The sequence below is a fragment of the Veillonella parvula genome (assembly GCF_047241225.1).
Taxonomy (GTDB): Bacteria; Bacillota; Negativicutes; order Veillonellales; family Veillonellaceae; genus Veillonella; species Veillonella parvula_O.
The window spans coordinates 403,700-461,370 of the sequence record NZ_JBKTIE010000003.1; the positions used below are offsets into that span (position 1 = coordinate 403,700).

Below are 57,671 nucleotides of genomic sequence, written 5' to 3' on the forward strand. Positions count from 1 at the left end.
TGAACTTGAGGTGTTGGAATCTGCTACAGACGAAGATCGCAAATGGCTTGGTACATTGCTTGATGCTAACTTCTGTACCGTTTCACTTGCTGAAGGCGTAGATAATCTATATATAGAAATCACTGCAGAAACAGATGAACATACAGCGGTTGTTCGCATTGAAAATGACCATACGAATGTAACCTATGTATCAGTAGATGGCGAGATTGTCTCTGAAACAGTCAATGAAATCAAGAAAGCGGCTAAAACAGAATATGCCATGACCTTCGATAGCATTTACGAATTTGCTTTAACAGGTGATATTTCTGGTATCCTACCTCAAATTAAACAGCAAGTTGAGTATAATACTGCAATTTCTAAGGAAGGTCTATCCAATGATTATGGATCTAATATTGGACAATTGTTATTGTTAGATGAAGAAAATCCATCTCTCGAAACGAAATGTAAGGCTCGTGCCGCAGCTGGCTCTGATGCGCGTATGAGTGGTTGTCCTTTGCCTGTCGTTATCTGCTCTGGCTCTGGTAATCAAGGTTTAACCGTGTCTGTACCAATCATTACGACTGCCGAGGAACTTGGTAAAAGTGAAGATGAATTGTATCGCGCTCTCGTCTTTGCTAACTTGCTAACTCTTTACGTTAAATCTGGTATTGGTAAATTGTCTGCATACTGTGGCGTTGTATCTGCCGGTGTGGTAAGCGTAGCAGGCATAGCCTTTTTGAAAGGTGATAGTAAAGATATCATTGAGAATACCCTTGTAAATGGTCTTGCAAGTCTATCTGGTATCGTATGTGATGGTGCGAAACCATCCTGTGCAGGTAAAATTGCAATTTCCCTTGATGGCGCCTTTATGGGATATAAACAAGCTCGCCTTAACAAAAACTACCAAAAAGGCGATGGCCTTGTAGCATACTCCGTTGATGAAACTATCCGCAGTATTGGTGCTGTGGCACAAGGTATGAAAGAAACGGACGTAGTTATATTGAATGAAATGCTAAAACACTAAGTTTTAAAATAAATTAACCCCCGATGCAGAAAAATTTTTGCAAAGGGGGTTGTTTTCTTAGCCTTACTAAGGATATGATGTATAGTTGGTGATATATAAAGGTATATTAGAATAAGATATTCTAATTATAATCTAGATAGTTTGAGGTGTGTTTATATGAGTGTGTTATTACCTAAAAAAGCTAGCTTTCCCCAAAAGTTTGTTTATTTTTATCATAAAGTATTTCCGAGTGCAGATAAAAGATATTGGCGTACATACAAATTGAAAATTTGCGATGAGATAAAAAATCTTTCAGTGCGTGATTTGAGCTGGGAAATAATTAAAGGACGAGCAGAATTAGACAGTAAGTTTACTTTTATATGGAGTTCCGTTGTATTTGGTGTGATAAGTGCGGGAATTTTCACTTATGGATTAGATTTAGCTACTCAAGTAATTGTATTAGGACCAGCCACTAAAGAGTTTATGATTACTACTGTTTATTTTGATTTTTTATCTATGATTTCTTTATTTACTCTTGTTGTCTCTTTTGCTGGATGGTTAGTAGCTTTATTTATGGAGCTTCCAGGAGGGCGTGCTTGGTGGTTTTACGGAATTTTCTTTGTGATTAGTGTTTTCCTTGTCGTAATAGGATATTTAAAGCATACAATAATTATTGATTTTGTTTTTTTGTTGTTAAATACATTTTGCATAGCTATATTACTGGGAACTGTAGCAGATTTAAAGAAGCAAAGGGCATTGATTAAAATATCTATTATGGAAGATAGACTGAAAGAACTAGATAAGGTATAAATATATAATTTGGCAAAAATTCAAATATTTTGATACTAAAAAACCGTTGTTTCCAATTTAGAAACAACAGCCTTTTTTATTGTAATTTTTTAGGATCTTTAAGTATCAATGAAGCCCCAAGACCTACTACTAGGAATGGTACGAGTGTCATCATAGCGGCAGGTAAAGAATAGGTATCCGCAAGGTTACCTACTACAGGTGCGATGATACCGCCGATAGTTTGGCTCACCCCGAGGGTAATACCGGACGCAAAGCCGATGCTTTTAGCAAGGTAGGTTTGGCCTAGTACGATAACGGGGCTGTAGCTAAGAGCTTTAGCAGCGCCAATCATGAGTAGTAACATATAGGCTATAGGCATCATGATAACAGGGGAGAAGGTTGGCACTTCTGTTAATAGGAACATGGCTGGCAACCAAATCAATAGGGATAGTCTAATGATTTTAATGGGACCATATTTGTCGCCTAATAGACCGCCAATATATGTCATGAAGATACCGATACTAAAGAATATGGTTAATGCAAAGCTACCTTGCTCTGGGCTAGTGCCGAGTTCACGAGTCCAGAAGATAGGAATAAATGCATTGATAACGCGGAAGTTTACTGATTGGCTTAGGATGATAATAAACAAGATACCAAAGTATTTCCAGTAATTCTTTAGCGGCTTAGCCACTAGTGTAGGGTTTTCCATAGCTACCGCTTGGTCGATAGTGCGTGCTTGAGTTACTATGCACGGCATGAGGACGAACAAAACCGTTGAGATAATAAGCCCCACTATGGTGAAAGCTGCCAGTCCATGAGGTCCTACTGTATAGGCAATAGAGCCCGCAAAGAGTGGACCGATGGCAAAACCAGAGCTACCACCGATGGCGAAGGTACCCATGGCTTTACCTTTTTTACCACCTCCCAGGCGATTCATGATTTTCGCTCCTTCAGGGTGGAAGATAGAGGAGCCTACACCAGCTAAGGTAGCACAAACAAGCAAGCTTTCATAAGAGGTTACAAAACCCATGGCACCTGTGCTACAAGCTGAGAGCAGAACACCTAAGGCGATTAGCCGTGGCTGATTGATCTTGTCAGAGACATAACCTAATAATGGCTGTAACAATGAAGATAATGCTGTATTGGCTAATATGAGAAAGCCTGCCTGCTCTAAACTAAGTCCATAAGTGTAGATAAATAATGGCAAGAGGGCAGGTAATACACTTTGACAGGAGTCGTTAATCATATGACTCACCGTAATGAGATAAGGGTAATATTTTTTCATAGTAGTGGTCCCTTCGCAAAAAAGCGCTAACCATGGTTAGCGCTTTATATATTTTATATGGCAGAGGAGGAGGGATTTGAACCCCCGCGCCGGTTGCCCGACCTACCGCATTTCGAGTGCGGACCCTTCAGCCTCTTGGGTACTCCTCCGTGTTTTACGGCGCTCTTTAAAAAAGTCTTTCATGATTTGACTACATTCATCACCAAGGACACCCGATGCTAATTCGGGTTCATGATTTAAACCAGGGTGAGAGAGTACATTGAAAAGAGACTCTACAGCGCCTCCTTTGTAATCACTTGCACCATATACAACACGGTCAATACGACTGTTGATGATGGCTCCAGCGCACATCGGACACGGCTCTATCGTAACATACAGGGTACAACCAGTCAACCGCCAGCGCTTGAGTACATCGCATGCTTCGCGGATGACGAGCACTTCTGCATGAGCTGTTGCATCGTGATCTAATTCACGGCGATTATGGTGGCGTGAAATGATTGTATTGTTTTGCACTAAGATAGCGCCGATAGGAATTTCTCCTAGGTTATAGGCCTTGCGAGCTTCCTCTAGAGCAAACGCCATGAAATACTCGTCACGGCTACGCTCATCCATATTTTTAATCTCTATAGGTGTAATGTTCTTTGTCATTCTCATACCTCTTAATGTATAATATCTTACATAAAGTCTATCATAGTGTGCGAAGTTATGCGAATAGATTGTGTGAGGGTATTATGGATATTATTTGGTATATATTTGATATGATTGGCACTATTGCCTTTGCTATCTCCGGAGCACTTGTTGGGGTGGCGCGGAGAATGGATATATTTGGTATGGCTGTATTGGCACTGGCTACGGCAATCGGTGGTGGAATTGTACGTGATGTTCTCTTGGGGTATTTTCCGCCGAATTCGTTACGCAATATTGTATATGTAACTGTGGTTATTTCCGTAACAATTATCGTATTTATTATCTATAACAGCCGTTATCGCAAGCATGCTATGGGCCCTCGTAGCCGAGCAAGCTATTTATTAGCCGATGCAGTCGGGTTGGCATCTTTTACTGTAACCGGAGCATCTGCAGGATTTAAACTATATCCTGAGTTGCCAATTTTCATTGTTTTATTAGGAACTATTACTGCTGTTGGTGGTGGTATTATCCGAGATATGCTGGCTCAACGGATTCCGTCTGTTTTAAAAGAAGATGTGTATGCTCTACCTAGTGTTATTGGGGGCATCGTTTATTACTTAATGGTTATTTCTAACTGGGTTGGAGAGGCTGTATATGGTGCGTTTACCGTTGTACTAGTTATCCGTTTACTAGCTATTAAATATAATTGGAGCTTACCCAAAGTGCGCTAAAGCTAAAGGCACTGCATTTGAGAAATAACAGGTAAATGATATAATTATACTATTAAGTATTTCATAAAAGTGTCAGAAAAAAAGAGTATTATATAAGAGTTAATTTTCGAGTCGAGAGTACTCGTGTACACAGAAGGAGATTTGCTTTATGACAAATAAATGGTTGAAAGTAGCATTAATGGTTACAGCCATTGCTACAGGTACATCCATCAAAATTGATGCAGAAACCGTATTATATGTACCTCAAGATGATCGTCCTGTAAGTTTGCAATATACAGTTGATACAGCTCGTGAGGCGGGTATGACTGTGTTGACACCACCTCAACACTTGATTTCTGGTAAGACGTACCAAGGTCAAGCTGATCAAATTATGGCTTGGGTAGAGCAAAATGCAGGTCGTGCTGATGTTATGGTATTAAGTACAGATACTCTTATTTATGGAGGTCTTGTAGATTCTCGTAAACATAATATTCCTCTTAGCACATTGCAAAATCGCTTGAAACGTATTGAAGGTTTAAAAGCGCGTAATAAAAATGTACGCATCTATGGATTTGGTACCGTAATGCGTTCCCCACGCGCGAGTGGTGGTGGTACTGAACCGGCCTACTATGCGGAATATGGCCCAACTATCTTCCAAATCGCTGCATTACAAGATAAATTAGATTCTGGCTCTTTAACGCAAGAAGAAACTCAAAAATTGATGAGCCTACAAGCCTCTGTTCCTGTGGAATACTTGCAAGACTGGTTTGACCGCCGTCAAAAAAATATGAAAATCAACAAAGAGTTGATTGATGAAACTCGCAGTGGTGTATTCGACTACTTTGCATTAGGTCATGATGATACATCTCAATTATCTCAATCCGCTCTAGAAGGTCGTTACCTTAACAAATATTCCAAGGATATTTCTGTTGAAAAATACGGTAGCTTCCCTGGTGCTGACCAACTTGGTCTCTTATTGATGGCGCGTTCCCGTACCGATGTGAGCACAGAAAAACCTACATTCTCCGTAATTTATCCACTCGGTGGCGGAGGTAAAACATTACCAGGTTACGAAGATCAAACGATTGATAAAACAATTGCTCAACACGTTGAGGCTGTAGGTGGCACGATGGTGACACAAGGTAAACCAACTGTATTATTGGCTGTTAATACACCTCTTACTACGAGTACAGGCGAGTCTGAAAACTTCGAAAACTTCCCAATGATCTCTAACTCTACAAATGCTTTCGTAGATCGCATTCAACAAGCTGTTGACTCTGGTGTGAACGTAAGCGTTGCAGATATTGCTTTCAATAATGGCGCAGATAATACATTGGTATCCGCTATGTATAAACGAGATTTGTTGTACAAAATCGGTGCGTATAATGGTTGGAATACAGCAAGTAACACAGTAGGTTACGCTATTGCTCAAGGATTATTGCTTAAATCTATGAGTCCAGAAGGTCATCGTGATATGTTGACGCAACAATATTTGGATAACTGGGCATATCAAGCAAATATCCGCAAAGATATTTATCGTATGCAAGATTCTATCAGAACAGACAATGTTCGTTACTCTGGTGAATTAAATGAACGTCTTGAAAGTTATTTAGGTGAACGCATTCAAGATTTCGCTGAAAAATACCTTAAAATCAATCCTCGTACAGTAAAAGCTACATTCCCATGGGGACGTCTATTTGAAACGGATATCACTGTTTATGACAAACCAGTGGTACCACTTGAAAAAGAATTACGCTTGAAACGAGAAGCTGAAGCAAAAGCTAAGGCTGAAGCAGAAGCTAAGGCTAAGGCAGAAGCGGCTGCTAAAGCAAATGGTCAGGCTGTACCAGCTCAACCGGCACAACCTGAAAAAGCTGCAACACCTCAACCCCCTACATCTACATCTCCGGTAGTTAAACAACCAGCTACAGAGTCTCAAGGTCCACGTGTGGTACCGACACCTGCAGTGGCACCTGGTCAATAGTGAATAGGCAATGGCTATGAAAAAAGCGTTTTTACCGGAAATTACTTATATGCGAGGCCTCTGTATGCTCGGTGTTATCGGCATTCATGTAGGATCTTACGCATTGCAAAATCCTTTTGTAAATTTAGAACTCATCAGCGTGTTAGAAATTCTCTCTCGCTTTGGAGTGCCTGCGTTTTTCTTCCTCTCTGCATTTGGCTTGTTTTATCATACCTCGGTAGAGGGACCATTCTCATATAAGGAATTTATGCACCGCCGCATTCAGGTGGTGCTATTTCCATATATTACGTGGTCCATCTTTTACTTGCTATATACAGGGATGACAGCTCATAACCTTGGCAATTTACATCCAGGGCCGTTGGCGATAAATCTACTCTTTGGTACCTCTATGTATCATCTATATTTTATGGTTATTTTGCTATGGTTCTACGTGATGATGCCATTATGGCGGGCCATGGTGAAAGTCATCTTAAAACGGCCTGTATTTTGGTTGGTGTTACTATTTGTCATCCAAGTTGGTATCGATTATGTTTCGTCTTACATGCTTGGCCGTTGGGTAACAGAAAATCTAAGCAATCAGCCAGTTCTTAAATATCTTTTTGATATGCGACTCAACTATTGGGTTATTCATTATGTGTGGATTTTCCTTTTAGGTGCCGTATGTGCTGAACGATATGAACCCGTCTGCGAATATATGTGGCGTTATCGTTACCTTTTAGGCGTCAGCGCGGTAAGCTCCATATTGTTGATGCTTGGCTCTTATTACTATGTCATGGACGTATGGCATTACACTGTGTTAGAAGCAATTTACACGGTACATCAAATGAGTCCTATGGGCGTTCTTTATACAGGATTGGGAACGATGTTTAGTTTGTTCCTATTCCAAAGGCTACCTATGAATGTGACGATGGAGTCCATTTGGTCTGAGATAGGCGATAAATCGTATGGTATTTATTTATCACATCCATTTTGGTTGTTAATCATTTCGGGTGTGATGGCTAAATATAATCTCTTGTATACGGTGTCCAACGTGTTAATTATGTATATTATGGCGTTGGGATTATCCTATTTGTCTACGGTGGCTCTTAATTATATGCCTAAATCTATCCGTAAATTTATACTGGGGCATTAGTCTAGTATGGGAACTATTGTATAGAGAAACCTAATTGGTACTAGTACTCTAATGGTGTACCTAGTTTTAGTTATTTCTGTAGTGCTGATTTAGTATTAAAATAATATTTGTTATACATCCGCTAGGATATAGTTTTTAACTATGGTATCCTAGCGGATTTTTGTATATCGAATTAATATCTTTCACAAAGTAAAGTGTGAAAATTTGAAAGTAATTGTGTTATAATAAGTCCATGATGATTACCACTTGATAGAGTAACGAAATAGAAAAAGAGGTGCTCCTATGCAAGAATTAACATATTTTAACGGTGAATTCGTCGAACCAGGTGCCAAAGTTATCAGCATTGATGACCGTGGCTATTTATTTGGTGACTCTGTATATGAAGTTGTTCGCGTCGTAAAAGGCCGTTGCTTCGCTTTGTCTTACCACCAAGATCGCTTGTATCGCTCTATGCGTGAAATGGATATCCCTGTAAAAATGACCCCTGATGATTTGACAGAATTGCACGAAATTTTGATCGAGCAAAGTGAAATCAAAGAGGGCTATATTTATTTACAAATCTCTCGTGGTGTAGCACCACGTCATCATGCTTATGATCGCTCTAAATTAGAACCACAAATGCTTATGTCTATCCGTACCTTGGATTTAGATGAAGTCAATAAATTGGGTGAAGGTGTAAAAGCGATAGCTTTGCCTGATGAACGTTGGGAACATGTAGATATTAAGACCACTAACTTGATCCCGAATATTTTGGCGCAAACAAAAGCAGAAAAGAAATTTGCCTATACAGCCATCTTGTTCCGTGATGGCATTTGTACAGAGGGCGCTACATCTAATGTGTTTGCTGTTAAAGATGGTATCTTGTACACGCATCCAGCAGATAATCATATCTTAAAAGGTATTACGCGCCAAATGATCTTAACCCGTGTAGCACCATCTTTAGGTATTACCATTATTGAGAAAGAATTTGACCGCACCTTTGTAGATGAAGCGGACGAACTATTCTTTACCGATACAATTGGTGGTGTCATCCCAATTACTAAGCTAGACAGAAATCCAGTATCTGGTGGTAAACCAGGTGCTATTACACTTCGTCTACGCGAAGCACTAGAAAAATTGATGGAAGAAGGACTACCTTGATAGATAAGCTGCTTTCATCAAATGTTAAACATTTACCTTAAGAAAGGAAATTATTTTGATACAATTAGAACACATTAGTAAAGTCTATGAAGGCGCTACTCGTGTGGAAGCGTTGAAAGATATTAGCCTAAATGTGAAAGAAGGCGAAATCTTTGGCATTATCGGTCAATCCGGTGCCGGTAAATCCACATTGATTCGTTGCATCAATATGCTCGAAGCACCTACATCTGGCTCTGTTATCGTAAATGGTACAGACTTAACTACACTTAGCAAATCTGATTTGCGTAAAGCGCGAAAAGATATTGGCATGATTTTCCAACATTTTAACCTATTGTCTTCTCGTACCGTATATGACAATGTGGCATTTCCGTTGGAATTACAAGGAATGAGCAAATCTGAAATCAAGGAACGCATTACGCCAATTCTTGATATCGTAGGCCTTACAGACCGGATGAACAACTATCCATCTCAATTGTCTGGTGGTCAAAAACAACGTGTTGGTATTGCTCGTGCTTTAGCGTCTAATCCAAAGGTTCTCCTTTGTGACGAAGCTACATCTGCCCTTGATCCTCAAACAACAGATTCTATTTTGAAATTGTTGAAAAATATTAACGAGAAGATGGGGCTCACTATTGTGCTCATTACACATGAGATGCACGTTATCCGTGAAATCTGTGATCGCGTGGCGGTTATTGAAGGCGGCATAATACTTGAAGAAGGTAGCACGGTTGAAGTATTCACACATCCTCGCGAAAATACGACAAAAGAGTTTATTAGCTCTGTAGTGAGTGATAACTTACCTCCAGAAGCATTGGAACACTTGGAATTACATGATCAATGGATTGCAGGGACAGCACCTTTAGTGCGCCTCAAATTTACAGGACAAGCAACAGATGAGCCTGTAGTAGCAGGCCTTGTGAGACGCTTTAATTTAGATGTAAGCATCCTTTTTGGCGGCATTGATTACATCCAAAATACGAGCGTTGGTCGCCTCATCGTTATCTTGAATGGTGACCCAGAAAATGCGCAAGAAGGTTTGGACTACATCAAAACGTTACCAATTGAAAGCGAGGTGATCGGTTATGTCAGAGCAAATCATTAATCTACTCATAACTGGTACCCTTGATACATTGCAAATGACGATAATTTCTACTGTAATGGCAATGTTATTAGGTATTCCTCTTGGTGTTGTTCTGGTCGTTACTTCTAAAGGTCATATCTTGGAGAATGTAACACTCAATAAAGTATTGGGTGCCATTGTCAATGCCACGCGTTCTGTACCTTTCATCATCTTGATGGTTGCCATCATTCCGTTTACTCGTATGGTGGTAGGTACCTCCATTGGTACAACTGCAGCATGTGTGCCGTTGACCATTGCGGCAATTCCGTTTTTGGCACGCCTAGTAGAAACGTCTATTAAGGACATCAATTTTGGCGTTATCGAGGCGGCTCAATCCATGGGGGCAAGCCCATTACAAATCATTTGGAAAGTATTATTACCAGAAGCATTGCCAACAATTATTGACAATGTAACGGTGCTTATCGTTAACCTCATCGGTTACTCTGCGATGGCTGGTGCTATTGGTGGTGGTGGTCTTGGGGATATTGCTATCCGATATGGTTACCAACGTTTCCAAGCCGATATTATGATCGCTACAATCATCATCTTGATTGTATTGGTACAAGTTGTACAAATGATTGGTGATGCTTGGTCTAAAGCGATGAATAAGAAGTAGGAGGATCCTATGAGTATCAATGAAAAATTGAGAAGTCAACAAAATGACGAATTGTTCACCGCCATTTTAACGCTTGAAAATACAGAGGAATGCTATGCATTTTTTGAAGATATCTGTACGATTAACGAATTAAAAGCATTATCTCAACGCTTACAAGTAGCAAAAATGCTTCGCGCAGGGGATAGCTATGAGAAAATCGTAGAAGAAACGGGCGCGAGTACTGCTACGATTAGTCGTGTAAAGCGCTGTTTAGTATATGGTGCGGATGGTTATACATTGGCTCTCAATCGTCTAGGTGCAAAATAAAATAAACTAGCATGACAACGGTGGCCTTTGGCGACCGTTGATGTGCTATCTGTAGGAGGTTTATTATGGAGTGGCTCATTGCGGTAACAGGTTTACCATTTGATATCCTTATACTCGTTTTACTCGCCGTAGCTGGTGCGTTTGCTGGCTTTGTAGACTCCATTGTAGGCGGGGGAGGCCTCATTTCTGTACCTGCCATGTTATTAACAAATCTTCCACCTAGTGTGGCTCTAGGCAGTAATAAATTATCCAGTATCTTTGGTGCTGGCAGTGCATCGATTACATTTTTGAGAAATCACATGGTTGATTTTTCCCTAGTTCGTAAATTACTGCCTTTTACCTTTGTGGGTTCTATGCTTGGTACCTTGGCGGTTGTTTCTTTACCACCGCTATATGTAAAGCCTATTATTATCATATTACTTGTTTGTGTAACACTCTTTGTGGTGTTCAAAAAAGACTGGGGTGAAATCAATCGTACATCTCAGGTAGCAGGAAAAGCGCTATATATTTGTATGGCTTTTGCTCTTGGCATTGGTATATATGACGGCTTTATTGGTCCTGGTACAGGTACATTTCTGATTATGGGCTTTATCTTTACAGGCTTTGATTTTTTACATGCATCTGCTAATGCAAAAATATTGAATTTTACTAGTAATTTGGCGTCTTTATTGGTATTTTTATATTTAGGACACGTCAATGTTAAGTATGGTCTTGCCACCGGGGCAGGTCAAATTATAGGTGCTTATTTAGGCTCGCATTTGGCAATTGCGAAGGGCTCATCTTTGGTGCGAGTTGTATTCTTGTCGGTAACGACAGTTATGTTGTTGAAATTAGTCTATGACTATATTTCAACATTATAGGAGGGCAAGGTATGCCTCATAAAAGTGATGTTCAAGTGGCCTTGATTAGTGGTGGTACATCGGGTATTGGATTTGCTACGGCAAAGCTTTTACTTAAAGAAGGTTGGTGTGTAGTCATCAATGGTCGAAATGAAAAAGTTGGTCAAAAGGTTAAAACTAAGCTACGTCGCTATTCCTCTAAGGTGCAATATATTCAAGGTGATGTATCTAAAATTGAGGACTGTCAGCGAATTGTAAAAGAAACAGTAGATTTATTTGGTGGGGTGTCTGCTCTTGTAACAGCTGCAGGCTATTATGAAGAAGAGTTACTAGCTGATGTTACAGAGGCAGCTTTTGATGAAATGTTTGGAACCAATGTAAAAGGTACTGTATTCTTATGCCAAGCGGCGCTTCCCTATTTACGGTCTTCAAAGGGCAGTATTGTAACGATTGCTAGTGATGCGGGTTTACAAGGTAATGTAGCTTGTTCTGTATATGGTGCGTCAAAGGGAGCTGTAGTGAGCTTTACAAAATCTCTATCCCTTGAAATGGCACCTCACAGTGTTCGTGTAAACTGTGTGTGTCCTGGTGATGTAGATACATCATTAGTAGATAAACAGATTGCTAATGCCCACCAAGATGCGGCGGCTGCTAAGGCTGAAATGGGCCAACATTACCCATTAGGTCGTATTGCTAAGCCTCATGAAATTGGAGAAGTAATTGTATTTTTGTTGAGTAATAAGGCGTCTTTTGTGACAGGTGCAGCCTGGACAATCGATGGAGGACTCACAAGTTGGTAATATAGAAAATATTAGAAGCTATTATATATGGATAATTAGAAAAATTCATTTCACTTCTATCAATAGAATGGTATAATAATACTAATAATAAGACCTATAGTTGGTTCACAACAAAGGAGAATACTTATGGCAGAATATAATGGCGTAACACTTGAGCCCCTTACGGATGGATCTCAAGATCGTGACTATCAAGTTGAACAATTTATCTTCTGGGGGGCAGGTCGTGCGGCAGCATTGGCATTATCCTCTAAATTCAGCAGTGTCGCTTTGTGCGCCAATGCTACGTACATGGTAACTCGCATTGCTCATCTTTATGATGTAGAATTGCAAGCAGGTGCTGTAGTTGGTTTAGTAGGTGGTCTTAGCACAGCTGTAGGTACAGCTGCAGTATCCCTTCTAATTCCAATTAAAGCTGTTCGCGTTCCTGTAGCTATCGGTTTAACTTATGCTATTGGTAAAATTGCAAATATTTGGATTCAAGATGGCATGCCTTCTGATATCGAACGTTACAAACCGATGGTTGCTGAATTCCTTGAAAATGGCAAAGCTATTGCTTCTGAAATCGTTCGTGATGCAAGTGCTAGCATTCCTTTCACTCAAGGTCAACGTGACGTATGGGCTGGGATTGCTAACGAAACAGGTCTTGCTAAAGAATCTTTAAAGCAAGTTTACGATGAAAAAGTAACACCTGCCATCAATAAATGGAATAATGAAACAAAATACCAAATCCATGATAACGCAGCAGAGGTTGTAGCAAAGGTTTCTGATGCAGCGAAAGAAAAAATTGATTCTGCTAAAGAAGGTATTGAAGTAGCCAAAGAATTCGCAAAAGGTGGTGTAGAAGTGGCAAAAGCTTCTGCACAAGTAGCAGTAGAAACTGCAAAAACTAAAGCTTCTGATGCCGTAGAGACAGCAAAAGATGTTGCTACAAACACTGTTAATACAGCGAAAGAAAAAATTGGCGGTTTGCGTAAATAAACGCTGAAGGATTATTATTACTATGAATCCATTTAATATTATTAAATATGGTAAGTATTTTAGCGAATCAAGATTTTTAGGGTTTCTTGGTCGATATGGTAAGAAACTTGCCTTTGTACAACAAGCAGTAACCTTGTTCCTTTGTTTTCGTGACAAGGATACTCCCAAATATGTAAAAGCGGTCATTGCAGGTGCCTTAGGGTATTTGGTATTACCTATTGATATTGTGCCGGATGCGATTGCTGTATTAGGTTGGGTAGATGATGTGGCAGTACTCGGATTAGCCTTTAAGATTGCGAATCGTTATATCAAAACGAGTCATCAAGAAGAGGCAAAAAAATTCTTTCCATTTGGTAGCAGTCGCTAACTTTTACCATTTTAGGCAGTTTGATCCACAGTGATTGAACTGCCTTTATTTATTTGACACACTAAAGTAATAGATATAGAATAAAAATTGTATACTATTTAAAAAGGACAGAATTTATGCATATTGCTTCAGTAAATGTACGATTTTATGAAACTGATATGATGGGGATTGCTCACCATAGTAACCATTTTAGATGGTTTGAAATGGCGCGCATTGAATTCCTTCGTAAGATCGGTGTCACTTTGTGGGATATGATGAATGAGGATATTGTATTTCCCATCATGAATGTATCTTGCAATTATAAAGAACCTGCGAATTTCGATGATGAACTTCACATCGAAACGTATTTGGTTAAGATGACGAGGGCTCAAATGGTGTTTCGCTATCGTATGCGCCGTGCTAGTGATGGTGTGTTACTTGCTACGGGAGAAACTAAGAATGCCTTTATGTCAAAATTAACAGGAAAAATTGTGCGATTAGACGATACTTTTTATCTGCCTATGTTAGCAGCTGTTGAGGAGATGCCGCATGAGTAATGTACAACAATTGCCTATCGGTGTATTTGACTCTGGTGTAGGCGGATTATCTGTGTTAAAGGTGTTACAAGAACAATTTCCTAACGAAGATTTCATCTATATCGGTGATAATGCGAATAATCCTGTAGGTAATCGCAGTGATGATGAAATCACTTATTTGGCGTGTCGTATTGCGGAGACGCTAGAAAGGCAGCCTGTTAAGTTGATGGTGATTGCCTGTAATACCTTCACCGTTGTGGCTCTTGATGCGGTACGTGAACTTGTATCTGTGCCAGTTATTGGTGTATCACAAGGTGTGAAAACAGCCATTAATAAAAGTAAAAGCAAGACTATCGGTATTATGGCAACCGTAGCCACTGTAAATAGTCATATTCATAAGCATGTGGCTTTAGAAGTTGATCATGAGGTTTTGGTTTGGGAACAACCTTGTCCAGAGTTGGCGGGGCTTATTGAACAAGGTCATTTAGATGATTACTTTGTTCGTGAAGTATGTAAGGAGTATTTAGAACCTTTATTATCTCGAGAAATTGAGGTAGTCGTTTTGGGTTGTACTCATTTCCCATTTGTACAACCTTTACTAGAGGAACTAACGTCATGTCGCATTCAGTTCATTGATCCTGCTTTTGAAACAAGTGAATTGGTTCGTCACAGACTTGAGAGTAAAAATCTTTTCAATCCTCAAGATACTGTAGGCACCGTGACATTGTGTTTTACAAAGGATGTCGAACTTGGTGATGCATTGAGTGCATCCTTTCTTGATACAAGCCGTCGTACCATTGAACATATTACATTATAAAGGAGATACCCTATGTGGTTTTATAACATCCTCAGTGCAGTAATAGCTATTATTGTGGCTGTTGCAGCTCTGTACTTATTATTCCGTTTGTTTGTATTGAAACAAGGTAATGAAAATATTGTCTTATTAGCGAAACGAGCAACGAACTTTCAAGTATCTGATCGTAATTTTGAGTCCATTACGTTGTTCTGTGATATACCATTTGTAAATAAAGGGCGCCAATTAGGCACAATAATGGACTTATTTCCACGTCCATTATTACCAGAAGAACATTTTGATGCTATTAAGGTAAATGCCTGGGCTATGGATATTAATCGTCCGCGTCAAGATGGATACTTTGAAGCTATAATTATCAAACCACGCAAAGGTGGCACAATTCGTGTATATGTTACATTAACAGGTAAAACTGGCAATATTCGAGAAGATATTAAGGGATTCCCTTATATGGACATCGATATTTACTACCAAATCGTAGGTCGGACAGACTATCATATCGATAAACAGCGTATTCGTTTGACTGCTGAAGAAGTTCAAGCAGCAATGGTTCAATAAGGAGGCATAACAATGGCAGAATTAGAGTTAGTATGTGTGCCAACACGTATTCTTACAGATAATGATGACATCGTTGATGCTATCGTTGAATTTGGGGGTCATAATATTGGACCTGAAGATATCGTATGCGTTGCTGAATCTGTAGTGGCTATTACGCAAGGCCGTTTTACACGTCCTGAAGAGCTAGATGTATGCTGGCAAGCTCGTTTAATTAATCGTTTTATTCATCCAGATGGCTCCATGGCATCTATTTATGGTATGCAATCGGCTATGAATTTGGACGGTAAATGGAAGGTGTTAGGTGCTTTTATTTTAGGTGCTATTGCTAAAATTTTCCGTAAACCTGGCGTGTTCTATGCAATTGCTCGTGCTGCATCCTTAACAGATGATGTAACGGGGACTATGCCTCCATTTGATAAGCATATTGTATTTGGTCCAAAGGATCCTGATAAAGTGGCTGAGAAAATTGTATCTCGCACTGGTTGTTATGGTGCCGTTGTAGCTGACGTTAATGACTTGAAACGGTCCGCTATTTTAGGTACAAGTCGTGGCATTGACGCTAAGAAAATTGCACAATTGTTGATTGATAATCCATTTGGTAATGATAGCCAAATGACTCCGATTGTTATCATCAAAAATTACGCATCTGTATCTGGTAAATAACAGAAGGCTGTACTCATCACATAGAGATGGGTACAGCTTTTTTATATATAATGAGATTGAATACGAACTATACGCAGGGTTGAATAGGAATTGCATATTAGTTCAAATAGAGATTATATGCTAGCTTAAATAGAGTTTTCTTTACTCTGTTTTGAGTTTGTATAGATTCTTTATTAATACTAATAAGGAGGTTATATGTTACTAGGGTTAGACGTAGGTGGTACTTTTACCGATGCTGTTATCATTGATGGCCATCGTGTAGTGGCAACTGCCAAGAGGCGGACTACAAAGGATAATCTAATGAATGGTATAGGTGAGGCCTTAGATGCGGTTTTGGAGGGTTATGATACATCAAATATTGAACAAGTAACCTTATCTACTACCGTAGTGACGAATACCATCGTAGAAGAGAAGGAGCAAGTAGTAGATCTCTATGTGGTTACAGGTCCAGGCCGTAATGTAGATGATATATTCCCTGTGAAACCTATATACCTTCAAGGTTATACAGATCATAGAGGTATCGTTGTAGAGCATACCCCTGCTGATGCTGTACGTGGTATAGCCAACATGGTTCAAGCACGTAGTGGTACTGATTTGGCTGCTGTGTCCGCTAAATTTGGGGTGCGGAATCCTCAAGAAGAACTATCTATAACAGAAGAATTGAAAAACACATATCATGTAATTTCTAATGGTAGTTTATTAAGTGGTTCTTTAAATTTCCCTCGGCGTACTATTAGCGCTTATTTTAATAGCGCTGTAACACCAGTATTTACGGTGTTTAAGAAAAATGTTGAAGATGCTCTCAGTGCACGGAATATAGTGGCCCCACTTCACATTTTAAAAGCAGATGGAGGCTCTCTTCCAATAGAACACATGGTGAGTCGCCCAGTAGAGACCGCCTTTACAGGCCCTGCCGCAACAGTTCTTGGACTATCTGCTCTCGGCGTTATAGGTAATCAGCATACAGTGGCTCTAGATATTGGGGGTACTACAACGGATATATCCCTTTGGAAGCATGGTAAACCATTGATGACAAAAAATGGTGTATCTATCCGTGAGTATCCAAGTGCAGTGCGATCCTTCGCCGTTACTTCCGTCGGTATTGGTGGGGAATCTGTAATTCGCCTTAAAAATGGTAATCTTACCGTAGGTCCTGAACGAGTGGGACCATCAGTGGCTCTAGGTGGGATAGAACCTACCTTGGGGGATGCACTTATCGTGCTCGGTCATGCAAACTATGGTGACTTTAATCTGGCATCACGAGCTTTACAAGATTTAGCGGATGCTATACAGGCTACATTACGATCTAATAATGTAAATACTTCAAATAATCAATTAACTCTTATTAAGACTGCCTCTGATGTAGCACGACTAATCGTAGAAAAAGCGTTGCAAACGATTCAACATGGTATTAACGAGGTCGTAAAAGTAGAAAATAAACGACCTATTTATGTGGTAGCAGATATTGTAAATCCTGATGTATTTGTACCAGAACATATCGTTGTGGTAGGGGGCACAGCACCAAGTTTAGGTCCGAGTATCGGGGAGTATCTAGAGTTACCTGTTACGATTCCTGAGAATGCTGCCGTAGCAAATGCTATAGGCGCTGCACTAGCTTTATCTACCATCGAACTCACTGTTCATGTAGACACAAAACGTCGGTTGCTAGTCATTCCTGAATTAGGTGTTAAACAACAAAAATGTACTTTGAAACGAGCGGAACAAGTTGTAGAACGAGCTAAGGAGGCTCTTAGTGAAGAGGCTTTTCGTTTAGGTTTAGATACGTCGCAAGAAATCGAGATCATTAGCATTGAGGATTTCCCTGTGGTAGAGGGCTGGCAATCTATGGAGCGTTTAATTACGGTGAAAGTACAACTAGCGGCGGGGGTGAAACACTATGTGGAATAAAGGTTTATCCTATCGTGAGCGTCATGGACTTATAGAAAAGGATATAAACACGAAACTGAATGACGACGTGAATCCTACTATTGATAAAGCTAAATATCATCACAGTTTAGGTCTTGTCTTTTTCCCTGCGTTTGACTGGAAAATTTCTGAAACACATCCTGAACGACAAGAGCGTTTACTCTATACGCGTGATCAAATTGTTGAGGAAGGTCTGTTAGATATACCGAATATTAGAGAATATAATCCAATAGTAGCTGATTGGGATACAATAGAGCGAGTTCATGTTGGTGCTCCAAATTTAGAGTCTTGGGTGACTGAAGCTCATCGAGTATCTGCTGGAGGTGCTATTGCGGCAGCTGATGCGGTCATACGCGGTGAAGTAGATCGCTCCTTTGCGTTAGTAAGACCACCAGGTCACCATGCGATGGCTATGGTTCATGGTATTCGTGGCTTCTGTACGATTAATATTGAAGCCGTTATGATTCAACACATACGTCAAACCTATGGAATCAAACGCGTTGCCGTAGTAGATACCGATGTACACCATGGTGATGGATCTCAAGATGTGTTTTACCATGATCCTGATACGTTGTATATTAGCTTCCATCAAGATGGACGTACTTTATATCCTGGTACAGGCTTTATGGATGAATTTGGTGGACCTCAGGCCATCGGTGGCAATATAGATATTCCACTACCACCAGGTACCGGTGACGAAGGCTTGATGAAGGTCATGCGCGAGCTGGTATTGCCTATCCTTGAAGAGTTTGATCCAGATATTGTCATTAACTCGGCAGGACAAGATAATCACTTTAGTGATCCGTTGGCTAATATGCAGGTAACTGCAAGGGGCTATGCAGAGTTAGTCGATTTATTACAAGCAGATATAGCAGTCTTAGAAGGAGGCTATTCCGTACAGGAAGCATTGCCATATGTGAATACAGGTATCATTTTATCCATGGCAGGCCTTGATTACAGTAAGGTCGTAGAACCTGCTTTTGACCCTGCTAAATACAAACAGAGTCAAAATGTAACTAGTTACATAGATGATTTAATCGCTAAGTGGAAGATACAATGGGCTAACCGGCATAAGATGGCCAAAGACGAGCGCGTAGGTGTAGGTGACGTTTGGTCTAATCATTATAATGTGTACTATGACGAAACAGGCGTTCAGGAGGAGCGCCTTGAAAAGGTGCGTATGTACGAAGACAAGGTAGGCTGGCATAGCGTGCTTTCACGAGGACAATATGGACCGTATGGGCCGCAAAGCGTATATGCTATGTTCATCCCTTGGCAAGCAGATGAAGGGACGCGTCAAGATGCTATTGTAGAAGCAAAACGAGCCAAAGCAGAAGGGGGAGCCAGCCGTTACGTTGTGGTAGATCCACTCGGTGACGGACAATATGAATTATAATGTTAATCTCCGTAAATAATAATGCGAGTTATCATGTTAGAAGCGTAAATTATAATATGATTCGTAATGCTGAAAAATAGAAAAATTATGATATAATATAAGAAATAACGCCCCTTTGTGTAAGGGGCGTTCTAATATTTAGTTTTAGAATGGTGAGGTTCCTATGCGCAGCGATAATAGAACAGCGGGCCAATTGAGGCCTATTAAAATAACACGGAATTTTACAGAGTATGCAGAAGGTTCTGTACTTATTGAGTGTGGTAAGACCAAGGTTATCTGTACAGCTACTGTTGAGGATTCTGTGCCACGCTGGCTAAAAGGTTCTGGGCAAGGATGGGTAACCGCGGAATACTCATTATTGCCACGTTCTACGCAAACTCGTGTGAGCCGTGAGGCTGCAAAGGGAAAACAAACAGGACGGACTGTAGAAATTCAACGCCTTATCGGTCGTGCATTGCGTGCTGTTGTAGACCTTGAAGCATTAGGAGAACGTTCTATCACTATCGACTGCGATGTGATTCAAGCGGATGGTGGTACACGAACAGCCTCTATTACGGGTGCCTTTGTAGCCCTCGTTGATGCGGTGGACTTCACCTTTGGCGGAGCTGACAAATTTCCAATTACTGACTTCTGTGCAGCCATCTCCGTAGGTATTGGTCCAGATGGTCCTATTACGGACCTTTGTTACGAAGAGGATAGTGCCGCCATTGTAGATATGAATGTAGTCCGTACCGGTTCTGGTAATATGGTTGAAGTACAAGGTACAGGTGAACACGGTACATTTAATCGTGATGAGCTCAACGCTTTACTTGATTTAGCAGAGGCTGCTACAGATGAGCTCATGGCTAAACAACGTGAAGTACTTGGTGCGACAGCAGATAAAGTAGGTAAAGAGTATCCTACAGCTCCGGAGGTATAAAATGGAACAAATTGTGCTTGCTACAGGCAATAAAGGAAAAATTCGTGAGTTCTCTGAGGCTTTTTCCCATTTATCTATCGATTGTGTACCTGTAAAAGCTGTGATTTCCATTGAGGAGCCTGAGGAAACTGGTACAACCTTTATGGAAAATGCTCTGTTGAAGGCTCGTTACTATGCGAGGGCTACGAATCGCCCATGCCTTGCTGATGATTCTGGCATTACTGTCGATGTCCTCAATGGTGCACCAGGTGTATATTCTGCGCGTTATGCAGGTCGTCATGGTGATGACAATGCAAACAACGAGAAGTTAATTCGTGAACTACAAGGGAAAAGTAACCGTACAGGTCATTATGTATGCGCTTTAGCGCTTGTTTATCCTGATGGCCGAGAAGTTACTGCGGAAGGCTATTGTGATGGACTCGTTCAAGATGAGCCAAAAGGGGAGAATGGCTTTGGCTATGATCCGTACTTCTATGTGCCTGAGTTTAAAAAGACGATGGCAGAGCTAAGTATAGAAGAGAAGGAAACGATTAGTCATCGTGGCCGTGCATTACGTGAATTAATTAACAAACTTTGATATTTTCGAACTATATGGTATAGTTCATATAAATATATAATATAGTGGCATTAGAGATTAAATACAATGAAACGAATTGGCATTTTAAGTGACACTCATGGGTATCTAGAGGATATCGACCTCGTCTTGGCTGCTACCGCTGATCAAGACATTGATATGTGGCTTCATGCTGGCGATTTTGGAGATGACGCACGCTATATGCAGGAACATACTGATATTCCTGTATATGCTGTGCGTGGGAACAACGACCGGGTGCAACCGCTTGAACCACGAGAGCAATTAATTCCTCTTGAAGATACCTATATTTACATGACACATGGTCATGAGGTATCATATTATAATCGAATACAAAAACTGATTGAGTTAGGAACTGACATGGGTGCGCGACTCATCGTGTCCGGTCATAGCCATCATCATGGGGAGGTTCGTGCCCGTGATGCGGTATTTGTAAATCCTGGTAGTATTTCTTTGGCTCGTGATCGCTCCGGTGGTACCTTTGCCATCGTTACCTACGATAATGGACAGTTTGATGTAGAGTTTGTGTATAAACAAGATATTGTTTAGTTATATGGTGAAAGCTTCGGTTTTGAAACTTTCAAAAGGAATAGTAAGTCTATGCATGGAAAGGGTTATGACATATCATGGATACACCAGTTAAAGCAAAGCCTAAAATGAAGTTATATGGTTTTAACAATCTCACGAAAACATTGAGTTTTAATATTTATGATATTTGTTATACTCGTACGGAAGAAGAGAAAAAACAATACATTCAGTACATTGATGAAGTATACAATGCGGATCGTTTAACGGCTATTTTGACGGAAGTTAGCCATATCATCGGCGCCAATATCCTTAATGTAGCGAAACAAGATTATGATCCACAAGGTGCTTCTGTTACGATTTTAATTTCTGAAGAGGAAATTGAAAAAGAAGATGTAGTTATGCATTTAGATAAATCGCATCTTACTGTACATACGTATCCTGAAAGCCATCCGCACAAAGGGATTAGTACATTCCGTGCCGACATTGAAGTGTCTACATGTGGACAAATCTCTCCGTTAAATGCACTTAATTACTTAATTCAAAGTTTTGACTCTGATATTCTTACCTTGGATTATCATGTACGTGGCTTTACTCGGGACGTGTCTGGTAAGAAAATTTATATTGATCATCGTATCAATTCTATTCAAAATTACATCAGTGCAAAAACTCGCAATATGTACAACATGATTGATGTAAATGTATATCAAGAAAATATTTTCCATACTAAGATGATGTTAAAAGAATTTGATTTAGATAATTATCTTTTTGGCATTACTGAGTCAGAGTTGAGCGATCGTGAAATCAAGCAAATTAAACATCAATTAAAACAAGAAATGATGGAAATCTTCTATGGACGCAATTTGCCATCTGTAAAAGCTTAAAGACAGCTTTTATAACATTGTTGTTATAGCTTTTATCGTATAATACGAAGATAGATTTGAAGTAGATAAGCCTTATATGGTTTATCTACTTTTTTATAATTTACTTTATTACTACTGGAGCTTAATCTTTATTATTATGGGAGCTTAATGATAGTTGTTTTTAAAAAAATCGAAAAACTATATCGAAAAAACTTGAATTATGATTTAGCATTTTGTATAATACAATTAGTTAAAGGTATAAATTACCGACTCTAAAGAGTCCGAGTGTATCCACAAAGGAGAATTGTTATGGACGTACGTGAATTAGCTGTACAAAAAAAACGTGAATTAAAAGGTTTCCTTACTGTAGGAACTAAATATGAATTAAAAGACGCTCATGATTTATCTGTAGCTTACACACCAGGTGTAGCAGAACCATGTTTGCGTATTAAAGATAATGAAGCAGAATCCTTCGAATTAACTTGCCGTTCCAACATGGTTGCCGTTGTATCTGACGGTACTCGTGTACTTGGCCTTGGTGATATTGGCGCTGCAGCAGCATTGCCTGTAATGGAAGGTAAATCCTTATTGTTCAAAAAATTCGGTGATGTAGACTGCATTCCATTGGTTGTAGATACAAAAGATGCTGATACATTGATCAATACAGTAAAATTGTTGCAAAAAAACTTTGCTGGTATTAATTTGGAAGATATTTCCTCTCCTAAATGCTATGAAGTTGAAAATCGTTTGAAAGCAGAGTTAGAAATCCCTGTATTCCACGATGACCAACACGGTACTGCTATCGCATGCTTAGCAGGTGTAAAAGGCGCTCTTCGTTTGGTTAAAAAGGATTTAGCTACTGCTAAAATCGTTGTAAACGGTGCTGGTGCGGCAGGTGCTAATATTGCTCGCTTATTATACCTTGCAGGTGCTCGTGATATTACATTATTGGTATCCTCTGGCGTATTGCATAAAGACTACAAACGTCTTGACTCTTTACAAGCTGAATTAATCGATTTACTTAAACTTGAAGAAAAACATGGTGATTTGGCTGAAAATGCTAAAGGTGCTGATATTCTTCTTGGTGTATCTGCAGCGGGTGCTTTCACAAAAGAAATTTTGGAAAGCTTAGCTGATGATGCAATTGTATTTGCAATGGCTAACCCTAATCCAGAAGCAACATATGCTGATATGAAAGCTGCTGGTATCCGTGTTGCTGGTACAGGTCGTTCCGATGCTCCTAACCAAATCAACAACGTAGCAGTATTCCCAGGTGTATTCCGCGGTGCTATCGACGTTCGTGCGTCTCAAATCACTGACGAAATGAAATTAGCTGCTGCTGACGCTTTGGCTCACTTGATTCCTGATAGTGAATTGAACGAAGAAAACGTAATGCCATCCGTATTCGATCCTCGCGTAGCTCCAGCTGTTGCTAAAGCAGTTGCTGAAGTTGCTGTAAAACAAGGTATTGCTAAAAATCCTCAAGCAATAGAAGATGGTAGCTACGAAGGTTAATTTATTTGCTTTACTAGCATTTTATAATCTTATATAACCATAGAACAATACAACATGCACCTCGAAAGGGGTGCATGTTTTTATATGATCGATTAAGTATATGATTGGCTTTATACTATTAGGGCGAATAATCTATAGATTAAAATGATATAGAGGCGTAGGCGTATAGGATAATAGAAGTAAGGATAGATATATATTAAAGAATGTATTAATGTATCAGTAAAAAATTAATGAAGTTGTAAAAAAGTACTTGTCACTAGTTTCTATCAATGATATAATAATTTTCGTTGCAGAGCGATACTCAAGAGAGTAAGAACTCAGCAAGAGTAGTGGTTGACATCAACTACCGGGTTTGCTATAATAGCAAAGTAATTAATGACGGGGCATAGCGCAGTTTGGTAGCGCACCTGGCTTGGGACCAGGGGGTCGCAGGTTCGAATCCTGCTGCTCCGACCATTTTTTATTTGCGGGTGTAGCTCAATGGTAGAGCCCCAGCCTTCCAAGCTGGTCGCGAGGGTTCGATTCCCTTCACCCGCTCCATTTTTTTTTGCCTTTTTTAGGGTATACTAAGATAGGGTGTAGTTGACGATACATAGTACATAATTTATACTATAATAGATAATTATATAGGGAATCCACATGGTTCAGTAGCTCAGTTGGATAGAGCAACGGCCTTCTAAGCCGTGGGTCGGGGGTTCGAATCCCTCCTGGATCACCAAAGAAATAAACGGATAGCTCGTAATGAGCTATCCGTTTTTGTTTGCGTTTTTAGCATAGTTACACATAAAAAAAATGTAAAAAGATAAACCTGTATTAAAAATGAATAAAATTTCATAAACTAATATATGAATGAGTAAAAAAATGTACTTATAAGATGGCAAAAGTCTAAAATAGAATTAAAATAATACTATAAACACTGGATTTTTGTATGATGATAAAGCATGAATGAAAAATGAATTTACCTTGATTGTTATATTGATGATTTTATATAATTATAAATATTATGGCTAATTATAAGCTTTCATATGTATGTATGAGGTTTTATAAATGGATATCTAGGTTATAGTTGTAATAGGAGTGTTTCATGAATAAGATTTTCAAGGTGATTTGGAGTAAAAGCAAAGAGTGTTATGTAGTTGTGTCTGAGATAGCAAATAATTATAGTGCTAAAAAGGCTGTATTGACTAGTGTTTTTGCTGTGTTGGCGGTAACTGGTGGTGCAGCTCATGTTATGGGGGCGACTTTACCGTCGGAGCTAACAGACAAAGGCTCTATTAAAATCGGTCAGTATGCAACTACAAGTAATATGTCTAGTATAGTTATAGGGACAAGCAGTCAATTTAGAACTTCTTCAGTTGATGGGTATAGGGCAATTGGTATTGGCTCTGGGATTATTGCTAGTGGTAATAATAGTGTTTCTATCGGTGGACATTCTCAAGCAACAGAAGATCAGGCAATTGCTATTGGTGGAGCTTCTGATGATAGTGGTGCTAAAGCAACGGGTTCTCAATCTATTGCTATCGGTGGTAATACTGTAGCTAGTGGGGATTCCTCTATTGTAGTCGGTGGTGATGACGTAGAGGTTGCATTCGCTAGAACTGTAACTTATACAGATATTAACACTGGACAAGCTAAAACGGGGACATTGAGACAGGCATCTATTGATTTGGCGAATATCCAATTGCCTCAATATATCACCGCTACAGCTAGTCATGCAGGGACTGCCATTGGGATGAAAACTAAAGCTGGTGACTTGGGTCTTTCTCTCGGCATGGGGGCGGATTCCGCTACTCGCCTAGATGGTAAGGCTGGTAATGTAGTTAACGCTATCGCTATTGGTGCCGGTGCAAAAGCTAATCGGGATAATTCCATTGCAATCGGTGGTGGTGCTAATACTGATGCAGCGGGTGTGGCACAAACAAGTTATACTTTGAGCAATGGTGATACGGTTAACTGGGCCGGTGGTGAAAATGTGTTGCCTGGTGACGTAGTATCATTCGGTGCTGTTGGGTATGAACGTCAGCTTAAAAATATAGCACCTGGTATTGTCAGTGCAACTTCTACAGATGCGGTGAATGGCTCTCAGTTATATGCAATAGCTGAGAAGACTTTATCTAAATATATTTCTATTAAATCTGATTTGGCTGGGAATAAATCTAATAAAGGTGCAGAAGCGACTGATTCTATGGCTATAGGTCCGAATGCGTCTACAACAACTGCTGCTACTAAAGGGACTGCTTTAGGTACTGGTGCAACTGTTACTGTAGCGAATGGTGTAGCTGTAGGTTCACAGTCTAAAGCGAGCACAGCTAGCGGTGTAGCAGGCTATAATGTAAACGACTCTAGAACCGATAAATATGGCTCTTTATCTGGTAAAGCATTGACATCTACTTTAGGTGCCTTTGCTGTAGGTAATGAGACGAATACACGTCAAATCACAGGTGTGGCTGCTGGTACAGTTGATACAGATGCTGTAAATGTAGCACAGTTAAAGAGTGTGAATTTGAAAGTAGCTGGAGATACCGGCACAGGTGATGTTAATCTTGCTAATAGTACTTTAAATATTAAAGGTGCTGGTCTTGCTAAAACTACTGCATCTGGTAAAGATGTAACCGTAACTGTGTCTGAAAAAGCAGTTAAACAAGAAGCTGTTAAAGCGGTTACAATGGCAGCAGCAAATCCTAATGGTGCGATTACTGTGACACCTGAGCTTAGTGCGGACAAAGATACAGCAACTTACAAAGTTGGTATTGATCCAACTAAGGTAGCTGAGATTACTAACTTCACCTATAAGGATAATGATGGTGCAGATAAGACCGTTACATTAAAGAAAGGTTTGAACTTTAAAAACGGCACTATGACGACTGCTACTACTGCTGCAGATGGAGTAGTAACGGTTGATATCAATGATGATACAAAGGCTAAAATTAATAATGCCGCAACAAATAAGCTAGATAATCTTACATCAGATGGTGAACAAAAGGTTAAGAGCTTGTCCGCATGGAATGTAAAGGCTAATAACAGTAATGCTGAAACAGTAACAGGTGGAGATACCGTTACATTTAATGATGGCTCTAATATCGCTATTACTCAAAATGGCAAGACATTTACTGTAGCGACTAAAAATGATGTAAACTTTAATACTGTAACAGCTACGACAAAGGTGACAACACCTGCGGTAGAAGGGCTTACTAATACGTCCTGGACACCTGGTACTACTACTCCTGTTAGTGGTCGTGCGGCAACAGAAGATCAATTGAAAGCCGTTGATACACAAGTAGCAACAAATAAAGATGATATTGCTACGAATAAGGCTAATATCGATAAGAATAAAGATAATATCGCAAAGAATGCGGACAACATCACGAAAAATGCTACAGAAATTGCTACAAATAAAGGCAATATTACAACCAATACGCAGAACATTGCAACCAATACGGCAGCCTTGGCTCGTAAGATCTCTTTAGGAGGTAATACTGGTAGTACAACAGAGAAATCCTTAAGTACAGGTGATGTGAAGTTTAATGTAAAAGGTGCGGGTCTTGTAACGACTTCTGCAGCTGGTGATGATGTAACCGTAACTGTGACAGAAAAAGCAGTTAAACAAGAGGCTGTTAAAGCAGTTACAATGGCAGCAGCGGATCCTAATGGTCCGATCACTGTGACACCTGAGCTTAGTGCGGACAAAGATACAGCAACTTACAAAGTTGGTATTGATCCAACTAAGGTAGCTGAGATTACTAACTTCACCTATAAGGATAATGATGGTGCAGATAAGACCGTTACATTAAAGAAAGGTTTGAACTTTAAAAACGGTACTATGACGGCTGCTACAACTGGTGCAGATGGGGTCGTAACGGTTGATATCAATGATGATACAAAGGCTAAGATCAATAACGCTGCAACGAATAAGCTAGATAATCTTACACCGGAAGGCGAACAGAAGGTTAAGACCTTGGCAACATGGAATGTCGCTACTGCTGCTGATGGCGGAACTCATTCTGGTGACTCCACAAGTACTGTAACAGGTTCTGATACAGTGACTTTTAAAGCAGGTAATAACCTAAATGTAAATCAAACTGGTAGAGATATTACATTCTCCTTAAATAAAGAGATCTCTGATATGACTAGTTTAGGTCTTACAAATCCGGATGGTGCAAAGGCAACTATTAAGACTGGAAAAGGTGATGCTCATGTAGGTGAAACAGACCAAGCGGATCGTATTGTTTATACTAATGCAGCTGGTACTGAAGAACAGGTAGCAACATTAAAAGACGGTTTGCAATTCGGTGGCGATAATAATCCTGAAGTTATTAATAAGACATTGAATCAAAAGCTAGAAGTTGTTGGCGGTGCTGATGCAGCGAAATTGTCCGATAACAACATCGGTGTTAATGCGAAAGACGGTAAGTTGCACGTGCAATTGTCTAAAGAATTGAATGACTTGACTAGCGCTCAATTCAAAAACGGTAATGCAGTATCTACAATCAGTGGTGCAGGCACGACTGTGACAGACGGTACGAATACAACTCAATACGGTCCTAAAGGCATGACCATTAATCCAGGTGCGAATGAAATATCTCTTACCGATAAAGGCTTAAACAATGGTGGTAAAGTCATCTCCAATGTAGCGAGCGGCGGTGATGTTGATACTAATGCGGCGAACATCGGCGATGTGAAGAAAGCGACTGCGGCATCCAAAACGACAGTATCTGTTAATAAGAAAGATACAGAAACTCCGAATTTGGTGCTAGAAGAAACTGTAGATCCTGCTGATGGTCATACAAATTACGATATCAAGTTGGCAAATAAAGTTAACTTAGGAAATGATAATATTGTGCTTGATGGTGCAGATGGTACTGTTAAGACTAAAGGCAATATTACATCCGAAGGCACTGTAGAAGGGAAAGACCTCAAAGCGGGGGATGTAACTGTTAACAAGGATAACAAAGGGACTGTAAACGGTTTATCCAATAAGACTTGGACTCGTGGACAGGCTCCTGTGAGCGGTCAAGCAGCGACAGAAGATCAAATCCAAGCGGTAGATACTCGTGTGATCGCCGTAGAAGATAAGGTGGCAGACTTCGGCTGGATGGCTAAGAGCAGTGCTACAGGTACAGGTCAAGCAACAGGCAATAATGCAGCGACTAAGGTTGGCGATAAAACGGAAGTAGAATTCCGTGCTGGTGATAACCTCACTATTGATCAAACAGGCACTACTTTCACGTATTCTTTGAATAAAAATATGACAGGTCTTGAAAGTGTATCCGTAGGGGATGTAGCAAATGATAAACCGGGTGTTGTATTGAACGGTGCTGACGGCACTATGGGCGTACGCGGTAAAGATGGTGCGAATGCATCGATTACAGCGGCTAAAGGTGCTGACGGCTTGACTGGTACTGGTAAAGATCGTATCGTTTATGAAACGAAAGACGCTAACGGCAATCTTGTAAAAGAAACTGTAGCGACTATGAACGATGGCTTGCATTTCGCTGGTGATAATGGGAATACAGTTATCGATAAGACCTTGAATGAAAAACTTGAAATTGTTGGCGGCGCTGATGCAGCGAAATTGTCCGATAACAATATCGGTGTTAATGCGAAAGACGGTAAGTTGCACGTACAATTGTCTAAAGAATTAAATGACTTGACTAGCGCTCAATTCAAAAACGGTAATGCAGTATCCACAATCAGTGGTGTAGGCACGACTGTGACAGACGGTACGAATACAACTCAATACGGTCCTAAAGGCATGACTATTAATCCAGGTGCAAATGAAATATCTCTTACCGATAAAGGCTTGAATAACGGCGGTAAAGTCATCTCTAATGTAGCGAGCGGCGGTGATGTTGATACTAATGCGGCGAATATCGGTGATGTGAAGAAAGCAGCTGCAGCATCTAAAACGACAGTATCTGTTAATAAGAAGGATACAGAAACTCCGAATTTGGTGCTAGAAAAAACTGTAGATCCTGCTGATGGTCATACGAATTACGATATCAAATTGGCTGATAAAGTTGACTTGGGTAATGGTAATATCGTTCTCGACGGGGCTGATGGCAGCATCAAGACTAAAGGCAATATTACATCCGAAGGTACTGTAGAAGGCAAAGATCTTAAAGCGGGGGATGTAACTGTTAACAAGGATAACAAAGGGACTGTAAACGGTTTATCCAATAAGACTTGGACTCGTGGACAGGCTCCTGTGAGCGGTCAAGCAGCGACAGAAGATCAAATCCAAGCGGTAGATACTCGTGTGATCGCCGTAGAAGATAAGGTGGCAGACTTCGGCTGGATGGCTAAGAGCAGTGCTACAGGTACAGGTCAAGCAACAGGCAATAATGCAGCGACTAAGGTTGGCGATAAAACGGAAGTAGAATTCCGTGCTGGTGATAACCTCACTATTGATCAAACAGGCACTACTTTCACGTATTCTTTGAATAAAAATATGACAGGTCTTGAAAGTGTATCCGTAGGGGATGTAGCAAATGATAAACCGGGTGTTGTATTGAACGGTGCTGACGGCACTATGGGCGTACGCGGTAAAGATGGTGCCAATGCATCTATAACAGCGGCTAAAGGTGCTGACGGCTTGACAGGTACTGGTGCTGGTAAAGATCGTATCGTTTATGAAACGAAAGACGCAGCAGGCAATCCTGTAAAAGAAACCGTAGCGACTATGAATGATGGTTTACATTTCGCTGGCGATAATGGGAATACAGTTATCGATAAGACCTTGAATGAAAAACTTGAAATCGTTGGTGGTGCTGATGCAGCGAAATTGACTGATGATAATATCGGCGTTAATGCAAAAGACGGCAAGTTGCAAGTACAATTAGCTAAAGATTTAAATGGTTTATCTAGTGTGGAAGTGAAGGACGATAATGGTGCATCTACTGTTATGAAAGGTGACACTATTAAGAGCAAAGATGCAGCAGGAAATACTTCTGTTGTAAATGGCTCTGGTGTGACTATTACACCTGCTAATCCGCAAAATCCAAATGCTGGTACAGTGTCTTTAACTACTGAAGGCTTGAATAATGGCAACAATCAAATCAAGGGTGTTGCAGCTGGTACAGCAGATACAGATGCGGTTAACCTTGGTCAATTGAAAAAATCTAATGCTCAACTTGCTAATGCAATTGCTAATGTTGAATCCGAAACACAACGAGTAGGCGCTCATGCGGCCGCTATGTCAGCGTTGAAACCAATTCAATATGATCCATTAGAACCAACTCAAGTGATGGCTGGATATGGTAACTATCGTGGTAAGAGTGCAGCAGCATTAGGGCTTGCTCATTATACTAATGAAGATACAATGTTCAACGTGGGTGTTTCCGTAGGTGGACGTCATAATATGATCAATGCCGGTTATACTCACAAGTTTGGTAACAGCGATGCTAAAAAAGCTGTACCAGAACGCTACAAAGGCGGTCCAATCAGCTCCATTTATGTGATGCAAGATGAAATGACCTCTTTGAAACAAGAGAATAGTAGACAGAAGGAAGTATTGGATAAACAACAAGCTGAAATCGAATCGTTGAAAGCTATGGTTAATAGTTTACTAGCAACTAAAGGTTAATAACTAAATATAGTAATTAAAATGATGATTTCGCTATAGCATTCTTGTAGTGTTATCCGATGTCGTAAAGGAAAAAGGTTCCGTAGGACGTTGATGGCCGATAAGCCGCAACTGAAATACGGAACCTTTTTTCTTTTAATTGTAGTGTCCCTTTATAAGACAACTAATATTTATGTATGATATAATGTTAAAAATGAAAAATAGATGAATTTATGCGGATGTTGTAAGGAGTAAATTAAATGGAGAATGTAGAATGTATTTTTAATTCAATAAAATTACATGAACGTAAACAAGATGAGAAGTGTTATTTTGATCCTATTCGTTACTTTTTAGTTCAGAAAACTCCAGAGGAAGAAGTTCGACAAAAAACAATTATATTTATACAAAAGAAACTCGGTATACCTATTGAACGAATTCGCGTAGAAGAACCTATGTGCCATGTGAAGAAAGGTTTACGAGGTAGAGCAGATATCGTCGTTTATCGTGATGATAAACAAGAAGAAGCTTTAATGGTAATTGAGTGTAAAGCTCCTTATATTGATGTTGAATGTAATGTGGTATTAGACCAAGCGATAAGATATCGGGATATACTTAATGCGAAATATATTATGCTTGTTAATGGTGTAAATGCTGTAGTATATCAATTTAAAAATGGAAAACTTAAAGAAGTAGACAAAATTCCCTCTTACCAAGAGCTTTTAAAATCAAAAGTGAAGATTGTTAAGCAAAGTAAAGATAAGCCTTATACATTTGAAGATATTAAGTCTAAACGGCTACAGAATAAATTTTTGAATGAGGGTTATATGGGTGAAGACAGTCCCCCAAAAAATTATGAGTTTTATCTTAACCTTTTGAATTTATTACTGTTAAAGAATATTACTTCTTCAAATATTCTTGAAAAATTAAATGTTATAGAGGATTGCTTTAGAGGTGTAACCTTTTTTGGTAATAGAGGTGGGGGACAATATCAAGTTTGGACACGTTTATTTATAGCTAAGGACTATGAACGCAAAGATCAGGTTTTGGGGATTAGTATATGTGGTACGGAGCATACAGAAAATGATCCACACTGGGGAAATCGTCTTGGTGTTACTCAATTAAATGTATCTATAACAAATAAAGAAACTAGACATCATTCATTACAGTTGAATTTGGATAAATTTTGTAAGTTTGATATCAATACCAATATGATTGAAATTACACACAATGGTGCTATAACAAGAGGTCGAGATGGAGCGTTACCTAAAAAGGAATTACTTGATTATGTTCAAAAAAGAGCTCCTGAATTAGTAAAAGATGATAAAATATACTTAGGTCGTCTTGATAACTCCCGTTTGTTAGAGTGGCGAAATTCAAATGTACAATCCTTTATAAGAAATTTACTACGCTATGCAGTACTTCGAGATGGATTTAGATCAGAATATAAAAAATCAAAGTAATATTGTTAATGAAAGACCATTCATCGAATGGTCTTTTTGTATTTATAATAAATCACTTAAAAGTTTAATTTTAATCGCATCCTATAAATCCAGTATTTATCTACATTTTTTACTCATAAGTCGAATTGGTCAAATTAAAAGTCAAAAAATTACACTTTGATATATTGACTTTTTGACTTTTAAGGGTTATTATAATGTCATAGGGTAAATAAACCCAGTAAAAATAGTATTAGTCAAATAGTTAAACTCTATGATGTATGAGGGGGTAAAATATATGAACAACAACTTTAACAACTTTGGTAATGAATTTTCTAGCATGAATGATTTGTTTAATCAATTGATGGGTAATATGGGGGGGTATTCCACAGAACGACGTAGTTATAAGATTAATGGTCGCGAAGTAACTCCAGAAGAATTTGCGTTTTATCGTCAAACTGGTCGATTACCATCTAATGAGGAAATGCAAGCTGCTCAAGCTGCGCAACAAGGTAAAATTAAACAAGATGGCATCCTTGCTCGTTTGGGGACAAACTTAACTCAACAAGCTCGTGATGGTAAACTCGATCCTGTAATTGGTCGTAACAAAGAAATCCAAGAAACCGCAGAAATCTTGGCGCGTCGTACTAAAAATAATCCTGTACTTGTAGGTGATGCTGGTGTTGGTAAAACTGCAGTAGTAGAAGGCTTGGCACAAGCTATTGTAAATGGTGATGTTCCAGCAGCTATTAAAAATAAAGAAATCATTTCCATCGATATTTCCGGATTGGAAGCTGGTACTCAATACCGTGGTTCCTTCGAAGAAAACATTCAAAACCTTATTAAAGAGGTAAAAGTCGCTGGGAATATTATCTTGTTCTTCGATGAAATTCACCAAATTTTGGGTGCTGGGTCCACAGGTGATGGTCAAGGGTCCAAAGGCTTGGCAGATATCTTGAAGCCTGCTTTGTCCCGTGGTGAAATGACAGTTATAGGTGCTACAACACAAGATGAATACCGTAACACAATCATGAAAAACGCAGCTCTTGCTCGTCGTTTCAATGAAGTTAAGGTTAATGCACCATCTGCAGAAGATACTTTCAAAATCTTACAAGGCATTCGTCCATTATACGAAGCGCATCATAACATTGAATTGCCAGATGCGGTGTTGAAAGCCGCTGTAGATTATTCCGTACAGTATATTCCACAACGTAGCTTGCCAGATAAAGCTATTGATTTAATTGATGTAACAGCAGCTCATTTGGCGTCTCAACATCCTGTAACAGATATTAAAACTTTGGAAGCAGATATTGCTGATGCTAAAGCAAAACAAGAGGAATATGCTCAAAAAGAAGACTATGAATCTGCGATCAATGAAAAAATGCGCATTCAAAAGTTACAAGCAGAGCTCGACAACCATACAGAAAATCAAAAGGTGGTAGCTCAAGTAAACGACGTAGCAGAAGCCGTTGAAAGAATGACTGGTATCCCTGTATCTCAAATGGGTGCATCCGATATCGAGCGCTTGAAAGACATGAAATCTCGTTTAGAAGCTCATGTAATCGGTCAAGATAAAGCAGTAGAAGCTGTATCTAAAGCAATTCGTCGTAACCGTGCAGGCTTTGACGAAGGTAACCGTCCAATCGGTAGCTTCTTATTCGTAGGTCCTACTGGCGTAGGTAAAACAGAATTAGCTAAACAATTAGCTTTAGATATGTTTGGTAACAAAGATGCAATCATTCGCTTGGATATGTCCGAATATAGTGATCGCACAGCCGTATCTAAATTAATCGGCGCTACAGCTGGTTATGTTGGTTATGAAGATAACTCTAATACATTGACTGAACGCGTACGTCGTAATCCTTATTCCATCGTATTATTCGATGAAATCGAAAAAGCAGACCCTCAAGTTATTACATTACTTTTACAAGTATTGGACGATGGTCGCTTAACAGATGGTCAAGGTAACACAGTAAACTTTAAAAATACTGTTATCATCGCTACATCCAATGCAGGTTTCGGTTATGGTAATGACAGTGATGATGAAAATAAAGTAGATGTAATGGAACGCATCGCGCCATTCTTCCGTCCAGAGTTCTTGAACCGTTTCAACGCAGTTATCGAGTTCAATCAATTAAGCAAAGAAGATTTGAAAAAAATCGTAGATTTAATGCTCGATCAAGTTAATAAGACTTTGGCTAAGAAAGACATCACTCTTGATGTAACTGATGCAGCTAAAGAATTGTTGATGGAACAAGGGTATGACAAAACTATGGGCGCTCGTCCGTTACGCCGTGTTGTGGAATCTGAAATCCGAGATAATGTAACAGATTTCTACTTGGATAATATCGATGTAAAACACTTGCTTGCTGATGTTAAGGATGGGCATATTGTAATCTCTGAAAAAGCAGATTCCGATAATAGCAAAGACCAAGATAAGGCTGAGAAATAAAGAATAGACGTAAAAGTGTCAGAATAATCATTTGACAAATCTGAATAAAGTAGTAATATTAATAGCATAATTATATAGTGAGTATGCAAGGGAGCCTATTATATAGGCTGAGAAAGGGCTGCGAGCACCTGACCTTTATACCTGATCGGGATCATGCCCGCGTAGGAAGCACGCTAATACTTAATATGGGTATCGATCATTTTGTTCGATACCCATTTTTGCATACCTAACTATATATGTCTTTTATATAGGAGGATGTAAAATGTTTATGACACAATTGGAATCGGCTGTGGCTGGTGTAGTTACGAAGGAAATGAAAGTTGTCGCGGAAAAAGAACGTATGGATGAAGAAGTATTACGTTCCCTAGTGGCAGCAGGAAAGGTTGTTATTCCTTGTAACAAGCAACATACTAGTATTTCGCCAGAGGGGATTGGTAAGCGTCTTAGAACGAAAGTCAATGTTAATTTAGGTACATCAAAAGATGTCACTGATTATGATAGTGAGATTGAAAAGGTTAATCGAGCTATTCGACTTGGAGCAGAGTCGATTATGGACCTTTCCACTCATGGTGATACTCGTATTTTTAGACGTAAATTAATCGAGACATCGCCAGTAATGATTGGTACAGTGCCTATCTATGATAGTGTCATTCATCATCAAAAAGATTTGGGTGAATTAACGGCTCAAGATTTCTTGGACACTATCCGATTACACGCTCAAGATGGTGTAGATTTTATTACTATCCACAGTGGTATTACGAGGAAAACAATAGATCAAATCAAGAATCATAAACGGATGCTTAATATTGTTAGCCGCGGAGGGAGTTTGGTGTTTGCATGGATGAGCATGACAGGCCATGAAAATCCATTCTATGAATACTTTGATGAAATCTTAAAGATTTGTAAAGAATATGATGTTACTTTGTCTTTAGGTGATGCTTGTCGTCCGGGTTGCTTGGCGGATGCAACTGACGTGTGCCAAATTGAAGAACTTGTAAGGCTTGGTGAATTGGCAAAACGAGCGAAACAATATGGTGTACAAGCTATGATTGAAGGACCTGGGCATGTACCTTTACATCAAATACAAATGAATATGGAAATACAAGAGTCCTTGTGTGATGGAGCGCCATTCTATGTGCTGGGACCGCTCGTAACAGATATTGCGCCTGGTTATGACCATATTACAGCTGCCATTGGTGGGGCTGTAGCTGGTATGCATGGGGCGTCATTCTTGTGCTATGTTACACCAGCGGAACATTTAGCCTTACCAAATGCAGATGATGTAAAAGAGGGAATTATGGCTTTTAAAATAGCGGCGCATGCTGCAGATATTGCTCGTGGTATTTCTAATGCAAGAGATATAGATGACACTATGGCTAAGGCACGTCAAGTTCTCGATTGGGAGACACAATATGCTTGTGCCCTTGATCCTGAACGGGCTCGTTCTATTCGTGAAAGTAGAGCACCGGAGGAAGACCATAGTGAAACCTGTTCGATGTGTGGCAAGTTTTGTGCTGTACGCAGTATGAATAAAGCTTTACAAGAAGAATATATTGATATTTTATAAGCTTTTTCATATGGGAGGTCATTATGGATTTGATTGTTAATGGAGAGCCAAAGTATGTTGTAGGTGAGCAACTTCATTTGATTCTTGATGAATTAGGCTATTCTGGTAAACACTTTGTAGTTGAGCTTAATGGAGAGATTCTTAGTAAGGAAGCATATACAACCACTAAATTAACGGCTGCTGACAGATTAGAAATCGTTAGCTTTGTAGGAGGTAATTGATATATTGGATACATTTACTATAGGTAATATTGGGGTAGGGCCTATTTTTTCTACACAGACAAAACCCAATGCTAATCCTGTAGGAATTTCTTATGTATATTGGGCAAAGCAATTTAGTAAGTTTCCTATTGTTGCTATTGGGGGGGATTAAAACGACAAATACTGATATCGTTTGGCAAGCGCATCCCGATTTTATTTGTGCCGTTTCTGAAATAACAGAGTCGGACAATATACAAAATACGGTTTATGAGCTTATGACTGGATATAGTAGAGTCAGATAAAAAAATTGAGTTTACATACAAACCACAAGATTAAAATCTTGTGGTTCTTTGGTTATAAAAGAATTTTGTATACATGATAAAAATCATTGCTAACGTATCGATTTGTTTAGTATAATCGTATCATTAAATTCGATATTCTATAGAATTTATAAAATACATGAAGATGGAGAGGTAATAGTATATGTCTCATTATGTAGATTTAAATAGTGATTTAGGCGAAAGTTTTGGTAACTATACATTAGGCATGGATAGTGAAGTATTAAATCACGTAACAAGTGCTAATATTGCTTGTGGTTGGCACGCTGGAGATCCTCTTATTATGGATGCGACTGTCCGCATATGTAAAGAAAAAGGAGTTGCCGTAGGGGCGCATCCTGGTTATCCGGATTTGATGGGATTTGGTCGTCGTGCGATGGCAGTAAATCCTGCTGAGGCAAAAGCCTATATGATGTATCAACTAGGTGCACTTCAAGCTTTTTGTGATAGTTATGACATTACTTTACAGCATATGAAATTACATGGTGCTTTTTACAATACAGCCTGTGTTACGCCTGTACTAGCTGATGCAATTTTAGATGGTTTACAAGCGGTAAATCCTAATATCGCGGCCATGGTATTGAGTGGTAGCTATATTGCTCAAGAGGCACAGCGACGAGGTATTCCTGTTATACAGGAAGTGTTTGCCGATCGTGGCTATACAGAGGAGGGAACATTGGTCCCTCGTACAGAAGCAGGTGCTTTCATTAAAGACCCGCAAGAGGCTTTAGACCGAGTTCTCATGATGGTTACAAAGGGTAAGGTTGTTACTAATACCGGGAAGACCATTGATATTGTAGCCGACTCCGTATGTGTTCATGGTGATAACCCAGAAGCGATAGCTTTCACAAGGTATATTCGGGAGGGGCTCACAAAAGCTGGTGTAACGGTGGCGAATTTTCAACACCAATAACACTATTAAATACATTAAAATAAATGCTTAACTAATACCAACAGAAAATGCAAATATAAGTATTAAAAGTAAGTATTACATGTAAGTATGAGTTTTAAGCAATAAGTATGGCATAGATTAATTATTATATGTGGAGGTTCCTATGAAACCAATTACAGGTAAAGCGAGTTTCTCTGTCCTATTAGGGGCGGCTTTCTTAATGGCCACGTCTTCCATTGGACCTGGCTTTATGTTACAAACGGCAGCATTTACAAATGAGTTGAAAGCAGACTTTGCATTTGCTATCGTTGTATCCGTTATTTTCTCTATTATTGCACAGCTTAATGTGTGGACGATTATTGGTGTATCCCAAATGCGTGGTCAAGATATTGCGAATAAGGTATTGCCAGGCCTTGGTTATATAGTGGCATTTTTAATTTCCCTTGGTGGATTGGCCTTTAATATCGGTAATATTGGTGGTGCTTCTATGGGCCTCAATATTATATTTGGTATCGACACAACAACAGCGGCCGCTATTAGCGGTATCTTAGGTATCTTACTATTTACATCTAAGAAGATGGGTGGTGTTTTAGATAATACGGCTAAAGTACTCGGTACTGTTATGCTTGTTCTTATCGCTTACGTAGCCTTTTCAACAAATCCTCCAGTAGGGACAGCAGTAACTCATGCGATAGTACCTACGAATTATCCGTGGCTTGCTACGATAACTCTTATTGGAGGTACCGTAGGTGGATATATAACATTCTCTGGTGGTCACCGCCTCATTGATGCTGGTATTACAGGTCAAGAACATTTAAAGGATGTACGTCGTGCAGCGATTATGGGCATGTCTGTTGATGCCCTAGTTCGTATATTATTATTTTTAGCTGTTCTTGGTGTGGTATCTATGGGTTATGTACTAGACTCTAAGGATCCAGCTGGTTCTGCTTTTCTTTTAGGAGCTGGTGAAATCGGTCATAAATTATTCGGTATAGTGTTCTTCTGTGCCGCATTGACCTCTGTAGTAGGGGCTGCCTACACATCAGTATCCTTCTTAAAAACATTGTTTAAGGTTGTAGAACGAAATGAAAAATTGACTATTATGGCGTTTATCTTTATTTCTACATGTATCTTAATCTTTATTGGTAAACCAGCATCTCTATTGATTTTAGCGGGCTCTGTAAACGGTCTAATCTTGCCTGTTACGTTGGCAGTTATGCTCGTTGCTACTCATAAATCCGAAATCGTAGGGGCATACAAACACAATAAACTTTTATATTATACCGGTTGGGTTGTAGTGCTTGTAACATCTTATATTGGTGTTACATCTTTAAAGGGCATTGCTAAGTTACTAGGTTAATTAATTATCTGTGAAAGCACCATTACGTTCGGCTTGAATGTGATGGTCCTTTCTAGTTATAGCAGGAGGTACATATGAAACCTACAATTTCACCTGTAGGGGATTGCGCTATCTCTATTGATTTTGGTCAAGTAATCGATCCAAAGATTAATCGACAAATCCGACAAGTTATAGAGCAGATTAAAGTCTTACAGCTAGATGGAATTATTGAACTAGTTCCTACATACTGTGCATTGCTTGTTCAATATGATGCAATGGTATATTCTTATTCAGATATTTGTAGAATTCTTGAACCCACATTGCAAGAATCGGTAACGGATAGCGCAAATGAACTCGTTACGATTGTTGAAATACCCACCGTTTATGGTGGCGAGTTTGGCCCAGATTTAGGCTTTGTAGCCTCTCATAATCATTTAAGTGAAGCTGAGGTTGTATCCATTCATAGTGGTACAGATTATTTAGTTTATATGTTAGGCTTTATTCCTGGATTTACCTATTTAGGTGGCATGGATCCACGCATTGCGACGCCTCGACTATCCTCTCCAAGGACTTTGATTCCTGCCGGCTCTGTAGGTATTGCAGGGGAACAGACTGGTACATATCCATCAGATTCTCCAGGGGGCTGGCAGATTATTGGACGCACACCTGTGACTATGTATGACATGTCTAAGAAACAAGCCGCACTATTGCAAGCCGGAGACTACGTTCGTTATGTGCCTATCGATGAAAACGAATTCCATAGGATTAAATCCATGGGTATGGAATATATTCCGTCTATGTATGAAGTAGAGGTAGGTGAGTTACGTGGGTATAAATGAGTTTAAGGCTGCTTTAATCCGCGTAGATGCGCCAGGGATGTACACTACGATTCAAGATTCTGGCCGCGTAGGCTTTCAACAATATGGTATGCCTGTGGCTGGTCCTATGGATAGTGAAAGCTATCTCTTAGGACAAGCACTTGTAGGTAATACGACTCCTCTTGGTGCATTAGAGTGCACCGTATTGCCACCTACGTTAACCGTCCAAGGTACATGTATCGTTGCTTTTACAGGGGCTGATATGCACCCCACTATTAATAATATAGTCGTGCCTCGATACATACCTTTTATATGTCATGAAGGAGATATTATTTCTGGTAGCTTTAGCCAATGTGGCGTGCGTATGTATATTGCTTTCTCAGGCGGTATTGATGTTCCTACTATTAATGGTAGCGTATCGACTCATACAAAGGCTAAGATAGGTGGCCTTGAGGGGAGACCGTTACAAGCAGGTGATCAGTTTGGCATTAAAGCATTTACTAGAGACGAAGTGAATGTGTGCGACTTCTATGATGGTCATAACTTATTCAATATCGCCCTATATAACCGCGGCGGCCGTGAGTGTCACGAACCTTTGCGTGTTGTTCTCGGAAATCAAGCAAAGTATTTTACAGAGAAAGGGATTAAGACCTTTGGTAGTAAAATATATACATTGACTGTACAATGTGATCGCATGGGCTTTCGCTTGGATGGCCCTGTTATAGAGCATATAGATGGTGCGGATATTATCTCCGATGGAGCTGTATTTGGTTCTATCCAAGTTCCTTCTGATGGAAACCCTATAGTGCTCATGGCAGATCGGCAAACAACAGGTGGCTATACAAAGATTGGTACTGTGATTACGGCAGATTTACCTAGGTTAAGCCAATTACCAGTGGGGGATGGAATTCATTTTGATATCGTATCTGTCGAAGAAGCACAAGCGATATATCGTACATATATGAAACGCTTACATAAGCGTATACAATTAGCATACGAACAAAGTGTATATGCCTTTAATGTAACTTAATTGGTTTTCCCTATTTAATTATATAAACTAGCAATAAAGCTATCTTGTAGATTGTTATTTCTATGAGATAGCTTTTTGTTATGTAATGTAAGATGAATTGATGAGGTGGTGGGAAAATATAATCTTATAAAACAAGTTTAAAATAATGATTATGAATTTATATTCATTTTATCTCTTCGTTATGGTATAAAATAAGCCCGTATTTTATATAAAATTGTGATATGAATCACTATGAAACGCATTAATGCTGCATTTGTGCGCCGTGTAGAATTATGAATAAAAAATGAAAAAGCTTGATAGTGTATTAAAGGTTTTGATATACTTATAATATTGAAAATTTTGGAATTCTCGTATGATTTACCATATGATAAAACATCGAGGGAGCATTACTATTACTATAGTTTATAGGAGAAAGTATGAATAAGATTTTTAAAGTGGTTTGGAGCAAATCAAAAAGCTGCTACGTAGTAGTATCTGAGTTCGCTAAAAATAATGGTGGCAAGAAGAAAATTGTTGTAGCAGCAATCTTGGCTGCATTAGCAATGACTAATGCTAGCATCACTATGGCGGCAAATACTTTGCCTACAAATCTGCATGCAACAGCAGTAGGCTTGGGGGCTGGTGCTTCTATTACTGGTGATAAAGCTGTAGGTTTCGGTCAAAATGCAGCAGCTGCTGGTGGATATTCTATTGCAATAGGTTCTAATTCTAGTACCAGTGTTAACAGTCCACAAGGAATCGCTATTGGTGGTGGTAATACTGCTAATGAAGGTGCAAGAGTAATTGGGGAGCAAGCAATTGCCATTGGGGGAAATACAATAGCTCAAGGTAACTCTTCTATTGTTATTGGTGGCGATGATGTAGTTAAAGCCGATAGTGTAAAAGTTATTTACACTACGAATAATGGTGAGAATAAAACTGGGGATTTGCGTAGTGCGGTTCAAAGCTTAACAGGATTTGATATGAGAAAACCACTATATACATCGGCAACGGCTGGTGAATCTGGTATCACATTAGGGATGAAAGGTCAGTCTGGTAATGTCGGTATTGCCATTGGTACAGGTGCAAATGCGAAGGATCGTTTGGCGGGAACTGATACTGGAGCTACTGGCCAAGACAATAAAGATGTAACAAATGCTATTGCTATTGGTACAGGCGCTAGAGCAAATCGTGATAATGCTATTGCCATCGGTGGTGGTTCTAACACTGATGTAGGCGGTACAAAACAATCTAGCTATACTTTGCCAAATAATGTTGTTGCTTCCTGGGCTGGTGGTGATAAAACATTGCCAGGTGACGTTGTATCTTTTGGTTCTAAAGGGTATGAACGTCAGTTGAAACATGTGGCTCCTGGCGAAGTAAGTGCTACTTCCACAGATGCAATTAATGGCTCTCAACTTAGCGCTATTGTAGACCAAATCGCTTATAAATATATATCTATAAAATCTTCTGATGCTGCTAATAAAGATAATACTGGTGCTACGGCAGCTAATTCTATTGCTATTGGTCCAAATGCCGCAACAGACGGATCTGCGAGTCGTTCTGTAGCTGTTGGTGATGGCGCTAGAGGTAAAGTAGTAGATGGTGTAGCTGTTGGCTCAAAATCTACAGCTGATATTGCTTCAGGTGTAGCGGGGTATAATGTTAATACTAGTCGTACAGATATATATGCTGGTTTAAGTGGTGCTGCCTTAACATCTAAATTAGGTGGTGTTGCTGTTGGTACGACAAACCAAACACGTCAAATTAACTATGTTGCTGCAGGTACTGCTGATACAGATGCAGTAAACGTGGCACAGTTAAAGAGTGTTAATCTAGCTTTTACAGGTGATACTGGTACAGGCGATGTGAACCTTGCTAATAGTAAATTGGCTGTAAATGGTGATAATACATACATTAGCACTACAGCTAATGGTAAGAAAATTACAGTTTCTGGTAAAAAGCAAGATATCACAGTAGCAAATGGTAGCGCTACAGCGACTGCTGGTATGGCGGATTCTGCCAACGTAGCTAATGCGATTAATCAAGCAATTGATCAAAATAAATATGGTTGGAATCTTTCTGCTAATGGTGAAGCTACACCAGTAGCGGTTGAAAAAGGTAATACAGTAGATTTTTCTGGTGACGATAATGTTGCGGTTGCTAGAAATGATAAGAAAATCTCTGTAGCTTTGAAAAAAGATCTTTCTAAATTAAACAGTGCTTCTTTCAATAATGCTGGCGGTAATGAAACTGTAAAAATTGATGGTGATAAAGGTATCAATGCTGGAAATTTGAAAGTTGCCAATGTAGCAGATGGTGTTGCTGATAAAGATGCTGTCAATGTATCCCAATTGAAAAAAGTTGACGATAAAGCTGAAGCTAACAAAACTGCTATTGATACAAATAAAACCGCAATTGCTAAAAATGTAGGTGACATTACAACAAACAAAACAGATATTGCCACCAATAAGGACAGTATTGCTGCGAATACGCAAAAAATTGCTGACAATAAAACTACAATAGATAAAAATACTGGTGAAATTGCTACAAATAAAGGGGATATTGCTTCTAATAAAGCTAATATTGCTCAAAATACTGCTGCTATTGCCCGTAAGATTTCTTTAGGTGGTAACTCTGGTTCTACCGATGAAAAATCCTTGAACACAGGTGATGTGAAATTCAATGTGAAAGGTGAAAATGGTCTTACTACGGTTGCTAATGGCGACGATGTGACTGTTAAACTCGATGATGTAACTAAAAATAAACTCGACAATGCAGCTGATCGAGACTTGAGCAATTTGACTCCTAATGGTAAACAACAAGTTAAGGACTTAGCAGCTTGGAATGTAGTCGCTAATAATGAGACGGCTGAAAAGGTTGAAGGTAATAACACTGTTAAGTTTATTGATGGTGATAACATTTCTATTACTCAAAATGGTAAGGACTTCACCATTTCTGCTAAGAAAGATGTAACCTTTGATACGGTAACAGCTACTCAAACGATTACAGCACCAAAGGTTAAAGCGACAACTGGGGTTGAAACTCCTCAAGTAACAGGCTTGACTAACACTGTATGGACTCCGGGCCAAACACAACCTGTATCTGGTCGTGCAGCCACAGAAGACCAATTGAAACATGTTGATGATCAAGTAGCAGGAAACAAAGCCAAGATTGCTGATAATACAGATAAGATTGGCAAAAATACTGATGCTATCGTAGATAATAAGCAAAAAATAGCTGACAATAAAACGGCAATTGATAAAAATGCAGTAGATATTGCTACTAACAAAGACAATATTGCTGCGAATAAAACAGATATTGCTACTAATAAGGATAATATTGCAGATAACAAGCAAAAGATAGCTGCCAATAAATCTGCAATTGATAAAAATACTGGCGATATTGCTACTAATAAAGATAATATTGCAGATAATAAGCAAAAAATAGCTGATAATAAAGATGCTATCACTAAAAATGCTAGTGAGATTGCAATAAACAAAGGGGATATTGCTTCTAATAAAGCTAATATCGCTCAAAATACTACTGCTATCGCTCGTAAGATTTCTTTAGGTGGTAACTCTGGTTCTACCGATGAAAAATCCTTGAGCACAGGTGATGTGAAATTCAATGTGAAAGGTGAAAACGGTCTTACTACGGTTGCTAATGGTGACGATGTGACTGTTAAACTCGATGACGCGACTAAAGGTAAAGTTGACAATGCAGCTGACCAAGACTTGAGCAATTTGACCCCTGACGGTAAGCAACAAGTTAAGGGTTTATCCGCATGGAACGTAGTAGCTAATGGTAATACTGCCGAAAGAGTTGAAGGTGGCAATACAGTTAAGTTTATCGATGGTGATAACATTTCTATTACTCAAAATGGTAAGGACTTCACCATTTCCACTAAGAAAGATGTAACTTTTGATACGGTAACAGCTACTCAAACGATTACAGCGCCAAAGGTTAAAGCGACAACTGGGGTTGAAACTCCTCAAGTAACAGGTTTGACTAACACTGCATGGACTCTAGGCCAAACACAACCTGTATCTGGTCGTGCAGCTACAGAAGACCAATTGAAATACGTTGATGATCAAGTAGCAGAAAACAAAGCCAATATCGCTGATAATACAGATAAGATTGGCAAAAATTCTGATGCCATTGCAGATAACAAGCAAAAAATAGCTGACAATAAAGCTGCAATTGATAAAAATGCAGTAGATATTGCCACTAACAAAGACAATATTGCTGCGAACAAAACAGATATTGCTACTAATAAGGATAACATTGCAGATAACAAGCAAAAAATAGCTGATAATAAAACTGCAATTGATAAGAATACTGGTGACATTGCTACAAACAAAGCTGACATTTCAACTAACAAAGATAACATCGCAATCAATAAAGCTAACATTGACAAAAACACGACAGCTATTGGCCGTAAGATTTCTTTAGGTGGTAACTCTGGTTCGACTGATGAAAAATCGTTGAGCACAGGTGATGTGAAATTCAATGTGAAAGGTGAAAATGGTCTTACGACTGTTGCTAATGGCGACGATGTGACAGTTAAACTCGATGATACGACTAAAGGTAAAATCGAGAATGCAGCGGACCAAGACTTGAGCAATTTGACTCCTGACGGTAAGCAACAGATTAAGAACTTAGCAGCTTGGAATGTAGTCGCTAATAATGAAACTGCCGAAAAGGTTGAAGGTGGTAACACTGTTAAGTTCATCGATGGCGATAATATTTCTATTACTCAAAATGGTAAAGACTTCACAATCGCAACTAAGAAAGATGCTACTTTTGATACGGTAACGGCTACTCAAACCATTACAGCGCCAAAGGTTAAAGCGACAACTGGGGTTGAAACTCCTCAAGTAACAGGTTTGACTAATACTACTTGGGTTTCAGGTCAAACACAACCTGTATCTGGACGTGCTGCCACAGAAGATCAATTGAAACAAGTTGATAATCAAGTCGCAGAAAATAAAACCAATATTGCTGATAACACAGATAAGATTGGTAAAAATGCGGATGCTATTGCAAATAACAAGCAAAAAATAGCTGATAATAAAGCAGCAATTGATAAAAATGCAGTAGATATTGCTACTAACAAAGATAATATCGCAACTAATAAAGATAATATTGCGACGAATAAACAAAATATCGCAGATAACAAAGTGGCTATCACTAAAAATGCTGGCGATATCGCAGCCAATAAAGCTAATATTGATAAAAATACAGAAGCTATCGGTCGTAAGATTTCCTTAGGTGGTAATACTGGTTCAACCGATGAGAAATCCTTAAGTACAGGCGATGTGAAATTTAATGTGAAAGGGCAAAATGGTATTGTTACTGAAGCTAATGGAGAAGATGTAACTGTCAAATTAGATGATGCTACGGCTAATAAAATCAACAATGCAGCAAATACGGATTTGAGCAACTTAACAGATGCTGGTAAACAACAAGTTAAAGATTTATCCGCATGGAACGTAGTAGCTAATGGTAATACTGCCGAAAAAGTTGAAGGTGGCGATACAGTTAAGTTTATCGATGGTGATAACATTTCCATTACTCAAAATGGTAAAGACTTCACAATTGCTACTAAACAAGACGTTACTTTCAATACTGTAAAAGCAAATCAAACAATTACAGCACCAAAAGTGAAAGCTACAGAAAGTGTAGAAACACCTCAAGTAACGGGTTTGACTAACACTGCATGGACTCCGGGTCAAACACAGCCTGTCTCTGGACGTGCCGCCACAGAAGATCAATTGAAACATGTTGATGATCAAGTAGCAGAAAACAAAGCCAACATTGCTGATAATACAGATAAGATTGGTAAAAATGCTGATGCCATTGCGGATAATAAGCAAAAAATAGCTAATAATAAAGCTGCAATTGATAGAAATGCTGCTGATATTGCTACTAATAAGGACAATATTGCTGCGAATAAACAAAATATTGCTGATAACAAAGCGGCCATCACTAAAAATACTAGTGATATTGCAACTAATAAGGATAACATCGCAACCAATAAAGCTAATATCGACAAAAACACGACAGCTATTGCCCGTAAGATTTCCTTAGGTGGTAACTCTGGTTCTACCGATGAAAAATCGTTGAGTACAGGCGATGTAAAATTCAATATTAAAGGCGAAAACGGCTTAACAACTATAGCTAATGGTGAAGATGTAACTGTTAAGATTGATGATCAAACTAAAGCAAAAATTGATAATGCAGCAAATCAAGATTTGAGCAACTTAACAGAGGCTGGTAAACAACAAGTCAAAGATATATCTGCATGGAAGGTAACAGCTGCAGGAGGTACTGTTGAAAAAGTACAAGGTAGTGATACCGTAAAATTCCAAGCTGGTGATAATCTTGTAGTTAACCAAGATAGAACTACTTTCACATATGGCTTGGCTAAAGACTTAAAAGGCCTAAACCGTGTTACTGTAGGTGATGAAAACGGTGTATCTACTAAAATCACTCCTGCAGGTACAACTGTGAAAGATGCAGCTGGCAACTCTACTACAATTAATGGGGGTGGTATGACTATTACTCCTGCAGATACAGCAGCTAACCCTGTATCACTTACTGTAGACGGCTTAAATAATGGTGGCAACAAAATTCATGGAGTAGCGCCTGGCACAGCTGATACTGATGCAGTAAATATTAGCCAGTTAAAAGCCTCTAATGCTGGTTTACAAGAAGCTGTTAATCGTGTAGGTACTGAAACACAACGTGTTGGTGCTCATGCGGCAGCTATGGCAGCGTTGAAACCAATTCAATATGATCCATTGGAACCAACACAAATTATGGCTGGTATTGGCAACTACCGTGGTGAAACTGCGGGTGCCATCGGTATTGCTCACTACCGAACTGAAGATACTATGTTCAACGTAGGTGTTTCACTTGGCACTAGCCATAACATGGTAAATGCAGGTGTAACGCATAAATTTGGTGGTAGTCGTGAAAGAAAAGATGCTATTCCAGAACGTTATAAAGCAGGTCCAATTAGCTCTGTTTATGTAATGCAAGACGAAGTATCTAGCCTCAAAAAAGAGAATAGTAATCAAAAAACTGTTATTGCTAATCAAGCAGCACGTCTAAATACATTAGAAGCTGAAAATGAACGTCAACGTCAAGAATTGGCTGAGACTAAACAAGGCTTAGATGACTTGCGTGCAGTAGTAAATCAACTATTAGCATCTAAAGGTTAAAAGTTGAGAGCTAGTTTTGACAATGGTTTAAGATAATCATTTTCCTGTAAATCTAAAGAACCTCTTATACACTGTTATACCTGATAGGGTACATACATTTTGTATAAGAGGTTCTTTTGCTATTTTGATATATATTCTTATTTAAAATGCATAACATATGAATGACTTCTCATATGTTATGTGATATAATACAGTGGAACTAAGAGGCGAAGTGATGCCTCTACTATGTATGATCTTGCATGAATAGGAGATAGAATGTTAGACCGTATACAACGATGGCTTTCAATAGATACCATGTTGCCTGTTGCAGAACGATTAGGACCTGTAGGCACGACAAAGCAGCTATATGGTAATTATCTAAAAATAGCTTGGCCAGCTACATTACAAGGCTTGATGTTACAATTTATGACGGCCATCGATTTGGCGATGGTTGGTGCCTTAGGTGCATCAGCTCTTGCTTCGGTAGGTATTATGGGACAACCTGAGATGGTAATGCTCATCTTCTGCCGCGCCTTATCCATTGCTGTGACAGCAATCATAGCTCGTCGTCATGGTGAAGGTGATGTAGATGGTATGAATGCCGTGCTCAAGCAGTCTATTTTATTGAATTTTTTGATTTATGTACCGTTATTATTGATATGTTTCTTAAATTTAGAGCATATTCTACGTTTTACAGGTGCTGAAGAGAGCTATATTGAAACAGCTGTTTGGTATGGTCGTTTCATAGTTATTAGTTTAATCTTTCAGTCTTTTAGTCAAATCGTAGGGGCTGCACTCATTGGATATGGTAACACCAAGGTTATTTTTAAATCTAATGTAGTAGGGAATATTTTGAATACGATAATGAATTTCTTCTTGATTTATGGTATCGGTTTCTTCCCTGAACTTGGTGTTATGGGGGCAGGTGTTTCCACTATGATCAGTAGTGCGATTATTGCATTATTGTTGTTGCGTACGATTTCACAACATACTGCTACTGGATTAACATTGCGTCATCCGTCGAAGTGGATTTTTGAAAGACCTGTACTTCATACGATGTTTCATGTAGGTGGCAGTTCTTTGGGGGAACAGTTCTTTGAAAGGTTCGGTATGTATACATACACTATGATTGTGGCTTCCTTAGGTGCAGTACCTTTGGCCGCGCATTACGTATGTATGAATCTAATGGATATATTTTATTATTTTGCGATGGGACTTGGCTTTGCAGGCGCGTCACATACGGGTCAAAATCTTGGGCATAAAAGGCCGGATATTGCACGTACTTATGGTAAAATTGGTGCTCGTATCGGTTTAGTCGTGGGTCTTGTGAGTGCATTAATTTTTATTGGCCCTGGTGATTTTTTAGTACACTTATATACTCGTGAAAGTGATGTTGTTACACTTTCAGCCACTTTGATGGGTATTATGGCTATCGCTGCATTCCCTCAAGCATTACAACAAGTATACTCCGGTGTGTTGAAAGGGGCAGGAGATACATATTACATTATGAAATATTCTCTTGTAAGCGTAGCAATCATTCGTCCTATTATTACGTATCTATTGTGCATTACATTAGGTTTAGGACTTTTTGGGGCATGGTTATCTTTGTGCTTTGATCAGTCTCTAAGATTATGTTGTTCTTATTTTAGATTTATTCGAGGAGCATGGCAACATAAGGTTGTTTAATGAGATGTAAATATAGTTTTAATTTAACTTTCGCTTTATATTAAAAATAGGCTTCATGTAAATGTTAAAATTTAAAATACTAATACTCGATATAATTTTAAACGGTAGATAATAATTATAAATTTTGTTGATTATTCTTTTTCACATTGAAATTTTTAGAAGAATTCATGAAAAAATAGTGAATAAACTCTTGTCTATTAAAAATTTTTGATGTACAATACTTAATGTGAAAAAAATGACACATTGGGGAATGTGTTATCTGACCAGAAACTTCTGATTTCACGTATATATGTAAGGGATATACATATGAAATGATAAAAGCCTCCTTAGTGTATAAGGGGGCTTTTATTTGTTCAATTATAGTTAGATCTATTAGTGTATATAATAATGATTTTGATGAACTTACAGGACCAGTGAACTTATTATTGTTAGAGAATCTTAAACAAGATAAATAGTATTATAATTACGGAACTGTAATATGTGCAGAAAATCGCAGTGATTAGGTAATTAAGAGGATTTAAATATTTATATTTATAACATTAATAGATAGATATAACTAAAAATTCATCAAATATTCATGAAGAATGTTGAATTATATTGAAAAATTGTGTAAACTATAAGCATATTATTACCAAAGCCTAAGTATTATAAGGGCTGTTTTTGGAGGGAATTATAATGAATAAAAAATTATTAGCTTTATTGGCAGTTGCTGCTGTAGGTGTGTCCGTAGCAGGTGCAACTCCTCAAACTCAATTCAATAAAGGTGAGTTTCAAGTTGATCTTGGTGCGTCTGATTCTAAAGCAAAAACTAAAGCTTGGACTTCTGATGCAAAATGGAACTTTGATGGTGGTGTAACATACGCTTTCACAGATAAAACAGCGTTGCAATACCAATACCATGGTTTGAATGATAAAATGTTCGGCACTAGCTATAGTGATAGAATGCAAGAAGTTAATTTGATTCAATCCTTGAACAAAAATTTCGCAGTATATGGTGGTTATGCTCACATTTCTGGTGATACATTCCCTAAAGCAAATAATATTGCTCAATTAGGTGTAATTGGTAAAGCTAACCTTGGCTCCAAAGTAGACGTTTATGGTAAAGCGGGTGTAGGGACTAAGAGAACTACTACTTGGGAAGCAGGTTTAGGTTATAAAGTTAACCAAGACTGGGATATTAATGCAGGGTATCGTTATATCAATACTAAACGTGATGATAAGTCTAATATTTCCTTCCAAGGTCCTGTAGTAGGATTATCTTACCGTTTCGGCGGTCATAAATCCGTAGCTCCTGTATACACTCCAGCGCCAGCTCCTGTATACACTCCGGCTCCAGCTCCTACTGTAGAAGCGCCTGCATATAAAACTCCTAAATTGGACTACTATGTACAATCTATCTACTTTGACTCCGACCAAGATGTTGCTCGTGCGGACCAATATCCAAACTTAACAGCTGCTGTAAATGCTGCTAACCAATATTCTCAAGACCAAGTTAAATTGATGGGTAACGCTGATACTGATGCAAATCCACAATACAACATTGCTTTGTCTGAACGCCGCGTACAACATGTGGCTCAATATTTAGTTAACCATGGTGTATCTGCCGATCGTCTTATCGGTATTGCTAATGGTGATGTTAAACCAGTTGCAACTAACTCTACAGCAGCAGGTAAAGCTGAAAACCGTCGTGTAGACGTTTATATTCATCGCTAATCTCTAGACTAATCTAGATTAGTCCTACAATAAGTCCACCTTCAATCATGCTCTCTTGTTTATCGAGAATTCGAGCATGCGACAAGGTGGACTTTTGTGTTATACTAAAATTGCATACAATCCTAGGTCATACAATGTTCATTATGCTTTGGTAATGTATGCGATGTGAGAATCGTATAGTTATATAGGTGTAGCTTATTAATAGTGTTATGTGAAGTAGGTTATTATGAAAGAATTCAAATATTACAAACAGCTCATAGGAGCTATTATACTAGCGGGCATTATGATTATGATGGCACTACGTATAAGTGATATTGCTAGTGGTCTTGACGCTATCTTTACGGCTTTTGTTCCGCTCATTGTGGGTGCTTGTATTGCTTTCGTATTGGATATTCTAGTCGTTCGTTATGAACGATGGCTATGGCCCAAGTGTGGCTCTGGATGGAAGTATAAAATACGTCGCCCGTTGAGTCTTTTGCTATCCTTTGTAACAATTAGTGTTATTGTGTATTTTATTGCTCGGATGGCTTTACCTCAATTGATTCATTCTATGTCGATTATTGTAGCTGCATCACCGCAATTGTATACGGATTTCCAAACATGGATGCAACATATTACAGAAACAGTTCCAATGGCGTCGAATCAAACGATTATAGATGCCCTAAGTGGAGAGAATATTGCTAAATATACTCGTGAATGGGGGACAAAAGGTGGCACATATATTGTAAATGCAATGGGCACCGTATTGTCTTGGACTTTGAACATAGGTCTTGGCTTAATTTTTGCTGTTTATATGTTGCTTGATAAGGAACGCCTTATGTTACAAGGTAAACGTATATTAAAGGCATATGCATCAGATGAGTGGGTAAATCGAGTTAGTTATGTAACTCGCGTAGCAGTTCAAACATTCAGTAATTTTTTTGTAGGTCAGTTTATAGATGCCTTGGTTCTAGGCGTGATGGTAGGAATTACTTTATGGCTATTTAATATTGAATATGCTACAACGATTGCCTGTGTAATTGGTCTAACTGGTTTGATTCCACTATTAGGTATTTATGTTGGTGGTATCATTGGAGCCGTTATGCTACTTACTGTTAGCCCTATGGATGCTCTCATCTATGTAATTATTTTAGAGGTACTTCATCAAATTGAAAGCAACTTTATTTATCCTAAAATTGTAGGTAACTCTGTCGGATTACCAGGTTTGTGGGTATTTGCTGCCGTTATCGTAGGCGGTAGTTTGATGGGGGTTACTGGTATGTTGATCGGTGTACCTTTAGTGGCTACATGCTATAAACTGATTATGACTGATGTAGATGGGCGACTTGCATCTAATGAAGGTTTATAGTATATTGTCTAAATGATATGACTATTTACATATTTTTCGTGTTGCTGAATATAGCATGAACTTATAGAAATTCTAGTGTACTAATAGTTTGATTAATAGAAGCATAGTATCTAGTAGGAGGATTATAATGAATAAAAAGTTGATTTCTATGGCATTAACGGGGGTATTAGCAGTGGGCATGTTATCCGTTGCTACACCAAGTGTGGCAGATGCACGCAAAACAAAGCCTGAAACAAGTACGGATATTTCTGTAAAACGTGCACCTGGCGAGTCCATAGTTATGACTATGAGCCAAATTGGAACTATTTTCCAAAATCGCTATCCTAATGCGGCGCTTCATTCTGTAGAGCTCAACTCTAATGACTTGAACTATGGTTATAAAGTAGTTGGTTATAGTAAGTATCATCAGTACAAGATGAAAATTGATGTAATCACTGGTAATGCTTCTGATATGGAAGAGGGGGGCAAACCTAAGAAAGTTATTGGTGAGATTTTTAATAAAGATAAAGTTATTGAATCAACGCAAGCAGAACGTGTTGCAAAACAACAACTTGGAAATGATGCTGTTATGAAGGGCTGGAAAATTGAAGCTCATAATGGTAAAGTTTTATACTATGTGACTATGCATCAAGATGGTAAAAAAGTAGTTGTTACAGTAGATGCTGAGACAGGTGCTTATGTAGAACAATCTAAATCCTATAAATTACCACCTGAGCCAGATCAAGGCTTCGATGGTCGTAAAACAAATCTCGTTTGGGGTTCTGATATAGATATGGGCCGCTAACCTATCTATTGATGATTAATAAGAAAAGAGCCGAAGGCAATGCCTTTGGCTCTTTTTTGCGATTCCGATACTATAAAATATCGGTTGATAGTGCTCTTATGTTAGAATATTATTTTTTTACAATAGATATGTTTGCAACAAAAGGACTGCGCTTAAGTTTAGTCCTTTTATTATTTATAACTATAGTTGTATTACCAACGATTTTCGTAGTACACTTGTGTCCACATGATAACCTCGACGAGGGATGGATGTGGGCTCATAGTTTCGCCTACAGTGATAACGGATCTAGGGTCCATTTCACGAGTAATACCTTTTTCACGTAAACGTTTAGTGCGTTCAGAAGCGATTTCTTCATTGATGGCTGTCAACGGAGTTACACCACTATTCATAAGGTTCACATAAGGCTGGAAGAGGATAGAGGCTTGAGGACCTACGACATGCATACCAAGGATATGGTTGGTGTCTTTATCTACTACAATTTTTACAAAGCCATCGTTTACATCTCCAGGGTTGATACCCATTGCATAGCCTTTTGCAGTGGAGGAGTAGAAGTTCTTCCCAACTCCTACATTGTAACCCGCTTTGATAGCTTCAGCCTCTGTGAGACCTACACTACCAATTTCAGGATAGGAGAAAGTAACTTTTGGTAATGTATCATACCTTGCCCAACGGTAATCATCTTCACTTGTTGCATAGAAGAGATTGTGAGCAATGATATCTGCTTCGTAGTTTGCACGGTGACGGAATGCCGGCTCCCCATTGACATCACCTAAAGCGTAGATACCATCAACGGATGTTTCTAAGAATTCGTTAGTTTTGATCCAGCCTTTAGGCCGTGTTTCAATACCAGTATTTTCTAGGTGAAGTTCTTCCACAGCTGGACGGATACCTGCAGCTACAAGGATTTCTTCAACTTTAGTTTCTGTAATTTCGCCAGTAGTACGATCTTTAGTAACTACTACTTTAAGGCCGTCTTCTTGGCGGATTTCAACAGTGTCTTGGTTTAGAAGTACGTTGATACCACGTTCTCTGTAGTTGTTAAGTAAGTGTTCGGATATATCTGCATCTTCTTTAGGTACTAAACGTACATTGTGTTGAAGAATTGTTACCTCTGTACCAGCAGAATCAAATACGTGAGCAAACTCAACACCGATTGGTCCGGCACCAAGAACGGCAAGAGATTTGTATGGTTGTTTAGGGAACTTATCGCCAAATAAACTTTCACTAGAAAGGAAGCCTGCCTCTTGAAGACCAGGTACATTCGGTACATTACTATAGCCACCTGTACCAAGGATAATTGTAGGCGCTGTAATTTCTTCAATGCCAGAACCATCGTTAAGATGGATGTTCATCACTTTATCGGATACAAAACTTGCAGCACCGCGATATACATCTACGTTGTCATAAGCGTTATAGTAATCATAGATGCCTGCAGACTTGTCAATCATATGCCATGTACGTTTAGCTACAGTGTCCCAATCCATAGTTGCATCGTCAACATTGACGCCTATTTTTTTGAACTCTTCTACCTCTTGAATGGCATTAGCTGCTGTAACCATAACCTTCGTAGGAATACAACCGCGAGTTAGGCATGTGCCACCGAATTTACCTTTTTCTATGATAGCTACTTTTTTACCTACTTTTATAGCAGCGTCAGCTACGATGGTTGCGCCGCCTGTACCAACTACAATAATATCGTATTGTTTCATGTTGATTCCTTTCTATATATCTACTAATAGTTATTATCATTAACTATATTATACCACTATATTGAAGAAAATCAATATAGTTTGTTAGTGATTGGTGAAAGTTTATATTTAGTTAATCCAAATATATAATATCATTTTTACACAATTAGGTGACGAGGATATATATAACTTTCACAAAGTCCTAGTGAAAGAATATAAAATTAGTGTACAAAAAAAAGACGGTCTCATAGGACCGTCTAAGAAAGTTTTAATTCCAATCTTGATGATAGCCGCGTTTTGCATAATCAGCAGTAGCCGTGAAGAGGATATCTGTGCTAGAGTTAAGCGCAGTTTCTGTGGAGTCTTGTAATACGCCAATAATAAAACCTACACCTACAACTTGCATCGCTACATCATTGGAGATACCAAATAGAGAACAAGCCAATGGAATGAGTAGTAAGGAACCGCCTGCAACACCGGAAGCTCCACATGCACCAATAGTGGCAATGATGGATAAGAGAATTGCAGTAGGAATATCTACAACGATACCCAAAGTGTGGGCTGCAGCTAATGTCATGATTGTAATCGTGATTGCTGCACCACCCATATTGATTGTGGCACCTAATGGAATAGATACGGAATACATATCTGGATTGAGTTTTAAACGTTTTGCCAAATCAAGGTTTACGGGAATGTTTGCAGCAGAGCTACGTGTGAAGAACGCATAGATTGCAGATTCACGTAAGCATTTGAATACCAATGGGTATGGATTACGGCGAAGGTATATAAAGGATAAAATTGGGTTAATCACTAATGCTACAAAAATCATAGAACCAAGTAATAATACGAGTAATTGGAAGTAACCAATCAAGGCTTCGATGCCGTTAGTAGCAATGGATTCTGCTACAAGGCCCATAATACCAAGAGGAGCGAAGCGGATGATCCAACCTACTACAGTAGTAATAGCTTGTGCAATGGACTCCATAACTTCCTTCGTATTCATTGGTGCATGACGTAAAGCACCACCAATGATTAGTGCCCAACCTAAAATACCGATGTAGTTAGCAGTCATTAACGCTTTTACAGGGTTATCAACTATATTTTTAAGCAATGTTGTCATAACCTCTGCGATACCTTGCGGAGGCGCTGCATCAGCGGCACCTGCTGCTAGATGTAATGTAGTCGGGAAAAAGAAGCTTACGATTACTGCTAATGCTGCAGATAGGAATGTACCTAATAAGTATAAGGTGATAACAGAACCCATGCCAGTTTTTTGGCCAGAACGATGTTTACTGATCGCTGCAATTACCAAGAAAAATACAAGGATAGGGGCAATGCCTTTAAGGGCACCAACAAAAAGAACACCTAATAAAGCAAGTTCATTGGCCACATCTGGCACATAAAGAGCAGTCAAAATACCAATAATCAAACCTATGATAATTTGTTGGATTAGACTGACTCTGTTGATTGATTTTACAAATCGATTCATAGTACACTCCAATACTTAAATAAAAACAAATAAAACCCACAACAAAATATCCTTTCATCATGGACATATGTCATTATACAACGAACATGAAATGGTGGCAATAGATAATATCATAGATGGCTATAAGCATTTATGTTATATATAAAGTAAATGATAAACATGTATATAAACATGTATATTAAGCT

At 38.9% G+C, this 57,671-nt stretch carries 43 protein-coding genes, 4 tRNA genes and 1 riboswitch (1 of these 48 cut by a window edge); of the genes, 42 read left to right on the forward strand and 5 right to left on the reverse strand.

Going from position 1 to position 57,671, the window contains the following annotated elements; genetic code table 11:
- Both ACLRYO_RS07900 and ACLRYO_RS07905 read left to right on the forward strand, forming a co-directional pair.
- Nucleotides 1–1,003 carry the 3' portion of a serine dehydratase subunit alpha family protein gene (locus ACLRYO_RS07900; RefSeq protein ID WP_008602759.1) on the forward strand. The gene continues 245 nt to the left of window position 1, outside the view, so only the last 1,003 of its 1,248 coding nucleotides appear in the window; its start codon lies beyond the left edge, outside the window; the stop codon is at nucleotides 1,001–1,003.
- Between the two features lie 156 nt (nucleotides 1,004–1,159).
- On the forward strand, nucleotides 1,160–1,792 hold the full coding sequence (locus tag ACLRYO_RS07905; protein ID WP_278470468.1) for a hypothetical protein: 633 nt from the start codon (nucleotides 1,160–1,162) through the stop codon (nucleotides 1,790–1,792).
- Between the two features lie 76 nt (nucleotides 1,793–1,868).
- Here the strand turns inward: ACLRYO_RS07905 and ACLRYO_RS07910 are convergent, their stop codons facing one another.
- The 3 genes from ACLRYO_RS07910 to tadA all read right to left on the reverse strand — a co-directional run bounded on the left by ACLRYO_RS07910 (nucleotide 1,869) and on the right by tadA (nucleotide 3,704).
- Nucleotides 1,869–3,056: an MFS transporter gene (locus ACLRYO_RS07910; RefSeq protein WP_278470471.1), complete on the reverse strand. Its 1,188-nt coding sequence runs from the start codon at nucleotides 3,054–3,056 to the stop codon at nucleotides 1,869–1,871.
- A 58-nt stretch (nucleotides 3,057–3,114) separates the two neighbouring features.
- A tRNA-Ser gene (locus ACLRYO_RS07915) sits at nucleotides 3,115–3,205 on the reverse strand.
- Entirely contained in the window at nucleotides 3,159–3,704 is a 546-nt protein-coding gene (tadA, locus tag ACLRYO_RS07920) for a tRNA adenosine(34) deaminase TadA (protein ID WP_278470555.1), read from the reverse strand. The genes ACLRYO_RS07915 and tadA overlap by 47 nt, the downstream gene beginning before the upstream one ends.
- 83 nt (nucleotides 3,705–3,787) lie before the next feature.
- On the opposite strand from tadA, the gene ACLRYO_RS07925 reads away from it, so the two are divergent.
- The 40 genes from ACLRYO_RS07925 (at nucleotide 3,788) to ACLRYO_RS08120 (ending at nucleotide 54,309) form a co-directional block, all read left to right on the forward strand.
- Complete coding sequence (locus ACLRYO_RS07925; RefSeq protein ID WP_004693621.1) at nucleotides 3,788–4,414, forward strand: trimeric intracellular cation channel family protein; 627 nt, start codon at nucleotides 3,788–3,790, stop codon at nucleotides 4,412–4,414.
- Nucleotides 4,415–4,562: 148 nt separating this feature from the next.
- Entirely contained in the window at nucleotides 4,563–6,377 is a 1,815-nt protein-coding gene (locus ACLRYO_RS07930; protein ID WP_278470473.1) for a DUF4127 family protein, read from the forward strand.
- Nucleotides 6,378–6,387: 10 nt separating this feature from the next.
- A complete protein-coding gene (locus ACLRYO_RS07935) occupies nucleotides 6,388–7,509 on the forward strand; it encodes an acyltransferase (protein ID WP_221741310.1) in 1,122 nt (373 codons plus the stop codon).
- 282 nt (nucleotides 7,510–7,791) lie between these two features.
- Nucleotides 7,792–8,649 carry an aminotransferase class IV gene (locus ACLRYO_RS07940; protein ID WP_008602746.1) on the forward strand — a complete coding sequence of 286 codons (858 nt, stop codon included), beginning with the start codon at nucleotides 7,792–7,794 and terminating at the stop codon, nucleotides 8,647–8,649.
- A 55-nt stretch (nucleotides 8,650–8,704) separates the two neighbouring features.
- Nucleotides 8,705–9,751 (forward strand): methionine ABC transporter ATP-binding protein, encoded by a 1,047-nt coding sequence (locus tag ACLRYO_RS07945; RefSeq protein ID WP_039965347.1) that lies wholly within the window; start codon nucleotides 8,705–8,707, stop codon nucleotides 9,749–9,751.
- Nucleotides 9,732–10,385, forward strand: coding sequence for a methionine ABC transporter permease (locus tag ACLRYO_RS07950; protein WP_008715638.1), 654 nt, complete (start codon nucleotides 9,732–9,734; stop codon nucleotides 10,383–10,385). Before ACLRYO_RS07945 ends, ACLRYO_RS07950 begins: the two co-directional genes overlap by 20 nt.
- 9 nt (nucleotides 10,386–10,394) lie before the next feature.
- Nucleotides 10,395–10,691 (forward strand): YerC/YecD family TrpR-related protein, encoded by a 297-nt coding sequence (locus tag ACLRYO_RS07955; RefSeq protein WP_278452056.1) that lies wholly within the window; start codon nucleotides 10,395–10,397, stop codon nucleotides 10,689–10,691.
- A gap of 65 nt (nucleotides 10,692–10,756) precedes the next feature.
- The gene (locus ACLRYO_RS07960; RefSeq protein WP_349208912.1) at nucleotides 10,757–11,551 is read left to right on the forward strand and encodes a TSUP family transporter; all 795 of its coding nucleotides are present in this window, start codon (nucleotides 10,757–10,759) and stop codon (nucleotides 11,549–11,551) included.
- Nucleotides 11,552–11,562: 11 nt separating this feature from the next.
- Entirely contained in the window at nucleotides 11,563–12,330 is a 768-nt protein-coding gene (locus tag ACLRYO_RS07965) for an SDR family NAD(P)-dependent oxidoreductase (RefSeq protein ID WP_118090942.1), read from the forward strand.
- Nucleotides 12,331–12,456: 126 nt separating this feature from the next.
- Nucleotides 12,457–13,308, forward strand: a complete 852-nt coding sequence (locus ACLRYO_RS07970; RefSeq protein ID WP_349208911.1) for a hypothetical protein — start codon at nucleotides 12,457–12,459, stop codon at nucleotides 13,306–13,308.
- Nucleotides 13,309–13,330: 22 nt separating this feature from the next.
- A complete protein-coding gene (locus ACLRYO_RS07975; RefSeq protein WP_004693603.1) occupies nucleotides 13,331–13,675 on the forward strand; it encodes a YkvA family protein in 345 nt (114 codons plus the stop codon).
- Between the two features lie 116 nt (nucleotides 13,676–13,791).
- Nucleotides 13,792–14,211 carry an acyl-CoA thioesterase gene (locus tag ACLRYO_RS07980; RefSeq protein WP_008602735.1) on the forward strand — a complete coding sequence of 140 codons (420 nt, stop codon included), beginning with the start codon at nucleotides 13,792–13,794 and terminating at the stop codon, nucleotides 14,209–14,211.
- Nucleotides 14,204–15,007: a glutamate racemase gene (murI, locus tag ACLRYO_RS07985; protein ID WP_039965340.1), complete on the forward strand. Its 804-nt coding sequence runs from the start codon at nucleotides 14,204–14,206 to the stop codon at nucleotides 15,005–15,007. Before ACLRYO_RS07980 ends, murI begins: the two co-directional genes overlap by 8 nt.
- 12 nt (nucleotides 15,008–15,019) lie before the next feature.
- The gene (locus ACLRYO_RS07990) at nucleotides 15,020–15,559 is read left to right on the forward strand and encodes a hypothetical protein (RefSeq protein ID WP_004698324.1); all 540 of its coding nucleotides are present in this window, start codon (nucleotides 15,020–15,022) and stop codon (nucleotides 15,557–15,559) included.
- Between the two features lie 12 nt (nucleotides 15,560–15,571).
- On the forward strand, nucleotides 15,572–16,222 hold the full coding sequence (locus ACLRYO_RS07995) for a coenzyme F420-0:L-glutamate ligase (protein ID WP_004698361.1): 651 nt from the start codon (nucleotides 15,572–15,574) through the stop codon (nucleotides 16,220–16,222).
- A gap of 195 nt (nucleotides 16,223–16,417) precedes the next feature.
- Entirely contained in the window at nucleotides 16,418–18,130 is a 1,713-nt protein-coding gene (locus tag ACLRYO_RS08000; protein ID WP_413084800.1) for a hydantoinase/oxoprolinase family protein, read from the forward strand.
- A complete protein-coding gene (locus ACLRYO_RS08005; RefSeq protein WP_413084801.1) occupies nucleotides 18,120–19,544 on the forward strand; it encodes a histone deacetylase in 1,425 nt (474 codons plus the stop codon). Before ACLRYO_RS08000 ends, ACLRYO_RS08005 begins: the two co-directional genes overlap by 11 nt.
- 163 nt (nucleotides 19,545–19,707) lie before the next feature.
- Complete coding sequence (gene rph / locus ACLRYO_RS08010) at nucleotides 19,708–20,463, forward strand: ribonuclease PH (RefSeq protein WP_221741302.1); 756 nt, start codon at nucleotides 19,708–19,710, stop codon at nucleotides 20,461–20,463.
- A gap of 1 nt (nucleotide 20,464) precedes the next feature.
- Nucleotides 20,465–21,040, forward strand: coding sequence for an XTP/dITP diphosphatase (locus ACLRYO_RS08015; protein ID WP_221741301.1), 576 nt, complete (start codon nucleotides 20,465–20,467; stop codon nucleotides 21,038–21,040).
- Nucleotides 21,041–21,106: 66 nt separating this feature from the next.
- The gene (locus ACLRYO_RS08020) at nucleotides 21,107–21,604 is read left to right on the forward strand and encodes a metallophosphoesterase family protein (protein WP_004693585.1); all 498 of its coding nucleotides are present in this window, start codon (nucleotides 21,107–21,109) and stop codon (nucleotides 21,602–21,604) included.
- A 77-nt stretch (nucleotides 21,605–21,681) separates the two neighbouring features.
- A complete protein-coding gene (gene speD, locus ACLRYO_RS08025) occupies nucleotides 21,682–22,464 on the forward strand; it encodes an adenosylmethionine decarboxylase (RefSeq protein ID WP_008715652.1) in 783 nt (260 codons plus the stop codon).
- A gap of 288 nt (nucleotides 22,465–22,752) precedes the next feature.
- Nucleotides 22,753–23,958, forward strand: a complete 1,206-nt coding sequence (locus ACLRYO_RS08030) for an NADP-dependent malic enzyme (protein ID WP_004693580.1) — start codon at nucleotides 22,753–22,755, stop codon at nucleotides 23,956–23,958.
- Nucleotides 23,959–24,337: 379 nt separating this feature from the next.
- A tRNA-Pro gene (locus ACLRYO_RS08035) sits at nucleotides 24,338–24,414 on the forward strand.
- 10 nt (nucleotides 24,415–24,424) lie between these two features.
- Nucleotides 24,425–24,498, forward strand: a tRNA-Gly gene (locus ACLRYO_RS08040).
- A 101-nt stretch (nucleotides 24,499–24,599) separates the two neighbouring features.
- Nucleotides 24,600–24,676 (forward strand) — tRNA-Arg (locus tag ACLRYO_RS08045).
- A gap of 366 nt (nucleotides 24,677–25,042) precedes the next feature.
- Complete coding sequence (locus tag ACLRYO_RS08050) at nucleotides 25,043–31,540, forward strand: YadA-like family protein (RefSeq protein ID WP_413084802.1); 6,498 nt, start codon at nucleotides 25,043–25,045, stop codon at nucleotides 31,538–31,540.
- Between the two features lie 239 nt (nucleotides 31,541–31,779).
- Nucleotides 31,780–32,979, forward strand: a complete 1,200-nt coding sequence (locus ACLRYO_RS08055; RefSeq protein ID WP_278457938.1) for a type I restriction enzyme HsdR N-terminal domain-containing protein — start codon at nucleotides 31,780–31,782, stop codon at nucleotides 32,977–32,979.
- 274 nt (nucleotides 32,980–33,253) lie between these two features.
- Nucleotides 33,254–35,407: an ATP-dependent Clp protease ATP-binding subunit gene (locus ACLRYO_RS08060; RefSeq protein WP_413084803.1), complete on the forward strand. Its 2,154-nt coding sequence runs from the start codon at nucleotides 33,254–33,256 to the stop codon at nucleotides 35,405–35,407.
- Between the two features lie 77 nt (nucleotides 35,408–35,484).
- Nucleotides 35,485–35,592: riboswitch (TPP riboswitch) on the forward strand.
- A 77-nt stretch (nucleotides 35,593–35,669) separates the two neighbouring features.
- Complete coding sequence (gene thiC, locus ACLRYO_RS08065) at nucleotides 35,670–36,974, forward strand: phosphomethylpyrimidine synthase ThiC (protein ID WP_316584502.1); 1,305 nt, start codon at nucleotides 35,670–35,672, stop codon at nucleotides 36,972–36,974.
- A gap of 23 nt (nucleotides 36,975–36,997) precedes the next feature.
- A complete protein-coding gene (gene thiS, locus ACLRYO_RS08070) occupies nucleotides 36,998–37,195 on the forward strand; it encodes a sulfur carrier protein ThiS (RefSeq protein ID WP_008602700.1) in 198 nt (65 codons plus the stop codon).
- A gap of 4 nt (nucleotides 37,196–37,199) precedes the next feature.
- Nucleotides 37,200–37,346 (forward strand): thiamine phosphate synthase, encoded by a 147-nt coding sequence (locus ACLRYO_RS08075; protein WP_287526835.1) that lies wholly within the window; start codon nucleotides 37,200–37,202, stop codon nucleotides 37,344–37,346.
- Nucleotides 37,347–37,657: 311 nt separating this feature from the next.
- On the forward strand, nucleotides 37,658–38,425 hold the full coding sequence (locus ACLRYO_RS08080; protein ID WP_316584504.1) for a 5-oxoprolinase subunit PxpA: 768 nt from the start codon (nucleotides 37,658–37,660) through the stop codon (nucleotides 38,423–38,425).
- A gap of 142 nt (nucleotides 38,426–38,567) precedes the next feature.
- Nucleotides 38,568–39,764 carry an NRAMP family divalent metal transporter gene (locus ACLRYO_RS08085; RefSeq protein WP_316584505.1) on the forward strand — a complete coding sequence of 399 codons (1,197 nt, stop codon included), beginning with the start codon at nucleotides 38,568–38,570 and terminating at the stop codon, nucleotides 39,762–39,764.
- Between the two features lie 74 nt (nucleotides 39,765–39,838).
- Nucleotides 39,839–40,582 carry a 5-oxoprolinase subunit PxpB gene (gene pxpB / locus ACLRYO_RS08090; protein ID WP_316584506.1) on the forward strand — a complete coding sequence of 248 codons (744 nt, stop codon included), beginning with the start codon at nucleotides 39,839–39,841 and terminating at the stop codon, nucleotides 40,580–40,582.
- A gap of 37 nt (nucleotides 40,583–40,619) precedes the next feature.
- Complete coding sequence (locus tag ACLRYO_RS08095) at nucleotides 40,620–41,591, forward strand: biotin-dependent carboxyltransferase family protein (RefSeq protein ID WP_394802346.1); 972 nt, start codon at nucleotides 40,620–40,622, stop codon at nucleotides 41,589–41,591.
- Between the two features lie 416 nt (nucleotides 41,592–42,007).
- On the forward strand, nucleotides 42,008–48,799 hold the full coding sequence (locus ACLRYO_RS08100) for an ESPR-type extended signal peptide-containing protein (protein WP_413084804.1): 6,792 nt from the start codon (nucleotides 42,008–42,010) through the stop codon (nucleotides 48,797–48,799).
- A 255-nt stretch (nucleotides 48,800–49,054) separates the two neighbouring features.
- Complete coding sequence (locus tag ACLRYO_RS08105) at nucleotides 49,055–50,464, forward strand: MATE family efflux transporter (RefSeq protein WP_287509756.1); 1,410 nt, start codon at nucleotides 49,055–49,057, stop codon at nucleotides 50,462–50,464.
- 675 nt (nucleotides 50,465–51,139) lie between these two features.
- Nucleotides 51,140–52,177, forward strand: coding sequence for an OmpA family protein (locus ACLRYO_RS08110; RefSeq protein ID WP_004692964.1), 1,038 nt, complete (start codon nucleotides 51,140–51,142; stop codon nucleotides 52,175–52,177).
- Nucleotides 52,178–52,403: 226 nt separating this feature from the next.
- Nucleotides 52,404–53,525 carry an AI-2E family transporter gene (locus ACLRYO_RS08115; RefSeq protein ID WP_004692963.1) on the forward strand — a complete coding sequence of 374 codons (1,122 nt, stop codon included), beginning with the start codon at nucleotides 52,404–52,406 and terminating at the stop codon, nucleotides 53,523–53,525.
- 127 nt (nucleotides 53,526–53,652) lie between these two features.
- Nucleotides 53,653–54,309 carry a PepSY domain-containing protein gene (locus ACLRYO_RS08120; protein WP_004692962.1) on the forward strand — a complete coding sequence of 219 codons (657 nt, stop codon included), beginning with the start codon at nucleotides 53,653–53,655 and terminating at the stop codon, nucleotides 54,307–54,309.
- Between the two features lie 191 nt (nucleotides 54,310–54,500).
- On the opposite strand, the gene ACLRYO_RS08125 is transcribed toward ACLRYO_RS08120, so the two are convergent.
- Both ACLRYO_RS08125 and sstT read right to left on the reverse strand, forming a co-directional pair.
- On the reverse strand, nucleotides 54,501–56,018 hold the full coding sequence (locus ACLRYO_RS08125; RefSeq protein ID WP_412225486.1) for a dihydrolipoyl dehydrogenase family protein: 1,518 nt from the start codon (nucleotides 56,016–56,018) through the stop codon (nucleotides 54,501–54,503).
- A gap of 247 nt (nucleotides 56,019–56,265) precedes the next feature.
- Nucleotides 56,266–57,486, reverse strand: coding sequence for a serine/threonine transporter SstT (gene sstT, locus ACLRYO_RS08130; protein ID WP_278470552.1), 1,221 nt, complete (start codon nucleotides 57,484–57,486; stop codon nucleotides 56,266–56,268).
- Nucleotides 57,487–57,671: the final 185 nt, after the last annotated feature.

What these genes read in the sequence shown, in the direction of transcription:
- ACLRYO_RS07960 (WP_349208912.1), top strand. Translation starts at nt 10,757, where the DNA reads ATGGAGTGGCTCATTGCGGTAACAGGTTTACCATTTGATATCCTTATA.
- ACLRYO_RS08055 (WP_278457938.1), top strand. Translation starts at nt 31,780, where the DNA reads ATGGAGAATGTAGAATGTATTTTTAATTCAATAAAATTACATGAACGT.
- ACLRYO_RS07980 (WP_008602735.1), top strand. Translation starts at nt 13,792, where the DNA reads ATGCATATTGCTTCAGTAAATGTACGATTTTATGAAACTGATATGATG.
- ACLRYO_RS07910 (WP_278470471.1), bottom strand. Translation starts at nt 3,056, where the DNA reads ATGAAAAAATATTACCCTTATCTCATTACGGTGAGTCATATGATTAAC.
- ACLRYO_RS07935 (WP_221741310.1), top strand. Translation starts at nt 6,388, where the DNA reads ATGGCTATGAAAAAAGCGTTTTTACCGGAAATTACTTATATGCGAGGC.
- ACLRYO_RS07955 (WP_278452056.1), top strand. Translation starts at nt 10,395, where the DNA reads ATGAGTATCAATGAAAAATTGAGAAGTCAACAAAATGACGAATTGTTC.
- ACLRYO_RS08020 (WP_004693585.1), top strand. Translation starts at nt 21,107, where the DNA reads ATGAAACGAATTGGCATTTTAAGTGACACTCATGGGTATCTAGAGGAT.
- ACLRYO_RS07940 (WP_008602746.1), top strand. Translation starts at nt 7,792, where the DNA reads ATGCAAGAATTAACATATTTTAACGGTGAATTCGTCGAACCAGGTGCC.
- thiS (WP_008602700.1), top strand. Translation starts at nt 36,998, where the DNA reads ATGGATTTGATTGTTAATGGAGAGCCAAAGTATGTTGTAGGTGAGCAA.
- ACLRYO_RS08050 (WP_413084802.1), top strand. Translation starts at nt 25,043, where the DNA reads ATGAATAAGATTTTCAAGGTGATTTGGAGTAAAAGCAAAGAGTGTTAT.
- sstT (WP_278470552.1), bottom strand. Translation starts at nt 57,486, where the DNA reads ATGAATCGATTTGTAAAATCAATCAACAGAGTCAGTCTAATCCAACAA.
- ACLRYO_RS07965 (WP_118090942.1), top strand. Translation starts at nt 11,563, where the DNA reads ATGCCTCATAAAAGTGATGTTCAAGTGGCCTTGATTAGTGGTGGTACA.
- ACLRYO_RS07970 (WP_349208911.1), top strand. Translation starts at nt 12,457, where the DNA reads ATGGCAGAATATAATGGCGTAACACTTGAGCCCCTTACGGATGGATCT.
- ACLRYO_RS08060 (WP_413084803.1), top strand. Translation starts at nt 33,254, where the DNA reads ATGAACAACAACTTTAACAACTTTGGTAATGAATTTTCTAGCATGAAT.
- ACLRYO_RS08005 (WP_413084801.1), top strand. Translation starts at nt 18,120, where the DNA reads ATGTGGAATAAAGGTTTATCCTATCGTGAGCGTCATGGACTTATAGAA.
- ACLRYO_RS08095 (WP_394802346.1), top strand. Translation starts at nt 40,620, where the DNA reads ATGTACACTACGATTCAAGATTCTGGCCGCGTAGGCTTTCAACAATAT.
- ACLRYO_RS07995 (WP_004698361.1), top strand. Translation starts at nt 15,572, where the DNA reads ATGGCAGAATTAGAGTTAGTATGTGTGCCAACACGTATTCTTACAGAT.
- ACLRYO_RS08015 (WP_221741301.1), top strand. Translation starts at nt 20,465, where the DNA reads ATGGAACAAATTGTGCTTGCTACAGGCAATAAAGGAAAAATTCGTGAG.
- rph (WP_221741302.1), top strand. Translation starts at nt 19,708, where the DNA reads ATGCGCAGCGATAATAGAACAGCGGGCCAATTGAGGCCTATTAAAATA.
- ACLRYO_RS07975 (WP_004693603.1), top strand. Translation starts at nt 13,331, where the DNA reads ATGAATCCATTTAATATTATTAAATATGGTAAGTATTTTAGCGAATCA.
- ACLRYO_RS08100 (WP_413084804.1), top strand. Translation starts at nt 42,008, where the DNA reads ATGAATAAGATTTTTAAAGTGGTTTGGAGCAAATCAAAAAGCTGCTAC.
- ACLRYO_RS08110 (WP_004692964.1), top strand. Translation starts at nt 51,140, where the DNA reads ATGAATAAAAAATTATTAGCTTTATTGGCAGTTGCTGCTGTAGGTGTG.
- murI (WP_039965340.1), top strand. Translation starts at nt 14,204, where the DNA reads ATGAGTAATGTACAACAATTGCCTATCGGTGTATTTGACTCTGGTGTA.
- ACLRYO_RS07925 (WP_004693621.1), top strand. Translation starts at nt 3,788, where the DNA reads ATGGATATTATTTGGTATATATTTGATATGATTGGCACTATTGCCTTT.
- ACLRYO_RS08125 (WP_412225486.1), bottom strand. Translation starts at nt 56,018, where the DNA reads ATGAAACAATACGATATTATTGTAGTTGGTACAGGCGGCGCAACCATC.
- pxpB (WP_316584506.1), top strand. Translation starts at nt 39,839, where the DNA reads ATGAAACCTACAATTTCACCTGTAGGGGATTGCGCTATCTCTATTGAT.
- ACLRYO_RS07950 (WP_008715638.1), top strand. Translation starts at nt 9,732, where the DNA reads ATGTCAGAGCAAATCATTAATCTACTCATAACTGGTACCCTTGATACA.
- ACLRYO_RS08115 (WP_004692963.1), top strand. Translation starts at nt 52,404, where the DNA reads ATGAAAGAATTCAAATATTACAAACAGCTCATAGGAGCTATTATACTA.
- speD (WP_008715652.1), top strand. Translation starts at nt 21,682, where the DNA reads ATGGATACACCAGTTAAAGCAAAGCCTAAAATGAAGTTATATGGTTTT.
- thiC (WP_316584502.1), top strand. Translation starts at nt 35,670, where the DNA reads ATGTTTATGACACAATTGGAATCGGCTGTGGCTGGTGTAGTTACGAAG.
- ACLRYO_RS08120 (WP_004692962.1), top strand. Translation starts at nt 53,653, where the DNA reads ATGAATAAAAAGTTGATTTCTATGGCATTAACGGGGGTATTAGCAGTG.
- ACLRYO_RS07930 (WP_278470473.1), top strand. Translation starts at nt 4,563, where the DNA reads ATGACAAATAAATGGTTGAAAGTAGCATTAATGGTTACAGCCATTGCT.
- ACLRYO_RS07905 (WP_278470468.1), top strand. Translation starts at nt 1,160, where the DNA reads ATGAGTGTGTTATTACCTAAAAAAGCTAGCTTTCCCCAAAAGTTTGTT.
- ACLRYO_RS08105 (WP_287509756.1), top strand. Translation starts at nt 49,055, where the DNA reads ATGTTAGACCGTATACAACGATGGCTTTCAATAGATACCATGTTGCCT.
- ACLRYO_RS08085 (WP_316584505.1), top strand. Translation starts at nt 38,568, where the DNA reads ATGAAACCAATTACAGGTAAAGCGAGTTTCTCTGTCCTATTAGGGGCG.
- ACLRYO_RS08030 (WP_004693580.1), top strand. Translation starts at nt 22,753, where the DNA reads ATGGACGTACGTGAATTAGCTGTACAAAAAAAACGTGAATTAAAAGGT.
- ACLRYO_RS07990 (WP_004698324.1), top strand. Translation starts at nt 15,020, where the DNA reads ATGTGGTTTTATAACATCCTCAGTGCAGTAATAGCTATTATTGTGGCT.
- ACLRYO_RS08000 (WP_413084800.1), top strand. Translation starts at nt 16,418, where the DNA reads ATGTTACTAGGGTTAGACGTAGGTGGTACTTTTACCGATGCTGTTATC.
- tadA (WP_278470555.1), bottom strand. Translation starts at nt 3,704, where the DNA reads ATGACAAAGAACATTACACCTATAGAGATTAAAAATATGGATGAGCGT.
- ACLRYO_RS08080 (WP_316584504.1), top strand. Translation starts at nt 37,658, where the DNA reads ATGTCTCATTATGTAGATTTAAATAGTGATTTAGGCGAAAGTTTTGGT.